Here is a 46,537-nt window from a genome sequence, read left to right on the forward strand (position 1 = left end):
CGCCTTTTTTACCTTTACCTTTTACATCCGCTAAGAAAATAACTTTCATTCTACATTCTCCTTTTCAATAGTTACTTCGTTTTCAATAGTCTCAATCAGTTGTTGACGAATACTCATCAAATCTTGACCCTCAATTTGAGAGGCTGCCGAATTGAAATGACCTCCTCCGCCAAGCTGTTCCATGATACGCTGTACATTGACTTTGCTTCGACTTCGCGCAGAAATCGAGACAGTCCCACTTTGATTGCAAGCAATGACAAAGGTTGCTTCCACCTCAGACATGGCTAGCATACTATCAGCTGCTTTACTAATAGTTACTGAATCATAGGCTTTAGTCGTATTGGCACAAGCTACGATGATATGTGGCAAAATCTTTTCACCAGTCAAGATCAGTTCGTTCACTTCGCGGTACTCGTCAAACTGAATCGCAGAGATCTCCTGGATAGCTACACTATCACTACCTCTTGAGCGAAGGTAACTCGCCACATCAAAGGTCCGACTTGTAACACGTGTGGAGAAGTTCTTAGTATCCAGCATGATTCCAGCCATCAAGACACTAGCTTGAATCTTCGTCAACCGATTTTTTTTCGACTTCTGGAACTGAATCAGCTCACTAACCAATTCGCTCGCACTACTTGCTCCACTTTCAATATAGGTGATCAAAACATTTTCAGGGAAATCATCATCCCGACGGTGATGATCAATGACAATAATCTGTTGAAATTCCTGATAAAACTCTTTAGAAAGAGTCAAGGCTGTCTTAGAATGGTCAACCATAATTAACAAAGAGCGATCCGTCACCATTTGCATGGCTTCCTCTAGGGTAAGGATTTTCGTCACCTGCTCTTCTTCTAGTTTCGCAATCGCTCTTGAAATATCACTAGCCATTGCATGCGGGTCATAGACCACATAAGAGGAAACCAAAATATTGCTAGAGAAAAACTGCATTCCCACAGACGCTCCTAAAGCGTCCATATCCAAGTTTCTATGCCCAACAATGAAGACTTGATCAACGGATTTAATCTTATCCGAAATAGCTGTCATCATAGCGCGTGTCCGTGTCCGAGTCCGCTTAACAGCCGAAGCTGTTCCACCACCAAAGAAAATAGGGTTTTTCTGTTCATCATTTTCTTTGACAACTGCTTGATCCCCACCACGAACTTCCGCAAGGTTTAGGTTCAAGAGGGCCACTTTACCAATCTCATCATGCTCCCCGTCACCGTACGAGAATCCCATACTTAAGGTAATAGGTAGCTCACGATTTTTGGCTTCTTCACGGAATTGATCGATGACTGAAAATTTTGATTCCATCAACTGTTCTAAGACCGTGTAGTCTGTAAACAAATAGAAACGATCCATCCCCACACGTCTGTAAAACATATGGTAATGAGCTGTAAACTCTTCTACAAAGTTGGCAATAAAACTATTGATATTGCTAATATCAGAGTCTGAAATGACATCTTCTAGATCATCATAGTTATCAACAGAAATAATACCGATAACGGGACGAGTTGTCACCAATCCCACAGTTGCTTCATACTCACTTGAAACATCAAAAAAGTAAACAACACTAGACTTCTGATCAAAGTAAACGGAATATTTCTTATCGGCTACAGTGACATAATGACCTTTATCCTCAAACAAAGTATTGAGTAACTTTTTCAAGGATTCAACATCAAAGTCCCCATCATCTGTTGAAAAAATCAATTCAGCATAAGGGTTGAACCACTCTACTTCATTTGACTCTTCATTAATTTTAATAACTCCAACAGGCATTTTATCAAGAAGAGATGCTAGCCCGCTTTCTGCCTGATGGTTCACATATTGTATTTGTTCTAATTCATCTAACTCTGAAATTTGTAACTGGTATTCAAATAAAGCAATCAATCCAGCTAAGACTAAAAAAATTGCAATGAGAGTTACATAGCCTTTGCCAAAGATTCTTAAAAAAATTGCTAAAATTGCAAATGAAATAAAACCAATTAACACATAATGGATGAACGATAAACGAAATTTTTTCATCATAAACCTCTTCTCGGCATTATACCATAAATAGAGGTAAAAAGCGAGGTTTCTCTCTATATTACAGAGAAGATTGACCCGTAAAAAGCTCTTCATCCGCTTCACTACTTTGTAAACAAGGTTTACAACTGTGTAAATAGTAACAACAGATTTCAATCCATAAAATTGAGGCTGAAACATCATCTCAGCCTCATTTGATTAGTGGTTTGCTTTGTTTTTGGAGATACTCCGAGATTTACCTTCCAAGTAAACCATTAAAATAGAGATATCCGCTGGATTGACACCTGAGATACGACTTGCTTGACCAATCGTTTCTGGATTAATTAATTTAAATTTTTGACGCGCTTCGGTTGCGATGGAGTCAATATCATCCCAGTCAATATTCGCAGGAATTCGTTTTTCTTCCATACGCTTCATTTTTTCGACTTGGTCCATTGCTTTTGAAATATAGCCTTCGTATTTAATTTCAGTTTCAATCAATTCAATGATTTTATCATCCAGTTCTTCAGCTGCAGGACCGATAAATTCTACCACATCTTGGTAAGAGACTTCTGGTCGTCTCAAGAATTCTTTAGCAGTGACAGCATCTGTCAATGGTTTAAAGCCCATTGCAGCGACCTTCTCATTGGTTTCCTTTACAGGCTTTAACTTAATGCTATCCAAACGCTTCATCTCGTTTTCAAACTGATACTTCTTGGTTTCGAAACGTTGCCAACGTTCATCATCTACCAATCCAATTGCTCGTCCCATTTCTGTCAAGCGCATATCTGCATTATCATGACGCAAAATCAAACGGTATTCTGCACGACTTGTTAACAAACGATACGGTTCGATCGTTCCCTTTGTTACCAAGTCATCGATCATAACCCCAATATAGCCATCACTACGTTTCAAAATGAGTTCTGGTTTTCCTTGGATTTTTAGAGCCGCATTAATCCCTGCAATAATCCCTTGACCAGCGGCCTCCTCATAGCCAGACGTTCCATTGGTTTGGCCAGCTGTAAAGAGACCTGAAATTTTCTTGGTTTCCAAAGTTGCGCGCAATTGATGAGGCAAAACCATATCATACTCAATCGCATAACCCGTTCGCATCATTTCTGCCTTCTCAAGTCCCTTAATAGAATGGACGAGATCCCGCTGAACATCCTCTGGTAAACTCGTTGACAGCCCTTGAACATAGACTTCTTCTGTATTTCGTCCCTCAGGTTCTAAAAATAGTTGATGACGCTCTTTGTCAGCAAAACGGACAATTTTATCCTCAATGGACGGACAATAGCGAGGACCTACTCCCTTTACAATCCCTGTAAACATAGGTGCCCGGTGTAAATTATTCTGGATAATTTCATGGCTATGCCCATTCGTGTAAGTCAACCAACAAGGAACTTGATCCTTTACATAATCTTCATCACGCGATGTATAAGAAAAATGATTTGGAGCTTCATCTCCAGGTTGAATTTCCGTTTCGTCATAATTAATTGACGATGCCTTTACACGAGGTGGTGTCCCTGTTTTGAAACGTCCAATTTCTAATCCTAGCTGTTTGAGATTGTCGGCCAAATTGATAGAAGCTAGACTATGATTAGGTCCTGACGAATATTTGAGATCTCCAATGATAATTTCTCCGCGTAAAGCTGTCCCAGTAGTGACAATAACAGCCTTTGCCCCATACTCTTGGTGAGTCGCAGTTCTTACACCAACAACCTTACCATTCTCCACCAAAATCTCATCAATCATAGTTTGGCGAAGAGTTAAATTTTCTTGGTTTTCAACCGTTTTCCGCATTTCTTTTGAGTAAAGTTCTTTATCTGCTTGAGCCCGAAGTGCACGAACCGCAGGACCTTTACCAGTATTGAGCATTTTCATTTGGATGTAGGTCTTGTCGATATTTTTCGCCATTTCTCCACCGAGGGCATCGACTTCACGCACGACAATCCCCTTAGCAGAACCACCAATAGAGGGATTACAAGGCATAAAAGCCAGCATTTCAATGTTAATAGTCGCAAGTAAGACCTTACAACCCATACGGCTAGCAGCTAGAGAGGCTTCTACTCCCGCATGCCCCGCACCGATTACAATGATATCGTATTCTTCTATAAAGTTATAAGTCATTTCTTAACCTTTCAAAAATTTCTCGCAAATAAGGAACTAGCTTCTCCTCCTCTAGAGCTTGATCCATGGTAACCCATTTAAAATGTGTATGCTCTTCAGGATCTAATCTGATAATTGGCTTCTCCCCAACCCACTCTGCTTTATAAACTAAGCGAGTAAAGACAGTATCCTTAGAGGTATCCAGTTGACTATCTTCGTGAAGAAGTTTGAGCGAACTGCTATCTAGCCTAACTCCCGCTTCTTCAACACATTCTCTAAGAGCCCCATTTCGCGGAAGCTCACCCTTTTCAACCCCACCACCAGGAATATCCCAGTAAGTTGGATAAACGTTGGGTTGTCCTCTTTTAATTTCCGAACGCTGAATGAGCAAATAATCATCACCACTATGAACAAGTACATGGGCAATAAGCTTAACCATTATTTTCTCTCCTATTTCTCAAAATGGATGTGTCTTAGTTGCCCGTCCCATTCTGGTAAGACTATTTTTAAAAAGCCTGGTTTCAGAGGAACTGTATGCAATTGATTCAGAGCTATCCACCGACAAGGTAATTGCCTTGCATCTTCCTGCATAGTCAATGGAGCATCCTCAAGCAAGTCCACCAAATAATGAAACTCGATATTATGGAAGTGGACACCAGCTTGTTCAAAACGATTTTCAACCACAAAAGCTAGTTGCCCAGCTTGAGCTTTGACACCCAGCTCTTCTTTCACTTCACGAATTACAGCCTCTTCCGTTCTTTCGCCGACTTGGATCGCACCACCAATCGTGTAAAAACCATCCTCATCTTCTACCACTAACAACTTGCCCTCTTCTACAATCAAGGCTGTCGCCCGAACACCAAAAACCGTATTCCCCACTTTTGTCCGAAAGTCTTGCTGACTCATTTTTATCCTTTCCCTTAAAAGACACAAAAACAGTCAAAACTCTGAGAAGTGCAGGACAAAAAAGCCTGCAACATCCATGAGCTTTGACCATCATTTCTATTGCTTTTCTTATTGTAGCAAATTGCGAAAATTTGTCAATTTAAATATACTGACAAACTTCTCCATCCCGGTAGGCATTATCAATCAAACCACCTCCGAGACACTCTTCACCATCGTAAAAGACAACAGCCTGCCCAGGCGTAATGGCCCGTTGAGGTTCTGCGAAAATCACTTCTGCCTTGTCACCTTTAACGTGTACAGTCACCTTGGAGTCAGGTTGACGATAGCGGAACTTAGCTGTACACTCTAATGTAAACTCTTCTGGCATATCTCGTGTAAAGTGAACTTGACTAGCCTGTAAACTTGTTGACATCAATGCTTCATGGTAGAAGCCTTGACCGACATAAAGAATATTTTGACTGAGGTCTTTACCAACTACAAACCATGGAGCATTGTCTCCACCTTGTTGGCCACCAATTCCAAGCCCACCCCGTTGACCGATTGTGTAATACATCAAACCAGCATGTTCGCCCATATCTCGTCCATCGATGGTCATCATTCGACCTGGTTGGGCAGGAAGGTAGTTCCCTAGAAACTCTTTGAAATTCTTTTCTCCGATAAAGCAAATTCCAGTTGAGTCTTTCTTTTTAGCTGTTGCCAATCCAGCTTCTTCAGCTAGACGGCGAACCTCAGGCTTTTCCAAATGTCCCAATGGGAACATGGTTTTTTGAAGTTGTTCTTGTGACAGTTGGCTTAAGAAATAAGTTTGGTCCTTCCCGTTGTCAACGCCACGTAACATATGAACAATGCCATCCTCATCACGCGCCACACGCGCATAGTGCCCTGTCGCTACATAATCTGCACCGAGTGTCATAGCATAATCTAAAAAGGCCTTAAATTTGATTTCCTTATTACACATGACATCCGGATTTGGTGTTCGACCAGCTCGGTATTCAGCAAGGAAATATTCAAAGACACGATCCCAGTATTCTTTCTCAAAGTTGACAGAATAGTAAGGAATGCCAATTTGGTCTGCGACCGCTGCTACATCTTTGTAATCTTCTGTAGCTGTACAGACACCATTTTCGTCTGTGTCGTCCCAGTTTTTCATGAAGATGCCGATGACATCGTAACCCTGTTGCTTTAATAATAAAGCTGTTACAGATGAATCCACACCACCACTCATACCAACAACAACACGTGTTTTCGAGTTATCACTCATAGATTTCTCCCATCTTTTCGTTTCTCACGATTGAAGGTCGTGGTTTGCTTCAACGATTGAAGGTCGTTTTGAGCAGTTACCATTTTAACACGCTTTATAGTAGAAAACAAGCATCTTACTATTCTTTTTGTTGATCAGGATCAATGGGTTTACAGGTCTGTAAATTAAAAAAGAGTCCTATTCAAGAACTCTTTTCATACGAATTTAATACCAGCCATTTGCCAACCAGAAATTTTTAGCTGCTGACCATGATCCATAACGGTTGACAACATATTGATTGGCCACTTTTTCTTGGTTTGCAGGTGATAAATCACCATTCAAATAAGTGATAGTCAATTGGTAACGACCATAATATTGGCCATTTTGTGCTGTATAACTACCACTTGACTCTTTTTGGGCAATCCATTCCTTAGCAGCTGCATCTTCCGCACTCAAGCCATCTGAAGCAGAGACAGTAGTTGTTGCTTGTGTAGTATCCGTTTTACTAGCAGGAGCTTGCTCCGTGGTTTTCTGCGTTGTATTTGCATCTTCAATCTCAAGAACTTGACCAACTGAGATGAGATTCACGTTACTAATCTTATTTTTCTTAGCAATTGCATCAACCGTTGTGTTCTTCTCTTTAGCAATAGCTGATAAAGTATCACCTGATTTTACAGTATAAGAATCTGCATTCGCTACAATTGGAAGGAAAAGTCCTGCAAGTAAACTAAGTCCAATAATATGTTTCATCATTTGTTTTTTATTCATTATTATGTACTCCTTTATTGGTATACCTCTATACTACACAAGAAATATTTCATATTTATTGAAATAATGTGTCAAATATTTCAGTCAGATGTTAGAAATACTAAAAATCCAGGATAATATAAATGCTTTAAGCCCCCTTTAAGATTTCTCAGATATTTCGGGAAAAATAGAAGAAATCATCAGCCATATCTGATATAATGAAGTAAAGTGATCACAAAGGAGCAGAGCATGAACTCTTTAAAATTCCAATCAGTTTTTGATATTATTGGACCTGTGATGATTGGCCCATCCAGTAGTCACACTGCAGGTGCTGTTCGAATTGGTAAAATTGTTTCTTCTATCTTTGGAGAGGAACCAAAAGAAGTTGAGTTCCAATTATTTAATTCCTTCGCTAAAACCTATCGTGGTCATGGAACAGATTTAGCCTTAGTAGCAGGCATCTTAGGAATGGACACAGATGATCCTAGAATCCCAGATAGTCTAAAAATTGCACATGAACGAGGCATTCGGATTGTTTGGTCTATTCAAAAAGAAAGCAATGCTCCTCACCCAAACACAACGACTATTACTGTTAAAAATGATCATAAAACGATTTCTGTCACTGGAATCTCAATTGGTGGTGGGAACATACAGGTTACTGAGTTAAATGGCTTTGCCATCTCGCTAAATATGAATACTCCAACCATTATCATTGTTCACCAGGACGTCCCTGGAATGATCGCCCATGTGACAGAAGCTCTTTCTCGCTATGATATTAACATTGCACAAATGAATGTGACGCGGGAAAAAGCTGGAGAAAAAGCGATTATGATTATAGAAGTTGACTCAAGGAGTTGTGAAGCAGCGATCGACGATATCCGTAAAATTCCTCATCTTCATAATGTCAACTTTTTCAAATAAGGAGTTCATATGTTTTATTCAATTGTAGACCTCGTAGAACAAGCAAGCACGCAATACCAAGGAAACGTCGCAGAGTTAATGATTGCAACTGAATTTGAACTAACTGGTCGTGAACGAGAAGAAGTCCTACGATTAATGACCCGTAATTTAGAAGTGATGATTGATTCTGTAAAGTTAGGGTTAAATGAAAACCACTCTCGTAGTGGGTTAACCGGTGGGGATGCCGCAAAATTAGATCGCTATATCAAATCAGGAAAAACGTTATCTGACTTGACCGTCCTAACCGCAGCGAAGAATGCTATTGCTGTCAACGAACACAATGCTAAGATGGGACTGGTCTGCGCAACACCCACTGCAGGATCTGCTGGCTGCCTTCCCGCAGTTCTCACTGCAGCAACTCAAAAATTAGGGTTAAACCGTCAGCAACAATTAGATTTTCTACTGACAGCTGGAGCTTTTGGTTTAGTGATCGCAAATAATGCTTCTATTTCAGGTGCAGAAGGTGGTTGTCAAGCAGAAGTTGGTTCTGCTTCAGCTATGAGTGCGGCAGCATTGACACTAGCTGCTGGGGGAACTCCTTATCAAGCGAGTCAGGCAGTCTGTTTTGTCATCAAAAACATGCTTGGGCTCATTTGTGATCCAGTAGCAGGACTCGTGGAAGTTCCATGTGTTAAACGGAACGCAATGGGAGCTAGCTATGCCTTCATTGCTGCTGATATGGCCTTAGCAGGTATTGAATCAAAAATACCTGTTGATGAAGTTATTGACGCCATGTACCAAGTTGGTTCTAGTCTTCCGACTGCCTTTAGAGAAACAGCTGAAGGAGGATTGGCAGCAACACCAACCGGACGTAGATTACAAAAAGAGATATTTGGAGAATAACATGCAAGCCTTGTTTTTTGATTTAGATGGAACATTAGTTGACAGTTCCAAGGGAATTACAGAGAGCTTTCAACATACATTCGATACTTTGAAGGTTCCTCAACCCGATCTCAAAACCATCCGTAGTTTTATGGGACCACCTTTGATTTCTAGTTTTGAAGCTACTCTTCCTGAAGCTTTGGTAGATCAAGCCGTAACTATCTATCGCCAGTATTATCATGAAAAAGGTCAATACAAATCAACTCTGTTTCCTCAGATAGTAGAAGCTTTGGAAGCATTACAAGACGAAAACATTCCTCTTTATGTAACCACTTCAAAACATGAACCAGTTGCTTTACAGATGTGTCAAGATTTAGGTATCGCTAAATACTTTAAAGGAATTTATGGATCAAATTCAGATCGTATCCACAAAGCCGATGTCATTCGATACGCCTTGTCAATCAATGACCTTCCAAAAGAGGAGACAGTGATTATTGGAGACACAAAATTTGACCTCATTGGAGGTCAAACAGTTGGCATAAAAACCATGGCAATCACTTGGGGATTTGGAGATCTTGATGAGCTACTTCTTTACTCACCAGATTTTATTTGTCACTCTCCACTTGACATTCTTGAGACATTAAAAAAATAGGTTTACAAATTGTAAACCTATTTTTTTAATAACCCCAAGCTGACAAACCTTGTGAGCTATATGCATTGTATGCAGCCTGGATTTGATCATCAACTGTTGCAGTTGAACCCCAACCTGGCATTGTTTGGAACAAGCCACTGGCACCAGAAGCATTTGCTGCATTTACTTGACCATTTGATTCACGGGCAATAATTGCTTCCCAAGTAGAAGCAGGTACACCAGTCATTTCAGCCATACGAGCAGCTGCATAAGATCCTTGTTCTCCAGCAGTATTCCCATTTGATAGAACAATTCCACCATTTGTTGATTGTGCAGAAGTCACTGCAGCATTTGCTGCATAAGTTGTTTGTTTTTGAGCAGTTTGTGCTGTTGCAGTTGCTGTAGGTGCACTTTCAGCAGGTTTTGCTTGCTCTTGTGGAGCAACTTTATCAATCATAGATTTTGAACGCTCACCTAACTCAATAATTTGTCCTGCATAGATCAAATCTTCATTGGTCAGATTGTTAGATGCAATAATATTTTCTACTGAAGTGTTATTTTCTAGTGCAATTTTTGATAGAGTATCTCCAGACTTCACTTCGTAAGTTTCAGCATTCACTGTAGCAATACCAGAAATGAAAAGTGACGCTGCTGAAAGTAGGGAAGTGACTGTCCATTGGAACTTTTTACTGTTCATGAATTCTATTCTCCTTTCGAACATAATTCTATCATACACACAAAATGTTACAGTTTATTGTAGAATATATTACAAATGTTACAAGAATATGTGAATTTAATGTAAAAAGCGCTTTGTATAGTGCTTTTTCCTTATTTTTGAACCAATACAACTAGCTCTATCCATTTTTTAGATAAAAAACTATCAACATGAGGCACAGAATAACGAGCAATGCCAAATTATCTTTTACTCCCCACTGCAGAGTCCGATAGCGTGTTCGTCCCTCACCGCCTTTGTACCCTCTCGCTTCCATCGCAATTGCTAATGCATCTGCGCGTTTAAAACTTGAGGCAAACAAAGGAATGAGGATTGGAATAAAGGAACGGATCCTTTTTAATAGATTTCCTTCACCAAAATCAACACCACGCGCCCTTTGCGCATTCATGATTCGATTCGTATCATCTACTAAGGTTGGAACAAAGCGCAAACTCATAGATAGCATTAACCCAATCTCATGGGCCGGAACCTTAATAATTTTTAGTGGGGTAAGGATCTTTTCAACAGCATCTGCTAAACTCAATGGTGTCGTCGTCACGGTTAAAATCGTCGAATAAAAAATGATTAAAATAAATCTACAAAATATGATGGCGGCTTGCATCAATCCTTGGTCGGTTAATTTAAAAAACCACCATTGATACAAAATAGTTCCTTGAGAGGTCGCAAATAATTGAAAAATAGTTGTAAAAGCAATGATAAAAATCATTGATTTTAAGCCTTGAATATAAAAACTAACCGAAATCCTCGTTAGATACATTAAAACAAAAATAAAACCAAAGAGAAGAACATTTGTCTGGATATTATTTGCCCAAAACAGAAGAAATATGAATAAAAACATTGAGAGCAACTTCCCACGAGGATCTAGTTGGTGGATAATGGAGTTTCCAGGAATATACCTTCCTAAAATCATATTATTCATGAAGTAACAGCTCCTTTAGTTCCTCAATTTTGATTGGTAGTCTGTCCAGAGGAAGTCCTCTTCGTTTCAATTGAAGAGCAAAATTCGTAATTTGTGGGACTCCTAATTGAAGTTTTTGTAAATACTCAACCTGTTGAAACACTTCCCTTGGGGATCCGTTTAGGACAAGTTTTCCCGCTTCCAAAGCAAATACAGTATCAGCAAAATTTGCTACATCATCCATCGTATGAGTTACCAGAACTAGGGTCATCCCATTTTTATGTAATGTCTCAAACAGCGCCATCAATTCCTTTCTTCCAGCAGGATCTAGACCTGCTGTTGGCTCGTCCAATACTAAAATCTCTGGTTCGATAGCTAAAATACCTGCGATCGCAACCCGTCTCATCTGTCCACCAGATAGTTCAAATGGACTTTTATCATAGATAGACTCTTCTAAACCAACGATCGCTAATTTTTCTTTGGCTATTTCCTCCGCTTTGTCCTTAGGTACCCCAAAATTCTGTGGTCCAAAGGCTACATCAGCTAGAACGGTTTCTGCAAACAGCTGACTTTCTGGAAATTGAAAAACCAAACCAACCTTTTTTCTCAGGTACTTCATTTCTTTTGGCTCAGAATGATTATCTAAAACAAAATCTTCAAATTGAATCGTTCCTTTAGTCGGACGCAGTAAACCATTTAGTAATTGCAACAAAGTAGACTTGCCACTACCAGTATGCCCGATAATGGCTGTATAAGATCCATCTTTTATTTCCAAACTAATATCAGAAAGCGCCTGCCCTTCAAAAGGACTTCCCTCTTGATAAGTATAATAGACATTCTTTAAAGAGATTCCCATAATTGGTCTAATAACTCACTTTCTGTTAGATAATCCTGTTTTAGCGGAAAATGCGAGCTGAGAGATTCTTGAACCTGCTTACTAAAAGGCTTATCTAGTCCAATCTCATTGAGGTCATTTCTTGAAAACAATTCCCGCGGCGTCATAGAAGACTCTAGTTTTCCTTTTTGAAACACGAGTGTTCGATCACTTAAGGCAATTTCGGTTAAATCATGGGTAATGGAGATAATTGTTAATTGAAATTTTTTCTGAAGTTCTCTCATTACCGCCATTAGATCCTCTCTACCTTCTGGATCTAACATACTAGTTGCTTCATCAAGGATAATAATAGTTGGTCTCAAGGCGATAATACCTGCTATAGCCACCCGTTGCTTTTGACCACCTGACAAACGAGATGGTTCGCGATCTTTAAACTCCAGCATACCGACTTGCTCAATAGCCTTCTCCACACGTTGAAGCATTTCTTCCCGTGGAATTCCTTGATTTTCTAAACCAAAGGCAACATCATCTTCTACTGTCGCACCAACAAATTGGTTGTCAGGGTTCTGAAATACAATTCCAATTTTACTACGGATTTCCCATATGGTTTCACGAGTCAGTTGTTTTCCATCAACGTAAATCTCACCAGACTCAGCTTCCAAAAGACCATCAATCAGGCGTACAACTGTAGATTTCCCACTACCATTGTGTCCAACAATCGAAAGCCACTCTCCTTGTTTCACGTGAAACGAAACCCTGTCAATTTGATACTCTTCTACTGTTTTATCGTATCGAAAGGATACATTTTTTAGCTCAATCATCTGTTTCATTTATTTAAATGTGTCTTTAAAGAGATAGCTACTTCCCTTAAAGTAGTCGTAACCAGAATAAATTGTGAAAATCAATGCAATATAAAGCAATACTTGCCCTAGAAGTGTCCAATGGCAAAGCAAAAAGATAATGGCAAACATTTGGCTAAAGGTTTTAATTTTTCCTGGCATGGCTGCAGCAAGAACTGTACCACCTGTCTCAACAAGTAGAAGACGCAAACCAGTAACAGCTAACTCACGACAAATGATAACGGCTGCAATCCAAGCAGGAACCATTTTTAATTCAATCATCATGATAAAGGCTGACATGACCAATAATTTATCTGCCATTGGATCGGCAAATTTACCAAAATTACTTACCACATTCCATTTTCGTGCAAGAAAGCCATCTAAATAATCTGTAATACTAGCAATTGCAAAAATAACTGCTGCTACAATATGTCCTAAGTAAGAGTGACTTAAACTTAAAATGGCAATAAAAATAGGAATCATCACAACCCGAATTAATGTCAATGCATTAGGAATATTTTCTTTTTTCATACTTCCTCCAAAAAATAAACTATCTTTACATCTATTTTACAGATGCTGTAAACTTATAAAAATATACGATATAAATCACAAAACCAAGAATGGCAAAACTCACTAGTAGATAATACAGGATTGGTAACCAGCTCGCTTTCTGTCTTACTTTTCTTGAATGAAGCTCTTCGTCATCTACAAGTATCTCTTCATCAAATAACAATTCTTTTCCTTCACGAAAAGCTGTCAATAGGATAGACTCATCTAATCCCAAAGCCCATGCTAACTTTTTGAGATAGATCTGGGCGTAAAAGGGACTCGGTAGTAGATCAAACTCATCGTTTTCCAACGCTTCTATATATGGAATTTCGATGGCTGTCTTACTTGACACATCTTGTAAACTCAAGTGTAAATTTACTCTTGACAATCTTAACACTTGACCAATCGTTCTCTTCTTCATGTTTTCCCTTCTTAATACATTGTGTACTACTTTTGAAAAATCATATAGTCAACCATCTCAGCCTGGTCGACGAATTGACGACCTAATTTGATGATATCTTGTAAACTAATACCTTGTAAAATCTTTGGAAGATCATAAGAAGTGCTACCGTCTGAAAAATATTCAAACTGAGTTGCACTATACTCAAGCGAATTTAAACCTTGTAAGAAATCACCAAACATTTCACTTTTAATCGTATCCAAATGTTCCTGATTGACATCTGGATCCTTTTCAAATTGTTTGATCGCTGACCTAAATTGATGAGACAAGGAGACCGGTTCTTGAGTATCCATTGTCAAAATAACGAAATGAAATAATTCCTCAACCTCGACCTCAAGTGTCAATGAGTTGTCAATCTTCCCGGCTTCATATAAACTTTGAAACCGTTGCGAGGTCCAACCAAACATCATCGAAAATAGTAATTTCAACATCAATTTATAACGAAATTTTTCCTCTTCCTTAATGATATCATTTCCTCGAATTCCAATTGCCAACTTAGGAGTAGCAACTTCCATTCTACAAGATTGATTCAATCTTACTTCATTTTTTTCTACAGGAAAACGTTCTAACTCCACAGAAGGACGAGGAGAAGTCAGATCATATTTCTTTACTACTTGCAATACTTCATCAACATCAAAGTTTCCGATCACTAATAAATGCATTTGAGAGGGATGATAGAATAGATCAAAGTTTTCACGGAGATTATCTATTGTAATGTCAGAAATAGACTCCCTAGTTCCAGCAATATCATCTGCTAACGGTGTTCCAGGATATAAATTTTCTAAAGCACCAAAAAATAATCGATAGTCTGGACTATCTTGGTACATTCCAATTTCTTGTTGAATGATTTCTCTTTCCTTAGATACAGATTTTTCTGTAAAGGAAACATTTGAAACCATCTCCAATAACAATTGAATATTTTCAGGGACTTTTGAAGTTGTTGAGAAAAGATAACTTGTCTTTGTAAAGCTTGTAAAGGCATTACTTTCCGATCCTAAATGAACGAATTTTTTTAAATAATCTTGACCATTTTCATCTTCAAACACTTTGTGTTCTAGAAAATGTGCAATTCCTGCAGGATATTGCCTTTCATCACCATTCACTAGAATTCGTGTATCCACTGAGCCAAACTTAGTTGTGATTATTCCATAGGTTTCATAATAATCTTCTTTGGGAATTAAATGAATAGTCAACCCATTTGACAAGCGTGTAAAGTAAACTTGCTCACCAACCGATTCATAATATTTTTCTTTAATTTTCAATCTTTACACTACTTTCCTTCCATAAAATAAACAGACTGTAAATTAATTGTTTTTGCTACTTCAATAATTTCTTCTCTACTAACCTTATCGATAGATTCTAACCACTCTTCTAGAGAAAGAACTTTCGTTCCTAGGATCGTTTTCAAATATTCCCTTTCAATCAAGGTATTTTGCCGATCCTGTGCTAATAAGGTCGTATTCACCAACATTTCTTTTGTCAATTGAAGCTCTGACTCTGTAAACTTGCCTCTTTTTAAATCATTCAACTGTCTCATAATCAAGGTCATTACTTTGGTACGAGATTCCTTATCAATGCCTGCAAAAACTCTCATGAAGCCTGTAAAAATATCAAAATGGCTTGAGATAGTATAAGCAAGGCCTTCTTTCTCACGTATTATTTGAAAAAGTCTCGAATGCGAGAAAGCTCCCAGCATCCCATTTAATACAACTAGAGGGATATGGAGAGATTCTCCATACTGGGTAGAAAAATGATAACCTAATTCTAAAATAGATTGTTGGTTTTGTTTTTGCTCTAACTTTTCTCTTACAACATTTGTAAAAGGTTGTTGATAGGTGACAGACAAATTGTTATCACGTGGCTTGAATTCAAACTGGTTCACTCGATCCACAATAGCGACCTCATTAAAGTCACCTATGAAAAAGAAGTCAATGTTATCTAATTGGAGCATCTGATGAAACTGTTCAAGAGAACTTTGAGCTGTTTCTTGTCTCACTAAATCAACTTTCCCCAATCTTGACATCCCGATTGTTTCGTCTTCAAAAAATAGTTGATTCAATTGCCCATGTGCATAATAATAAGGCTCTTCAATTTCTGACTCCAAATCGGAAATCGTATTTTTCTTTTCAACGTCAAATGTATCACTGTCAAAGTGATCTTCTACTACCAAAGGTGAAAAGAAGATAGTTTCTATAATGTCTAAAACCTCATCAGTAAGAACATTTTTCTTGCTCAAAAAGTCATCGCGCACAAAGGAAATATTCAAATCAACATAATGAACACGACCCCTCTTAGAGACTGAGGTTGACAATTCTACCCCGTATAGACTCGCTAATTTTTCACGGAATAATTGTGAAGTTGGATATTTTTGATTTGCAGTTTCCATCATACAGGCTACTAAAACACGCGCAGCCACGGTATTTTCATCTAATGGCGATGAAAAACGGACCTTAATTTTATTGGTTTTAAATTTTTTTGATTGAAGAAAGTGAAGATTCACGCCCTTTACTAATTCCATTTTCATCCTCGTTCTACTCAATAGTAACTTTCATTATAACACGAAATCACACTAAAATCCTAATTCAAACTGTGAAAAAGCTCCTCAAATCACTCAACATTCTCTACCCTAGAAAAACTAAAAATATGGTATAATAACACGCAAAGAGGTGAACTATGAATTACAAATTATTTGATGATTTTATTACATTACAAGCAATCTTAAAAGAACTCGGTATTATACAGAGTGGTGGTGCAATCAAAGCCTTTCTTCAAGAAAAAGAAGTCTTTGTTAATGGTGAATCAGAACAACGGAGAGGCCGTAAACTTCGTGTCAATGATCAAATTGACATTCCTGAACTGAGCATAACTATCACCATTCTTGAACCTTCTCAAGAAGAAATAGAAGAGCATCTTAAAGAGAAGGAAGAAAAGGAACGTGTTGCTAAACTTGTCAAGCAACTCAATCAACAACAAAAGAAACAACCGAAAAAGTCTAACAAAAAAGAAAAAGCGATTCGCTTTCCTGGTATCTCGTAATGTGGTTAAAACACTTATCCATTCAAAATTTTCGTAATTATCAAGAACTAGAAGTCGAGTTTCATCCTGGATTAAATATTTTCCTAGGTCAAAATGCTCAAGGAAAGACTAATATTCTCGAATCAATTTATTTTCTAGCTTTAACCAGAAGTCATCGAACACGAAATGATAGAGATCTCATCTATTTTGAATCCACCGATTTTAAAGTGTCTGGTCAATTACAAAGAGAAACTGGTCCCCTTCCATTAGAAATTTCCTTGACAACAAAAGGTCGGATAACTAAGGTAAATCATTTGAAACAAGCCAAATTATCGAACTATATTGGCCATATGAATGTTGTCCTTTTCGCACCCGAAGATTTGCAACTGATCAAAGGATCACCTGCAGGGCGTCGAAAGTTTATTGACATTGAATTAGGTCAGATGAAACCTCTCTATTTATCCGACTTATCTCAATACAACCATGTACTGAAACAAAGAAATAGTTATCTAAAAAATTCAGAAAAAATTGATGCTACATTTTTGGAGGTCTTAGATTCACAACTAGCTAGTTTTGGAAGTCGCGTCATCCATCATCGGCTTGAGTTTATTAAAAAATTAGAAGCTAAAGCAAAAGAAAAACACACTCGACTTTCTGACAACAAAGAAGACCTATCTATTCAATATCAGTCAACTGTTTTTTCTGAAGAAGGAAATGATATAGAAGAGCAGTTTCTCTCTATGTTGGAAAAAAACCGTCAGAAGGATATTTTTAGAAAAACAACAAGTATTGGGCCTCACAGGGATGATTTGGCATTTTTTATCAATAATATGAATGCTACCTTTGGTAGTCAAGGCCAGCATCGAAGTGTTGTTCTCTCTCTAAAATTAGCAGAAATCGAATTGATGGAAGAAATCACAAGAGAAAAGCCTATTTTATTACTTGACGATGTCATGAGCGAACTTGACAATTATCGTCAACTTCAACTACTTGAAACTATCTCTAATAATATTCAAACATTTATTACAACGACCACTCTTGATCATTTAAAAGAACTGCCTGAAGAGTTGAAAATTTTCACTGTTCAAGCCGGTCATATCAAAACAGCATCTTGACAATACTGTCAAGATGCTGTTGTTTTTGTTTACAAATGTGTAAATTTATTGTGCCGAGTAGTTAGGAGCCTCGTTTGTAATTTGCACATCATGAGGATGGCTTTCTTTCAATCCGGCGCCACTCATTTCGACAAATTGTGCATGATCATGTAAATCTTGAATGGTTGCTGCACCAACATAACCCATACCTGAACGAATACCACCGATCATTTGGAAGACCATATCTGCTACAGAACCTTTATAAGCAACGCGTCCTTCAATTCCTTCAGGGACTAATTTATTGGCTTCATTGACAGATCCTTGGAAGTAACGGTCGCTAGAACCTTTCTTCATTGCTGCAATAGATCCCATACCACGGTATGTTTTAAACTTACGACCTTGGAAGATTTCTGTTTCACCTGGTGCTTCATCTGTACCTGCAAGCATTGAACCAAGCATTACTGCATTTCCACCAGCTGCGAGTGCTTTGACAATATCTCCTGAATACTTGATACCACCATCAGCAATGATCGTTTTTCCATATTCACGAGCTACAGCGGCTGCGTCATAAATAGCAGTCACTTGAGGAACACCAACCCCTGCAACAACACGAGTTGTACAGATTGATCCTGGACCAATTCCGACTTTAACTACGTCTACCCCTGCATCAAATAATGCACGAGCACCTTCAGCAGTTGCAATATTTCCTGCAATCAAGGTACGATCTGGGAAGTGGGCACGAATTTCTGCAATCTTACGAAGAACACCCGCAGAATGTCCATGAGCAGTATCGATGACAATTGCGTCTGCACCAGCTTCAAAAAGAGCTTCTGCACGTTCAAAAGTATCTGAAGTAACCCCTACGGCACCAGCCACAAGCAAACGACCAAATTCATCCTTAGCCGCATTTGGGAACTCAATAACTTTTTCAATATCTTTGATTGTAATCAAGCCAGAAAGACGACCATTTTCATCTACCAATGGTAATTTTTCAATACGGTGCTCTTGTAGAATGCGTTCAGCTGTTTCCAAATCAGTTCCAACCGGTGCAGTCACCAAATTTTCACTCGTCATATGATTTGAAATGGGTTGATTGTAATCAGAAATAAAACGCAAATCCCGGTTTGTAAGGATACCAACTAATTTACGATTTTCAAGTGTTTCAACAACAGGAACACCACTGATTCGATATCGTCCCATCAACTCATCTGCTTCTGCAATTGTATGAGACGGAGTCAAATAGAACGGATCAATGATAACTCCATTTTCAGAGCGTTTTACTTTGCGTACTTCATCTGCCTGTTGCTCAATTGACATGTTTTTATGGATAACACCAAGTCCACCAGCACGTGCCATTGCAATTGCCATTTGACTTTCAGTCACTGTGTCCATGGCAGCAGTAATGATTGGGATATTCAAGCGTAAATTACTTGCTAATTGTGTACTTAAATCTGCATCATTAGGCAATACGTGACTTTCTGCTGGAATCAAAAGCACGTCATCGAATGTAAACCCTTTTTTTAAAAACTTTGTGTCCCAATTAGACATTAGCTGGATCCTCTTTTCTTTTTATTTGAGCAAGGCTCGAATTTTTATTGTTAATATCATACCATTCTATGGCAATTTGTCAATCATTTATTGGTAAATTATCAATGAACAGTAAGAAATGTTCGCTTTTAATGAAGTCGTTTTATTTTTTAAAATAGCTAATTCCCATCGCTGATTTTACTTCATCCAATGTTTGAGCAGCTACATTTCGAGCACGCTCACTTCCTTTTTCAAGAATAGAGTATACCTCACCCATATCCTTTGCAAACTCAAGTCGTCTTTCACGAATCGGTCTTAATTCACGATCTAAAATTTCTAAAAGATATCGTTTGGTCTTTACATCACCAAGTCCACCACGTTGATAATGTTCTTTCATTTCTGCAATTTCAGCTGCATCTTCTGGACGGCCAAATACATCCAGGTAATGAAATACCATATTGCCTTCGATTTTTCCTGGATCCTCTACTTTAATATGATCAGGATCAGTATACATACTCATCACTTTTTTCTTTAAAGTATCTGCATCATCAGCTAGGTAAATGCCATTATTCAACGATTTAGACATTTTAGCATTTCCATCTAAACCAGGTAAGCGACCAGCTGCTTCATTTTCAGGATAAATCCCTTCCGGTTCCACCAAAGTATCTGTATTATAAGCATGATTAAAGGAACGAACAATCTCACGAGTTTGTTCAATCATTGGCTTTTGATCATTTCCTACTGGAACAAAATTCGCTTTAAATGCTGTGATATCGGCTGCTTGTGAAATAGGGTATACCAAAAATCCTGTTGGAATACTCTCACCAAAACCTTTTTGAGAAATCTCGGTTTTTACAGTTGGGTTTCTTTCAAGTCGCGCCAAAGATACTAGATTCATGTAATACATTGTCAATTCCGCTAATTCAGGAATCTGACTTTGAATGAAAATCGTAACTTTTTCAGGATCTAGTCCAGCTGCCAGATAATCCAAAGCAACATTACCAATAGATTCTACAATCGTTTTTGGATCTTTTGCATGGTCTGTCAAAGCTTGCTGGTCTGCTAGGAAAACAAACATATTATACTCGTCTTTATTTTGCAACAAGACGCGATTTTTTAAAGAACCAACATAGTGGCCGATATGGAGTTTTCCTGTCGGTCTATCTCCTGTCAGAATGATGGGTTTTGTCATACTCTTCTCCTTAATCGTTATCCCTATCATTATAGCACTTTCTAGTTGAAAATGTTAGTCTATCCTCTATGTTTGTAAGGAATTAACACTTTACTAAACTGTCAATTTCGTTTACATAGTTGTAAAAACAAATTGACAGTAAAAAAGTTGAATTTTCCCCTATTTTCTAGTAAAATGAAGACATTATAGAAAGAGGAGAATATCATTGCTTACAGTATCAGACGTCTCACTACGTTTTAGTGATCGAAAATTGTTTGACGATGTCAATATCAACTTTACAGAGGGAAATACATACGGTCTCATCGGTGCCAACGGTGCTGGAAAGTCAACCTTTTTAAAAATTTTAGCTGGAGATATTGAACCAACAACTGGTCATATTTCTCTTGGCCCTGATGAACGTTTGTCTGTTTTGCGTCAAAATCACTTTGACTACGAAGACGAGCGGGTCATCGATGTTGTCATTATGGGAAATGAAAAGCTCTACAACATTATGAAGGAAAAAGATGCTATCTACATGAAAGAAGATTTCTCTGATGAAGATGGTGTCCGTGCAGCTGAACTTGAAGGTGAATTTGCCGAACTTGGTGGATGGGAAGCAGAAAGTGAAGCATCTCAATTGCTTCAAAATCTAAATATTTCAGAAGACCTTCATTATCAAACTATGAGCGAGTTAGCCAATGGGGATAAAGTGAAAGTTCTCTTAGCTAAAGCCCTTTTTGGTAAACCAGATGTCCTTCTTTTGGACGAGCCGACCAATGGATTGGATATTCAATCCATTACCTGGTTAGAAGATTTTCTGATTGATTTTGAAAATACGGTTATCGTTGTATCCCATGACCGCCACTTTTTGAATAAAGTCTGCACCCATATGGCGGATCTCGACTTTGGAAAAATTAAACTTTACGTCGGAAACTATGATTTCTGGAAAGAATCTTCTGAACTTGCAGCAAAATTACAAGCAGATAGAAATGCAAAAGCTGAAGAAAAAATTAAACAATTGCAAGAGTTTGTCGCACGTTTCTCAGCCAACGCTTCAAAATCAAAACAAGCAACTTCGCGTAAAAAAATGCTTGACAAGATTGAACTTGAAGAAATTGTTCCATCTAGTCGGAAGTACCCATTTATCAACTTTAAGGCAGAACGAGAAATTGGTAACGATCTCTTGACAGTTGAAAATCTTTCTGTCAAGATTGATGGTGAAACTATCCTTGACAATATCAGCTTTATCTTACGTCCTGGTGACAAAACCGCCCTTATCGGACAGAACGATATTCAAACAACCGCTTTGATCCGTGCATTGATGGATGATATTGAATATGAAGGAACTGTCAAGTGGGGAGTTACAACTAGTCGATCATATCTACCAAAAGACAACAGTCGTGATTTTGCAGGTGGTGAAAGTATTCTTGATTGGCTTCGTCAATTTGCAAGTAAAGAAGAAGATGACAATACTTTCCTTCGTGGTTTCTTAGGACGGATGCTCTTTTCGGGTGACGAAGTTAACAAGTCTGTCAACGTCTTGTCAGGGGGAGAAAAAGTTCGTGTCATGTTGTCTAAATTGATGCTCCTCAAGTCAAATGTTCTTGTACTGGATGATCCAACCAATCACTTGGATTTGGAGTCTATTTCAAGTTTGAATGATGGATTGAAGAATTTTAAAGAATCGATTATCTTTGCTAGCCATGACCACGAATTCATTCAAACACTCGCCAACCATATTATCGTTCTTTCAAAAAACGGCGTAATCGATCGTATTGATGAAACCTATGATGAGTTTCTTGAAAATGAAGAAGTTCAAGCAAAAGTGAAAGAACTTTGGAGTCAATCATAAAAATAAAGAGCCCTGAAATAATGATTTCAGGCTCTTTCAGTAGAAATATATGAATAAAACAAAGCTAAAAACATCCCTTTTTATAGTATCTTCTTTCCTGATTCCAGCTATCATGATGTTCTTTATTTACCTCTCACAAGGAATCTACTGGAACAGTGATACATCCCCCTTATTAGGAGATGGTTATCATCAGTATGTCATTTTTGATACCACACTTCGAAATATTTTACATGGGACAGATAGCCTATTTTACAGTTTCCAAAGTGGATTAGGCATTAATTTCTATGCACTCAGTAGCTATTATCTAGGAAGTTTCTTTTCTCCTCTTGTCTACTTCTTTAATGCACAATCCATGCCAGATGCTGTTTATCTCATCACTCTTCTTAAATTTGGAGCTATTGGATTAAGCACTTATATTAGTTTGCATGGAATGTTTTCTAAAATTCCTAGATTCCTGGTTCTTACCCTTTCAACATCATTTGCTCTTATGAGCTTTGCTATCAGCCAAATTGAAATCAAAACTTGGCTAGATGTTTTTATCCTAGCACCATTAATTCTTTATGGATTCAAAAAACTCATTTACAATGAGGGAGAGATTCTCTACTTTATCAGCTTAACCAGCTTGTTTATCCAAAATTATTATTTTGGGTTTATGATGTCTATTTTTCTTATTTTATGGTACTTGACACAACTGTCATGGGACATCAAAGGAATTGGAAAACGCTTCTTTCATTTTGTGATTGTATCTCTTTTATCAGTTATAACAAGCCTTGTGATGTTATATCCAACCTTCTTAGATTTACGCACTCATGGAGAAAGTTTTTCAAAGGTTGACAGTATCTTTACAGAAAAAAGTTGGTATCTTGACGTATTTGCGAAAAATTTCATTGGAAGTTTTGACACTACTAAATATGGATCAATTCCAATGATCTACGTGGGATTATTTCCACTTCTATTAGCGATCACCTTTTTCTTTGTAAAGTCGATCAAGTTTCACGTGAAACTTTCTTACTTTATACTCTTGACCATTCTTATTTTGAGTTTTCGTTTTCAATTATTAGATCTCCTTTGGCAAGGTATGCACGCGCCAAATATGTTTCTTCATCGATACTCTTGGATCTTTTCTTTGACGATTATTCTGATGGCAGGAGAAGTACTAAATCGAATAGAGGAGATCACTTGGATTCGTTTTAGTCTTGCTAATTTCCTCCTTATTCTAGGATTTGGAGCAACTGTCCTTTACAGCAGTCACTATAAATTTTTAGATGCTGTCAATTTTATTGTTACTTTTGAATTTTTAATTGCTTTCTATTTGGTCTGTTTAGGATTTATCCTAAAAAAGATACCGCCTAGACTTTTCTATCTTTCGATCCTTTTTTTCTCCATCTTTGAATTATCGGTGAATAGTTATTATCAAATGGAAGGAATTGCGAATGAATGGGTCTTTGCTTCTCGGTCATCCTATGAACGAGACTTAAAAGCCATCCAATCCTTAGTAAGAGAGAAGACAGACTCTAATTATCGGACTGAGATTCTACAGCCACAAACGGGCAATGATAGCATGAAGTATGGTTATAATGGAATTTCTCAATTTTCATCTGTACGAAATACGGATGCTAGCTCGACATTGGACAAACTAGGATTTAAATCTGAAGGAACTAACCTCAATCTTCGATACCAAAACAATTCTATTTTAATGGATAGTCTATTTGGTGTTCGCTATAATTTAAGCCAACAACCTGTTCAAAAATTTGGATTTAAAGAGATTGCAACCAAAAATGGAGTCTCACTTTCAGAAAACGAATATGCCTTACCAATCGCCTTTCTGTCAGCAAAACCTTATAAAAATACTTCCTTTACGAATTTGACACTGGATAATCAGACACGATTCATCCATCAAATCACAGATGAAAAATATAAATTTTATAAGAAATTAAATATTCTCTCGCCTACTTCACAAAATACTACATCTTCGTTGCAAACTGCAAAAATTGAAGAAGATAGTCATCTATCCTACGCAAGTATTCAATATGAAGTAACGGTTCCTGCCCATAGCCAACTATATGTCAATGTTCCAAATTTACAATTTTCAAACGATGATCGGAAAGATATTGAAATCAGCTACAATGGACAGACTCAACGCTATACCATTGATAATGCCTTTCCATTCTTTTCGATTGGCCATTTTGACACAGAGGAAACAGTTACTATTCGTATGAGTTTTCCAGAAAATTCGACAGTCTCTTTTGATACACCAGAATTTTTTGCTCTGGATCTTGACCAATACACACAAGCTATCGCTAGCATTCGTCAGCAAGAAGTTGCTATTCACAAAAAGAAAAACAAATTGGTAGCAGCCTATAACGCAAATAGAGACACTACCCTTATTTTTACACTCCCTTATGATAAAGGCTGGTCAGCTAAACAAAATGGAAAACCTATCAAAATTCATCGCATCCAGAAAGGATTAATGGGAGTTCGTGTTTCAAAAGGATCCGGAACAGTCACCTTAACATTTGTTCCCCAAGGCTTCATTGAAGGACTCATTGCCTTTTTCGTTGGAATCATTCTCTTTTTCCTCTACGAATGGAGACAAATAAAAAGACGAAAAAGTTAAGGAATCTAACCATCGGTTCACTTATAAATAAAAGGCTAGGATAGTAATTATCCTAGCCTTTTTCAAAACAAAAAAACACCCAAATGGGTGCTATACTAGCTCCGCCAGTAGGACTCGAACCTACGACATCATGATTAACAGTCATGCGCTACTACCAACTGAGCTATGGCGGAATGAGATATAGTCCGTACGGGATTCGAACCCGTGTTACCGCCGTGAAAAGGCGGTGTCTTAACCCCTTGACCAACGGACCATATATTCATTAACAGAACATATCCCATTATATCAAAATTTAACTAATTGTCAAGCACTAAATTCTAAATTTTGCTCTTCAATTAATTTTTTGGCACGTTTGATATTGCTTCTTGAGATTGGACAAGAATAGCCTTCTTTCAACAGTAGCTGTTTCTTTTTCTTATCCATTCCAATGATCATACTTCTATTCACGATAAAAGATTGATGGGGACTGAAATATCTCTCCTCCACATCTTTCTCCAAGACATCTGATAAACTTCCCGCAATTTCTTTTTGAAAATTTTTCCCAACTAAGTTTAATTTATAAGCCGAACCAACAGTTTCAATATAAAGAATATCCTTAAATGGAATTTTTATCTTTTTATCCTTAAAGTCATACTCAAAATAATCTGTCAAATCATCATTTCCAATTTGAATAGTCGTTAGGTACTCAATACACTCCTTAATTTTTAATCTAAATAAATCTTCATTCAAATTTTTATCAATAAAATCTAAGGCAGATACTTTATAACGATAGGTAATCGAAGCGAATTCTGATTTTGTAGTAATAAAAACAATAATGGCATAAGGATTTGCTTCTCGTATTTTTTGAGCAATTTCCAGCCCACAATACTCATTGTCTTGGATATGAATATCTAGAAAATATAATTGGTGGATATCCGAATGCTGGATATAATTTTCAAATTCCGAAATTTTACCGGTAGAAATCACTTCAAGTTTAATTTCTAATTCCTTAGCAATTTCTGCAATATGTTTTTCTACCCGTATCTGTTGAGAGAGCTCATCTTCTAATAAAAAAATCTTCATTCTTGTTCGTATCCTCCAATCTTCAAAACTTGTAAAAAACGATTTCCTTGCAATTCTGTTTCTAAAAACATCGTTCCATAATTTGCTAAGATTTTTCTCACATTATTTAATCCTAGTCCTCTATTTTCTCCTTTTGTCGAATAGCCTTCTTCATATATTTTTCTAATATCAAAAGTGATTTCATTTGTTGTATTATGAATCACTAAGTAAACAATTTTTGAAATAGAGAAAATAGCAATATGAACTTTCTTTTCTTCTGCTTCTTTTGAAGCTTCCAAAGCGTTTGTCACCAGAATCCCAACGATTCTCACGATATCTAATAAATCAACTGGTAGTTGCTCGATTGGTTCACTCGTTTCAAAAGTCATTTCCACCCCAGCATCTCTTGCATCCAACCAGCCTCGAATCAAAATACTTCGTAAAGCAGAATCTTTGATATTGACCAAGTTGAATCCTGATAATGCTTCTGTATTGATCTCTTTATAACCTTTTTCCAATACTTCTCTATGAATTCTCTGTATTTCTGGAATATTTTCTTCCTCAATAGCTAATGACATAGAAATAACTAAATTTCCCAAATCATGACGAAATCCCCTAACAATAGAATAGAGACTTTGAATTTCAGCCATATACCGACTCATTTGTTGCTCAGAAAATTCTTTATACTCCAGTTCTAAATTTTTACGATACTGATCTCGCTCGATTTTCATATGGAATAAGCTGACTACAAAAGAGAAAAAACAAATCGTTGCCAACATGCTCCCAAAATTTTTAAATTGCGCTTGTTCACTAATCCATAAAGCAAAATTAATCACTACAAATATAGCAAAATAGACACAGATGAGTCTCTTTAAATATTTTTCAAATTCTTTCTCATAAAAAGGAGTGAAATCAAATTCAAATAAGTCAATTAACTTCAAAATGATTCCTAAAGAAAGCAAACGAATACACATATTGTAGACAATCGAGTAAGCTGCTACAACAGCATCTCCTATTACTGAAGAGACAATTATCGTCAGAAAAGTTGCTGTTCCTTCAACCGCTAAATAAGTAAAAAAAGAATAAAAAATGGCGCACAAGCGATTCGTCCGATTGGCATAATGATAATAAGGATATAAATAAACCGGCCATAAGAGCATATTTAAATCAGAGAGTCGAATATTTGAAAATAAAGTCACATCTAAAAATACTAAGAGACTTTCAAAAAGAAGAACAAAGGTGCTCAGCAGAAAGATAAATGCAAATTGATGTTCCTGATAGATTTTTTCGTCCACTAATGCAAACGTCAGAACAATGATCCCTCCCAAGAGAAAAGACAAGATTAATGACTGAATCACACAAACTCTCCCACTTTGTTTTTTTCTATTTTATTATACTCTAGTATTATTATAAAAAAATAAAATTTTATATACAAAAAATTATAATATAAAATAGCCTAAAATTAAAGGGAATCGGTAAAATTGTAATGTTTTTAATGTTTTTGTTACATGAATGAAAACTATTTTACACAATTTATATAATCTACACTTTGCACTATATAGGGATTGTTAGTTCTTTTTAAAAATATTCCTAATAAATCATTCCGTTACTATTTGTCTATAGTGAATTATACAAAAATTAATAGATGATGAAAATTTATACATTTTTACATAAAAGAAAAGATGCAGCAAAAGCTGCATCTTTCATTTGATCCCAGCAGGATTCGAACCTGCGACCGTTCGCTTAGAAGGCGAATGCTCTATCCAGCTGAGCTATGAGACCGAACTTACTTCATTTTAGCAGAAAAAGGAAGGAGCGTCAAGGTTATTTATGGTAAGGACTCCCCTGTTGAATCATGAAAGCACGATAGATTTGTTCCACCAACACTAATTTCATCAACTGATGAGGAAGAGTTAATTGACCAAAGCTCATTAATAGATTTCCTCTTTTTTTCACTTCAGGAGACAGACCAAGACTGCCTCCAATAACAAAAGTAAGGTTTGAATAACCAGATGTCATAATCTGGTCAATCGTTTGACTAAATTTCTCTGAAGGAAATTGTTTTCCTTCGATGGCTAATACAATCACATATTCCTTATCTGAAATCTTAGAGAGAATTCGTTCCCCCTCTTTTTCAAGGATTTGTTGATTTTCGAGTTGACTGGCACGATCTGGAGTTTTTTCATCAACTAACTCAACCTGTTCTACTTTTGCAAATCGACCAAGCCTTTTAATATACTCCGCGATCCCATCTTTTAAGTATTTTTCTTTTAATTTTCCAACGGTTATCAATTTAATTTTCATTTCCCTATTGTAGCATAATTCTTCAATTCCACAAATAATCCACAGCTATAGAAAGGAAATCTATTCTATAAAGTCCTTTTTAAAGCCATTTCTCAACTAAATTCTACAACTTATCCACAATTTGTGGATAAGTTTAGTTATTTAAGATATAATTAAGAAAGTTTTTCTATACTTTAGATAATTTGATATCCTTAGGAGAAAAATATGAAATCTTCATCTAATTTACTGAAAAAACTTGGAAACATAACCCTCATTTTCGTTGTAGGTTTTCTAGGTGGGATTCTTGGAACCTTTTTAACCTTACAAACCTCTCATTCTTCTACTTCAAATACTGAAAGTAAGCAAGTACACTCAACCACTGTTAAAACAGCTTATAAAAATACAACCTCAACTAGTGAGGCCGTAGATAAGGTGAAAAATGCTGTAGTTTCTGTGATTACTTATTCTGATTCTTCGAATCAAGGGTTATTTGAAAAAGAAGAAAACTCTGACTCACAAATTTCTAGTGAAGGTTCTGGGGTCATTTATAAAAAAGAAGGAAAATATGCCTACCTTGTTACCAATACCCATGTAATCAATGGTGCTAAAAAAGTAGATATTCTTTTAGCAGATGGGAATAAAGTCCCCGGAGAAGTAGTTGGATCAGATGTCTATTCTGATATTGCAGTCGTTCGCATTAGTGCGGATAAAGCAAAGGCAGTAGCTGAATTTGGAGATTCAAACCAATTAACAGTCGGTGAGACTGCAATTGCGATCGGTAGCCCTCTTGGAACTGATTATGCGAATTCTGTTACTCAAGGGATCATTTCTAGCCAAGGTCGCAATGTGAATTTGAAAGCTGATAATGGACAAAATATCTCTACACGCGCTCTACAAACAGACGCAGCCATCAACCCAGGAAACTCTGGAGGTCCATTAATCAACATTCAAGGACAAGTCATTGGGATTACCTCAAGTAAAATTTCAAATAACGGACAAACTTCAGTAGAAGGAATGGGATTTGCAATTCCTGCAAATGATGTTGTCAATATTATCAAGCAGCTAGAAGAAAAAGGAAAAGTAGTTCGACCAGCTCTTGGAATCCAAATGATGGATTTATCCAACCTTTCAACTTCTGATTTAAGCCAATTAAAACTTCCTGAAAAAATCTCTGGAGGAGTACTAGTTCGTTCAACACTTGAAAATATGCCTGCTTCAGATAAATTGCAACGTTATGATGTCATCACAAAGATCGATGATACAGATATCGAGTCAACGGCAGATTTACAATCCGCCCTCTATTCTCACCAAATCAATGATACAATCAAGGTCACATTCTATCGTGATGGAAAACAACAAACAACTTCTATCAAGTTGACAAAATCAACTGAGGATCTGAGCGATTAACTTTCACTTTCTTGACATACTTGTAAACACACCTTTACGAATTTGTAAAGGTGTGTTATTCTATTCATAAGATGGAAAAATTAGAAAAAATAGCGGTAAAGGACATTCGAACCAATCCTTTCCAACCAAGAAAAGTATTTGATCAAGAAAAATTAGAAGAACTGGCTCAGTCAATCAAAGAAAATGGCTTAATTCAACCCATTATTGTCAGAAAATCTCCAATAATTGGTTTTGAATTGCTTGCAGGTGAAAGACGTTTTAGAGCTTCAAAAATTGCTGGATTAGAGCTTGTTCCTGCGATTATTAAAGAGTTAACGGATCAAGAAATGATGCGACAAGCCATTATTGAAAATCTTCAACGAGAAGATCTCAATCCAATTGAAGAAGCTATCTCCTACCAGAAGCTCGTTGATCATGGCTATAAGCACGACCAAATCGCTCAATTTATGGGGAAATCTAGACCCTATATCAGCAATATGCTTCGCTTGTTACATCTAGCTCCCTCTGTTCAAGAAGCAGTCATTCAAAATGATATTTCTTCGGCTCACGCGCGTGTTCTTGTTCCTCTTGATGAAGAAGAGCAGCGCTTTTGGTTGGAGCGAATCAAACAGGATCATTTAAATGTTCGAACATTAGAAAACAAGATCAGTTCAAAAAGAAAACAGAAAAATAAAAAAGCAAAAGAGAGCTTCCTACTAGAAGAGGAACAACGATTGAAAAAAATATTGGGAACAGAAGTGACGATACACCCCTCTTCTCAAAATAAAGGAACTATCCAAATTTCTTTTTCCAGTCTTGATGAATACCAACGAATTATCAACAGCCTTAAATAAGGCTGTTATTTTTATTTTTTATATTGACAAGCTTTTCCACCATAAAAATCTTTTGTAAATAGCAGAAAAATAAGGATATTCTCTAGTTATCCCCACTTTGTGGATAACTTTTAAAAACAATGTGAATTTAAATCCACAACTTGTGGAAAAGTTTAAAACTATAATTTAATCTCATGAAATTTAGCCTGTGGAAAACTATTTTTGTTTGTGGTAGAATAGGAGTACGTATGATTTGATACAATTCAAGAAAAGGAGGGAAGTCTGATAGTGTCACAAGAAGAGCAATTTTGGTCTCGTTTTTTAGAATTAGCCCAATTACAACTAAAAGATAGTGCCTATGATTTTTTTGTCGCCGATTCAAAATTAGTCAAAATCGATGGAGAAACGGCTACCATTTATCTTGATGGAAATTATAAAGAATTATTTTGGGAAACAAATCTAAAAAATGCTTTGATCACAGCCAGCTTTGAAGTCTACAATACAGATTTGAAGTTCCATTTCGTTTTTGAAGATACCGAAGAAATTCCTAGTAGTCATAGCGGTGAGAATAGGAGATTATCTTCAGGTAGCTTAACAACCGAACCGTTGCCTAAAATTGATACAGGTCTGAAATCAAAGTACACATTTGATAATTTTGTGCAAGGGGATGGAAATATTTGGGCGAAAGCAGCAGCGCTTGCAGTTTCTGAAAATCTTGCAACAACTTACAACCCTCTCTTTATCTATGGTGGACCAGGGCTTGGAAAGACTCACCTATTGAACGCAATTGGAAATCAAATCCTAGAAAATATTCCAAATGCACGGGTTAAGTATGTTCCAGCAGAAACCTTTATTAATGAATTTTTAGAACACCTTCGATTAGGAGAAATGAAGACGTTCAAGAATACCTATCGAAGTCTTGATCTCTTACTGATCGATGATATCCAGTCACTCGGCGGGAAAAAAGTCACGACTCAAGAGGAATTCTTTAATACCTTTAATGCCCTCCATAGCGACAACAAACAGATTGTTCTAACAAGCGATCGAAGTCCGGATCATTTAGATAGTCTTGAAGAGCGACTGGTTACTCGTTTCAAATGGGGACTAACGCAAAATATAACACCACCTGATTTTGAAACTCGGATTGCCATCTTACGGAATAAAATTGAAGATCTAGACTATATTTTTCCTAATGACACACTGGAATATCTAGCAGGTCAGTTTGATTCAAATGTCCGAGACTTAGAAGGTGCCTTAAATGATATTTCTTTAATGGCGAAGGTGAAAAAACTAAAAGAAATTACGATCGATGTTGCAGCTGAAGCTATTCGAGCTCGTAAAAACGATAATAGCAAGACGCTTGTCATCCCCATTGAAAAAATTCAGGAAGCAGTTGGAGCCTTTTATGGAGTCAGTGTAAAAGAAATCAAAGGTTCTCGAAGAGTTCAGAATATTGTCCTAGCACGACAAGTGGCCATGTATCTTTCAAGAGAGATGACGGACAACTCACTTCCTCGAATCGGAAAAGAATTCGGTGGAAAAGACCACACGACTGTCATTCATGCTTATGAAAAAATTAAAAGTATGGTCGACACAGATGATAATCTACGACTCGAAATTCAAAGTATCAAGAAAAAGTTAAATTAATCTGTGGATAACTTCCTCTAAACTTCTAAGGGTTATGCACAATTTTTAAACAAGTAACTTTTTAAGTCATAGATAGGATTCTGAGACTTTTCCACAACTTCCACACAACCTACTATTACTATTAACTTACTAATCATAAAATAAATAAAAGGAATGACCATGATAAATTTTTCTATTAACAAAACTTTATTTTTACAAGCACTAAATACTACCAAAAGAGCGATCAGTTCAAAAAATGCTATTCCAATCCTTTCCACGATTAAAATTGATGTCACTCCAGAAGGAGTTGCCTTATCAGGATCGAATGGCCAAATTTCAATCGAAAACTTTATTTCTATCAAAGACGAAAATGCTGGTTTACTAGTGACCTCCCCAGGTTCTATTTTATTGGAAGCAACTTTCTTTATTAATGTGGTTTCAAGTTTACCAGATGTTACTTTAGATTTTAAAGAGATTGAACAAAAACAAGTTCTCTTAACAAGTGGTAAATCAGAAATTACACTTAAAGGAAAAGATGCAGATCAATATCCACGTATTCAAGAAATTGCTGCAAGTAATCCATTAGTTTTGGAAACAAAATTATTAAAACAATTGATTAACGAAACGGCATTTGCAGCAAGTGTACAAGAAAGTCGTCCAATTTTGACAGGTGTTCACTTTGTTTTATCAGATAATAAAGAGCTTAAAACAGTAGCAACAGACTCTCATCGTATGAGTCAGAAAGTGATTACACTGGAGAAAAATGGAGACAACTTTGATGTTGTCATCCCAAGTCGCTCTCTTCGTGAATTCACCTCTGTCTTTTCTGATGATATTGAAACAGTTGAAGTTTTCTTTGCTAACAATCAAATCCTATTTAGAAGTGAACACATTAGTTTTTATACCCGTTTGCTAGAAGGAAATTATCCTGATACAGACCGTCTCATTCCAACAGAATTCAATACAGAGGCAACCTTCAATGTGGCCAACCTTCGATTTGCAATGGAGCGTGCTCGTCTTCTTTCAAATGCGACTCAAAACGGAACGGTTAAATTAGAGTTCAAAAATGGAGTGGTTTCTTCTCACGTTCATTCACCAGAAGTTGGGCGAGTAAATGAAGAGATCGATACGAGCGCCGTTTCAGGAGAGGATTTGTCTATTAGCTTTAATCCAACTTATTTGATTGAAGCGCTCAAAGCTATTGATAGTGAACAAGTTGTTATTCGTTTTATTTCTTCTGTTAGACCGTTTACATTGGTTCCAGAAGGAAATGAACAAGGGTTCATTCAATTGATTACGCCAGTTCGCACAAATTAACAAAGGTGAATCATGTATACGTTAGGTGATTTTGTAGAAATGAAAAAGCCCCACGCTTGTGTGATTAAAGAAACAGGCAAGAAGGCAAATCGTTGGGAAATTACGCGACTTGGTGCAGACATAAAAATCAAGTGTAGCAATTGTGATCATGTGGTCATGATGAGTCGCCATGATTTTGAACAGAAAATGAAGAAAGTACTATAAAAGGTTCAGTCACTTATGTGACCGAACCTTTTCGATTATTTTAATTCTTCAAATTTTCCATTTTTAACTTCTTTGAAACCACCCTGTTTCATCATATCAAAAGTTGATTTGAAGCTGATATAGTCGACTTTTTTATCTTTTTGTGTCGTTACTAATTTCTTTTCAATTAGCTGATCTAAGTCTGCCTTTTCATAATTTAGTGTTGTTTTTTCAACCATATAATCATCTTTATATTCAGCAGAATGTGTGAATCCTTTGACATCTTTGTATTCTTCATCATATTTATCGATCATTTCCTTTAATTGATCTTTCGTAACTCCCGCCTCTTTGTAATAAATAGTAGTGGTGGTTTGGTTACTGATCGCTTTATCACCTTTATGTTCTAGTGTAATACGAACATCTGTTTTCTTTTCTTGGTTGATTGCCTGAAGATAGGATTTTTGAACAGATTGTTGTCCACAAGCTCCAAGAAGAAAGAGAGTAAAGATAGCGATTAAAGAAAGAAAAATAGATTTCCATGTTTGTTTTTTCATCTGAAAAACTCCTTTGTTCATTGTTAAATATAGTATACCATTTTTATCTTTTTAGAACGTTACAGTTTGATGAAAAAATCTAGTTTCAAAGGTGATGAAATATTTCATTTTTCATCACTTGTCTTTTGAATTATGTTATAATAAAAGAGATTGAAATTTGAACGGAGAAAAAGAAAAATGGCATTAACAGCAGGTATCGTTGGCTTACCAAATGTTGGTAAATCAACCCTATTTAACGCAATTACAAAAGCAGGAGCAGAGGCCGCAAACTATCCCTTTGCAACCATTGATCCAAACGTTGGGATGGTAGAAGTTCCAGATGAACGCCTCCAAAAATTGACGGAAATGATTACTCCTAAGAAGACAGTTCCGACTACTTTTGAATTTACAGATATTGCGGGGATTGTGAAAGGGGCTTCTAAGGGAGAAGGACTTGGTAATAAATTCTTGGCCAATATCCGTGAAGTAGATGCCATTGTTCATGTGGTACGTGCTTTTGATGATGAAAATGTCATGCGGGAGCAAGGTCGTGAAGATGCCTTTGTTGATCCACTGGCAGATATTGATACCATCAATTTAGAATTAATTTTAGCCGACTTAGAGTCTGTCAATAAACGCTATGCGCGTGTAGAAAAAATCGCTCGTACACAAAAAGATAAGGATTCTGTTGCGGAATTTAATGTTCTACAAAAAATCAAACCAGTTCTTGAAGATGGTAAATCGGCTCGGACCATTGAATTCACTGAGGAAGAACAAAAAGTGGTGAAAGGACTTTTCCTTTTGACTACCAAACCAGTTCTTTATGTAGCCAATGTGGATGAAGATGTTGTTGCAGATCCAGATTCTATCGAGTATGTGAAGCAAATTCGTGACTTTGCGGCAACAGAGAACGCGGAAGTCGTGGTGATTTCTGCGCGTGCTGAGGAAGAAATTTCTGAGCTAGATGATGCAGATAAACAAGAATTTTTAGAGGCGATTGGCCTAGCAGAGTCTGGAGTTGATAAACTTACGCGTGCAGCTTATCACTTGTTGGGACTTGGCACTTATTTCACAGCTGGTGAAAAAGAAGTGCGTGCTTGGACCTTCAAACGTGGCATGAAAGCTCCTCAAGCAGCTGGAATCATCCACTCCGATTTTGAAAAAGGATTTATTCGTGCCGTGACTATGTCCTATGATGATTTGGTCAAATACGGTTCTGAAAAGGCTGTAAAAGAAGCAGGACGCTTGCGCGAAGAAGGAAAAGAATATGTTGTCCAAGATGGGGACATCATGGAATTCCGTTTTAATGTATAAGAGAGTTAAAAAGATGTAAAGGTTGGAAAAAATATTTCCAACCCTTTTAGTGTTTTGAAAGGAAAGAGATGACGAAATTAATTGTTGGATTGGGAAATCCAGGTGATAAGTATGTTGAAACGAAACACAATGTAGGCTTTATGTTAGTTGATCAAATGGCAAAGTCTTTAAATCTTACTTTCTCCCATGATAAGATTTTTCAAGCTGATATCGCCTCAACATTTTTGAATGGCGAAAAGGTCTATTTTGTAAAGCCGACCACTTTCATGAATGAGAGTGGAAAAGCAGTCCATGCCCTTCTGACTTATTATGGTCTGGAGATTGAAGATCTTTTAGTTATTTACGATGATTTAGATATGGAAGTTGGCAAGATTCGTCTTCGAGCTAAAGGATCAGCTGGAGGTCATAACGGAATCAAATCGATTATCAATCATATTGGAACTCAGACTTTTTATCGAATTAAGATTGGAATTGGAAGACCTAAGCAGGGCATGTCAGTTGTTCATCATGTATTAGGAAAATTTGATAAAGACGATTACATCACTATTCTACAAACAATCGATCGAGTAGAAGAAGCGGTTAACGATTACTTGGTAGAAGAAAATTTTGAAAGAAGCATGCAGAAATACAACGGGTAAGTAGATGAATGTAATTGATTTAGTGAGTCAAAACTCCAACCTTCTATCCTGGCAACAAGGTTTGCAAAAAAATAATAGGGAATTGATCTTAGGATTATCTGCGACCACAAAGGCTATTGTAATGGCTTCAGTCTTTGATTCTATTGAAAAAGCAGTCCTCATCACTTCCAGTTATAACGAAGCAGAACGATTGGCCAGTGATTTTATTGCCTTACTTGGAGAAGAGAAAGTCCATACATTTTTGGGAGATGATAACCCTTTAGCAGAATTTGTTTTTGCTTCACAAGAAAGGCAATTTGCACGATTAGAGGCTTTGAACTTTTTATGCCAAGAAGATCGTCAAGGCATCCTTGTGACCAATGTGAGTGGTATAAAACTACTATTACCTTCTCCTAAAGTTTTTACATCTAGTATTTTTAAATTGAAGGTTGGTCAAGAAATAGACTTAACTACTCTGAGTGAAACATTACAGAAGATTGGCTACCAAAAGGTGAGCCAAGTTTTGCAACAGGGGGAGTTTAGTCTACGAGGAGATATTTTAGATATCTTTGAGATCGACCAACTCCAACCCTATCGGATTGAATTTTTCGGAGATGAGATTGATGGAATCCGAATCTTTGACCCAGAAAGTCAGCGTTCTGTTGAAAATGTTGAAGAAGTTCAACTGAAGGCAGTGAGTGATCTATTGTTGCAAGAGGAAGATTTTATACGTGGTCAGCAGCAAATAGAACAATTGCAAGAACAGAGTGCAAATGAAGAATTTAAATCTTATCTAGCAGAAATTCTGGGAGATATTTATCAAAGGAAACTCCATCCGGATCTTAGAAAATTTATTAGTTTCTTTTACAAGAAACAATATACCCTATTCGATTATCTCCCTAAACACACTCCAGTCTTTCTGGATGATTATCAAAAAATAGCAGATCAAATAGCGAGATTTGAACTAGATACAGCTAATCTCTTGACGGAAGATTTACATAAAAATAGAGCTTCTTCTCGCCAAGTGTATTTTGCAGACACCAGTACAACTTTACGAAAATATACGCCTGCAACTTATTTTTCAAACTTTCAAAAAGGATTGGGAAATCTGAAGTTTGATCATTTGTATCAATTCAATCAATATCCCATGCAGGAATTTTTTGGACAATTTGATTTACTAAAAGAGGAAATTGAACGGTATCGAAAATCAAACTATACTGTTATTGTCCAAGCAACTTCTCATCACAATCTTCAACAGCTCCATAAAAATTTAGAAGAGTATGGAATTCGATTAGATTATATTGATGGGGATACGATCATTCCTCAAGCTAGTCAATTAGTCGTTGGAGGATTAGCTCACGGTTTTCAATTTGTTGATGAAAAAATTGTCTACATTACAGAATCAGAGATTTATCAGAAAAAGATCAAACGAAAGATTCGCAGGCAAAATATTTCCAATGCAGAACGCCTAAAAAATTATAATGAACTGGAAAAAGGGGACTATGTTGTTCACCAAGTTCATGGTATTGGTCAATATTTGGGAATTGAAACGATTGAAATTTCGGGTGTCCATCGTGATTATGTTTCAATTCAATATCAAAATGGAGATCGCATCTCGATTCCTGTCGATCAGATTCAGATGTTGTCCAAATACGTTGCAAGTGATGGAAAAACGCCAAAAATTAACAAATTAAACGATGGTCGTTTCCAAAAAACGAAGCAAAAGGTTCAGACCCAGGTGGAGGATATTGCGGATGATTTGATAAAACTCTATGCAGAGCGTAGTCAATTAGAAGGTTTTGCTTATTCTTCAGATGACGAAAATCAAGAAGCTTTTGAACAAGATTTTCCATATATTGAAACAGATGATCAGTTGCGCTCCATTGAAGAAATCAAAAAAGATATGGAATCGAATCGTCCGATGGACCGACTGCTGGTTGGAGACGTCGGTTTTGGGAAAACAGAAGTTGCTATGCGAGCAGCCTTTAAGGCAGTAAATGATCATAAACAAGTAGCAGTGCTGGTTCCTACGACTGTTCTTGCCCAACAACATTATGCCAATTTTAAGGAGCGTTTTGAAGCTTTTGCGGTAGAAGTTGCTGTTTTAAGTCGTTTCCAGAGTAAAGCAGAGCAGAAGGAAACGCTTGAAAAATTGAAGAAAGGACGAGTGGACATTATTATTGGAACTCACCGGTTATTGTCTAAAGATGTCGTCTTTTCAGACTTGGGCTTGATTGTGATCGATGAAGAGCAACGTTTTGGAGTAAAGCATAAAGAAACCTTGAAAGAATTGAAAAAAAAGGTGGATGTGCTTACCTTGACAGCTACCCCTATTCCTCGGACGCTCCATATGTCTATGCTAGGAATTCGAGATTTGTCTGTCATTGAAACACCTCCGACCAATCGGTATCCTGTGCAAACTTTTGTACTAGAGACCAATCCAACTATTATTCGAGATGCTGTGTTGCGGGAGATAGATCGTGGAGGTCAAGTGTACTATCTTTACAATAAGGTAGATACGATTGAGCAAAAAGTATCCGAGTTAAAAGAGTTGATTCCAGAGGCTTCGATTGGCTTTGTTCATGGCCAAATGAGTGAAGTTCGCCTGGAAAATACCTTGTTGGATTTCATTAATGGCGAATACGATGTCTTAGTGACGACAACCATTATTGAGACAGGTGTGGATATTCCAAATGCCAATACACTCTTTATTGAAAATGCGGATCATATGGGACTTTCAACTCTTTATCAACTAAGAGGTCGTGTAGGACGAAGCAACCGAATCGCTTATGCTTATTTGATGTATCGTCCAGACAAATCTCTTACAGAAGTGTCTGAAAAACGTTTAGAAGCGATTAAAGGTTTTACTGAATTGGGGTCTGGATTTAAAATTGCTATGCGAGATCTATCGATCCGTGGAGCAGGGAATATTCTTGGAGCTTCTCAATCTGGTTTCATCGATTCAGTTGGTTTTGAAATGTATTCTCAATTGTTAGAAGAAGCTATTGCTAAAAAACAAGGCCAAGAGCATCGTAGGCAAAAGAGTAATGCAGAGTTGAACCTTCAAATAGATGCGTATTTACCTAATGAATATATTTCAGATCAACGTCAAAAAATTGAAATTTACAAACAAATTCGTGAAATGAATTCTGCGAGTGACTATGAATACTTGCAAGATGAATTGATTGATCGTTTTGGAGAATACCCAGATGTTGTCGCCTATCTACTTGAAATTGGTTTAGTGAAAGCTTACTTGGATCAAGTCTTTGTCCGTCTTGTTGATAGAAAACAACAAAAAGTGACAGTGAAATTTGAACCTATTGCCAAACAACTGTTTTTAACACAGGATTATTTCAAAGCTCTGTCAATGACACAGTTAAAGGCACAGATTGCAGAAGAAAAGGGATTGATTGAAGTGATCTTCGATATTCGAAATAAGAAAGATTTTGAAATTTTGGAAGCTCTGAAGCAATTTGGTCAAACCTTATTGGAAATTAAACAGGAAAAAGAAAAGTACTAGCAGTTCTTAGCTCATTTTTCGCATTTTATGTATAAAAAATGATACAATACTATGTTAGAGGTGACAGTATGAGATTAGATAAATATTTAAAAGTTTCTCGCATTATTAAGCGTCGTCCTGTTGCAAAGGAAGTTGCAGATAAAGGACGAATCAAAGTCAATGGAGTATTAGCCAAAAGTTCAACGGATTTGAAAGTGAATGATCAAATTGAAGTTCGTTTTGGAAATAAAGTATTGACGGTTAAAGTCTTGGAAATGTTGGATAGTACAAAAAAAGAAGATGCATCCAAAATGTACGAAATAATTAGTGAAACAAGGATAGAAGAAGATGCCTAAAAATATCGTTCAAATGAACAATAAATATATCAAAGACGAAAGTCAGCGAAAACGTTTTTTAGAAGAAGAAAGAAAAAAACGCAATCGTTTTCTGGGGCTCGTTTTGATATTGGTCATGTTACTGTTTATTCTTCCAACTTATAATTTAGCCCAGAGCTATCAATCGCTACAAGATAAAAAAGAACAATACAAACAGTTGGAAAAAGAGTATAAAGAAACAAGTGAACAAAAAGAATACCAACAAGACATCGCTAAAAAATTAAAAGACGATGATTATGCAACAAAATATGCACGCGCTAAGTATTCTTTTTCAAAAGATGGTGAATATGTTTATACCATCCCAGATTTACTCCCCCAATAACCGATGGAAAATATCTTACAAACAGTTAAACAATTCCTTGAATTTTCGGATGAAAAATTAGAGGAATTAAAAAAGAAAAACCAAATGATTAAACTTCAAAAGGATGAAAAGGAAAGGAATACAGGTGTCTAAACGATTTCTGCTCCTATTGTTAGTTCCAATTTTATTTATTGGATCTCAAGCAGCGAGTGTCGAGCAGTCTGAGTCTTCTCAGACAATAGCTCATCCATCAGAACTTTATTTTTCTTCAATTCCAGCGAACCCTAATATCTATCGCAAAATTTCTGTTTTTTCTGATCCTCAGTTGAAAAAAGCAAAAGGAGAAATTCTTCCCAACACACCGTTTACAATCGAACAACTCTTTGTAAATGATGAAGGGAAAGCTGTATTTAAAATAGCAGATAAAGGATATGTATTAGCAGATTCTTCTGTCATTTTTTCTGATGTTGTACAAGAAACACAAGAAAAAAAACAAGACATGTGGCTAAAACCTGGTTTTAAAGTGTATGACCGACCCTTAATAAATGGTGCAAAAGAAAAAAATACACCTCTTTCTCCTTATACAAAAGTGACAGTCTTACGTACAGCTAAGACTTTACGAGATGAGTTTGTGGAGATTGAAGGTCAGGGCTGGGTGAACAAATCATTCGTTACTGAAAAAGATAATCGAATGGAAAAAGTTCAGGACTTGTTAAATAGTAAATACAATTCTCCTTCATATGGAATCTATGTAAAACAATTAGAGACTGGAAATACTGCTGGAATCAATCCGCAAAAAGAAATGTATTCTGCCAGTGTAACGAAATTACCATACTTGTACTACGTCCAAGAACAGCTCAATAAAAAAGCCATTTCTCCAACTACAACCTACAAATATATTCCAGAAGTCAATGATTTCAAAGGTGGCTATGAACCAGAAGGAAGTGGTAGCCTTTCAAAAACACCAGATGGAAAAGAATATAGTGTTCAAGAGTTGGTAGATAAAATTGCAAAAGAATCAGATAATGTTGGACATAATATCTTGAATTATTATGTCACTCATCAATCAGATCAAGACTTCCAAAAAACTTTGGATAGGATTGCAAAGAAACATTGGGATGTTGAAAAAAGAGAAGCATCCGCTGAAATGGCTGGCAATGTCATGGAGGCTGTCTATCAACAAAATGGCCCTATTATTGATGCACTCTCCTCTACAAAATATGATGATCAACGGATTGCGCGTGACCTTCCAGTAAAAGTTGCTCATAAAATTGGAGATGCCTATGATTTTAGACATGATGTTGCAATTGTATATACAAATTCACCCTATGTAATAGCCATTTTTACAGATCATTCGAATTATGATACGATTTCCAACATTTCAAAAGATATCTATGAGGTATTGAAATAATGGAAAAGCGATTTTTAGAGTTTTGTGAAAAACAAGATCTATTTACTCCCCATCGCCGTGTTTTAGTTGCCTTATCTGGTGGATTGGATTCAATGAATCTGTATGAACTTTTATATAAGAATAAAGAACGATTGAAAATCCATCTGGTACTCGCTCATGTCAATCATGGACAAAGACCAGAATCGGATTTAGAAGAAAGTGAACTTCGAACGCTAACTGATAGGCGAGAGACACGTATCCATGTGGCTCACTATTCGGGTGATTTTACAGAAGCAAAAGCTCGTACCTTTCGTTATGATTTTTTTAAACAGATTATGGAGAAAGAGGATTGCACCGCTTTAGTAACAGGTCATCATGCAAACGATCAAGCCGAAACAACTTTCATGCGCTTAATACGAGGAACAAAATTACGCCATTTAAGTGGTATTCCTGTACGCCAACCATTTGGTAAGGGTGAGTTAATCCGTCCTTTGTTAACTTTTACCAAAGATGAGTTGATGAAAATCCCTCACTTTGAAGACAGTAGCAATGACTCACAGGACTATTTTCGAAATCGTGTACGCCATCAATACCTTCCAGAATTTGAAAAAGAAAATCCTCAAATGCAAGTAAGTCTTCGTTATTTAGCAGAAGAAGTGACTCATTGGCACCAAGCACTGAAAGAATTGACTAGCGAGTTAACCATTCAAGATTTAGCTTCTTTTAGAACGTATTCTCATTCTGTACAATCATTCTTATTAGAAGAGTATTTGGCACAATTTCCAGATTTGCAACTTGGTAGGGCCCAGTTTCAAGAATTATTAGATTTACTGCGAAAAAAAAGAAATTGCGTTCATTATTTAAAGTCGAATTATGAACTACATCAAGAATATGATTTCTTTGAAATACAAAAAATCAGTCAAAAGTCGGATGACCACCCCCTCCCATTTTTGTTAGAATTTGGGAATATCTTTGACATTGCAAATTATAAACTATCTTTTGGACAACCATTAGTAGGGGAAAATGTAGAAATTCTTTCTGTTTCACGCGAAACTCCCATCTTAATTAGAAGGAGAAAGGAAGGAGATCAGCTACTTGTTAATGGCCACCATCAAAAATTAAGACGGTGGTTTATCAACCATAAAATTCCAATTTCTCTTCGGCAAAAGGCTCTCATTATAGAACAAAATCATAATATTCTTTCTGTAGTGGGATTGGTAACGAGTGATTTGAGTCAACCCTCAAAAAGTGGTATAATGAAAGATAATCTTTATATTCAAAAAATAGATAGGTAAAAACATGTTAGAAAAAGATATAAAAAAAGTATTGGTTTCACATGATGAAATTGTAGAAGCAGCAAAGAAATTGGGTGAAACCCTAACAAAAGAGTACCAAGGGAAAAATCCAATTTTTGTTGGAATTTTGAAAGGCTCTGTTCCATTTATGGCAGAGTTGATCAACCACGTGGATACACATATTGAATTGGATTTTATGCTGGTTTCAAGTTATCATGGTGGTACGGCAAGCTCAGGTATTATTAATATTATCAAGGATATCGACCAAGATATTACTGGTAGAGATATTTTATTTGTAGAAGATATTATCGATACAGGTAAAACCCTCAAGAGTCTAAAAGAACTCTTTGAAGAACGAAATGCAGCATCTGTGAAGATTGCTACCTTACTGGATAAACCTGAAGGACGTTTGGTTGAGATTGAAGCAGATTACACCTGCTTTACGATTCCAAATGAGTTTGTTGTAGGATATGGTTTAGACTATGATGAAAATTATCGTAACCTACCCTATGTTGGTGTATTAAAAGAGGAAGTGTACTCAAAATAGAGGAGACTAGATGAATAACAGAAAAAATAACGGTTTTGTCCGAAATCCATTTCTGTATTTGTTGATTATTGTAGCGGCTGTGACAGGATTCCAGTACTTTTTTGCGGGTAATGGGGTTGGTCAAAGTCAGCAAATCAACTACACAGAATTGGTCAAAGAAATTAAAAATGATAATGTAAAAACGATCAGTTACCAACCAAATGGTAGTGTGATTGAAATTGCAGGTACCTATAATAAAGCAAAAGAATCAAAAGAAGATACAGGAATTCAATTTTTTACCCCAAGTGTTCAAAAAGTATCTCGCTTTACTAGTGTCATCCTTCCATCTGATATCACCGTCAATGAATTACAAAAATTAGCAGCTGACCACAAAGCAGAAATCACCATCAAGCGTGAGAGCTCAAGTGGCATGTGGATAACCATTCTCACTTCAATTGTTCCATTTGTTATCGTCATGTTCTTCTTCTTCTCAATGATGAACCAAGGCGGTGGCGGAGGTGCCAGAGGTGCCATGAACTTTGGTCGTAATAAAGCCCGCGCTGCTAATAAAGAAGATATTAAAGTTCGTTTTTCAGATGTAGCAGGAGCTGAAGAAGAAAAACAAGAACTTGTTGAAGTTGTTGAATTTTTAAAAGATCCAAAACGCTTTACTAAATTGGGTGCAAGAATCCCAGCAGGTGTGCTTCTTGAAGGCCCTCCAGGAACTGGTAAAACCCTTTTAGCAAAAGCAGTAGCTGGTGAAGCTGGAGTGCCATTCTTCAGTATCTCTGGTTCTGACTTCGTTGAAATGTTTGTCGGAGTCGGTGCTAGCCGGGTTCGTTCACTTTTTGAAGATGCTAAAAAAGCAGCACCAGCCATTATCTTTATCGATGAAATTGATGCTGTTGGGCGCCAACGTGGTGTAGGTCTTGGTGGCGGAAATGATGAACGTGAACAAACCCTTAACCAGCTCTTGATTGAGATGGATGGTTTTGAAGGCAACGAAGGAATCATTGTTATCGCAGCAACTAACCGTTCTGATGTCCTTGACCCTGCCCTTCTTCGTCCTGGCCGTTTTGACCGTAAAGTATTGGTTGGACGTCCAGATGTGAAAGGTCGTGAGGCAATTCTTCGTGTTCATGCTAAGAATAAGCCACTTGCTCAAGATGTGGACTTGAAATTGGTTGCTCAACAAACACCAGGATTTGTCGGTGCTGATCTCGAAAATGTTTTGAACGAAGCAGCCTTGGTTGCAGCTCGTCGAAATAAAAAAGTAATTGATGCTGCTGATATCGATGAAGCAGAAGATCGTGTTATTGCAGGTCCATCTAAGAAAGATCGGACGATTTCACAAAAAGAACGTGAAATGGTTGCTTATCACGAAGCTGGTCATACAATCGTTGGTCTGGTCTTATCAAATGCTCGTGTAGTTCATAAAGTTACTATTGTTCCACGTGGTCGTGCAGGCGGTTACATGATTGCCCTTCCTAAAGAAGATCAAATGTTACTTTCTAAAGAAGATATGAAAGAACAATTAGCTGGGCTCATGGGAGGACGTGTTGCCGAAGAAATTATTTTCAATTCGCAAACAACCGGTGCTTCAAATGACTTTGAACAAGCTACCCAAATGGCGCGTGCAATGGTGACAGAATATGGTATGAGTGAAAAACTTGGACCGGTCCAATATGAAGGAAATCATGCAATGTTTGGTGCTCAAAGCCCACAAAAAATGATTTCAGAACGAACAGCTTACGAAATTGATGAAGAAGTTCGTAGTCTGTTGAATGAAGCCCGTAATAAAGCGGCAGAAATTATTCAAGGAAATAGAGAAACGCATAAACTAATTGCGGAAGCTCTATTAAAATATGAAACCTTGGATAGTGTTCAAATTAAATCATTATATGAAACAGGAAAAATGCCTGAAAATTCAGAGCATGAATTAGAAGAAGAAGCAAAACCTCTATCATATGATGAGATTAAGTCAAAATTAGAAGAAAATAACTAATTCAAAAGAAGGAAAATATTTCCTTCTTTTTTTATTAAAAAAGTGTTGACAGAGTAAAAATATTCTGTATAATAGAATATGTTGTAAAAATGGTCCGTTGGTCAAGGGGTTAAGACACCGCCTTTTCACGGCGGTAACACGGGTTCGAATCCCGTACGGACTATCGATGAACTGTCACCAAGTGGCAGTTTTTTTGTGTATTTGGACAAAATAATTAAAAATAATAACCAAATAGTTAAAAAAACGTGCAGAATAGAAAAAAAGTCCAATGGGCTTCTTTATTTTTATAAAATACAGATAAAAGTAAAGGAGAGCTTATGGAATTTAATAAAATGTATCAAAAAGTAAAATATATCGTAAGAAAATGTGAAAAAGAATATTATATTCAATTATGGGAAAAGGATGATTGGGAACAAGAAGGACAGCTAACACTCTTTGAACTTTATCAAAAAAATCCTGAAATTGAAACAAATGAAGAATTACTTTATACATATTTTAAAACAAAATTTAGAAATCATATTAAAGATAAAATAAGACAACAGGAAAGTGATAAGAGAAAAATAAATAGACTTCCATATATTGAAATTGGAGAAATTAGTCACAGAATTTCATCAAGAAAAATATATTTAGATGAGCTGGTTGTTCTTAGAGATGCATTAAAACGTTTTAAAGAAAAATTAACCGTAAAAGAAAAAGAACAATATGAAGCATTACTAGCAAACAGAAGATGTCTAGGAAAAACAAAAATGAAAAAGAAATTAGAGAACTATCTGAAGGATTTTAAAAATACAATTTAAGAACTGAAAGTTGACAGTGTATAAATGAACTTTCAAAAAAATAAATTTTTTTGAGAAAAAGTGTTGACAGTAAGGGTAGGTCATGATATACTAATATAGTTGTCGCGCGAGAGCGACAAAGACCTTTGAAAACTGAACAAGACGAACCAATGTGCAGGGCGCTATAACTAAGGTTATAGTAACTGAACAA

Annotated in this window: 44 protein-coding genes and 4 tRNA genes (1 of these 48 running past the window's edge); 24 read left to right on the forward strand and 24 right to left on the reverse strand. The window is 36.7% G+C overall.

Annotated features, from left to right (window positions below):
* From rplI to apf, 7 genes are all read right to left on the reverse strand, one after another.
* Positions 1 to 49, reverse strand: partial view of a 50S ribosomal protein L9 gene (rplI, locus tag QM870_RS08475; protein ID WP_003002156.1) — the 5' portion only. It extends 404 nt beyond the left edge of the window; the window shows 49 of its 453 coding nt (coding positions 1-49); its start codon is at positions 47 to 49; the stop codon falls past the left edge of the window.
* Positions 46 to 2,022, reverse strand: a complete 1,977-nt coding sequence (locus tag QM870_RS08480; protein ID WP_462217670.1) for a GGDEF domain-containing protein — start codon at positions 2,020 to 2,022, stop codon at positions 46 to 48. Before QM870_RS08480 ends, rplI begins: the two co-directional genes overlap by 4 nt.
* Before the next feature lie 198 nt (positions 2,023 to 2,220).
* A complete protein-coding gene (gene mnmG / locus QM870_RS08485; RefSeq protein WP_070594264.1) occupies positions 2,221 to 4,131 on the reverse strand; it encodes a tRNA uridine-5-carboxymethylaminomethyl(34) synthesis enzyme MnmG in 1,911 nt (636 codons plus the stop codon).
* A complete protein-coding gene (locus QM870_RS08490; protein WP_070594267.1) occupies positions 4,121 to 4,552 on the reverse strand; it encodes an NUDIX hydrolase in 432 nt (143 codons plus the stop codon). The genes mnmG and QM870_RS08490 overlap by 11 nt, the downstream gene beginning before the upstream one ends.
* 8 nt (positions 4,553 to 4,560) lie before the next feature.
* The gene (locus tag QM870_RS08495; protein ID WP_070594269.1) at positions 4,561 to 5,016 is read right to left on the reverse strand and encodes an NUDIX hydrolase; all 456 of its coding nucleotides are present in this window, start codon (positions 5,014 to 5,016) and stop codon (positions 4,561 to 4,563) included.
* Positions 5,017 to 5,155: 139 nt separating this feature from the next.
* Complete coding sequence (gene mnmA / locus QM870_RS08500) at positions 5,156 to 6,277, reverse strand: tRNA 2-thiouridine(34) synthase MnmA (RefSeq protein WP_070594271.1); 1,122 nt, start codon at positions 6,275 to 6,277, stop codon at positions 5,156 to 5,158.
* 204 nt (positions 6,278 to 6,481) lie between these two features.
* On the reverse strand, positions 6,482 to 7,024 hold the full coding sequence (gene apf / locus QM870_RS08505; RefSeq protein ID WP_223325512.1) for an aggregation-promoting factor: 543 nt from the start codon (positions 7,022 to 7,024) through the stop codon (positions 6,482 to 6,484).
* A 228-nt stretch (positions 7,025 to 7,252) separates the two neighbouring features.
* Between apf and sdaAB the strand changes: the two genes are divergently transcribed.
* Genes sdaAB through QM870_RS08520 form a run of 3 tightly spaced genes read left to right on the forward strand, consistent with a single transcriptional unit; the run spans position 7,253 to position 9,437 of the window.
* Positions 7,253 to 7,924 carry an L-serine ammonia-lyase, iron-sulfur-dependent subunit beta gene (sdaAB, locus tag QM870_RS08510; protein ID WP_023919982.1) on the forward strand — a complete coding sequence of 224 codons (672 nt, stop codon included), beginning with the start codon at positions 7,253 to 7,255 and terminating at the stop codon, positions 7,922 to 7,924.
* Between the two features lie 9 nt (positions 7,925 to 7,933).
* Entirely contained in the window at positions 7,934 to 8,806 is an 873-nt protein-coding gene (gene sdaAA / locus QM870_RS08515) for an L-serine ammonia-lyase, iron-sulfur-dependent, subunit alpha (protein ID WP_045760056.1), read from the forward strand.
* 1 nt (position 8,807) lies between these two features.
* Positions 8,808 to 9,437 (forward strand): HAD hydrolase-like protein, encoded by a 630-nt coding sequence (locus QM870_RS08520; protein WP_414369302.1) that lies wholly within the window; start codon positions 8,808 to 8,810, stop codon positions 9,435 to 9,437.
* A 25-nt stretch (positions 9,438 to 9,462) separates the two neighbouring features.
* Here QM870_RS08520 and QM870_RS08525 read toward each other — a convergent pair whose 3' ends face one another.
* The 8 genes from QM870_RS08525 to yfmF all read right to left on the reverse strand — a co-directional run bounded on the left by QM870_RS08525 (position 9,463) and on the right by yfmF (position 16,248).
* On the reverse strand, positions 9,463 to 10,113 hold the full coding sequence (locus QM870_RS08525; protein ID WP_003002250.1) for a LysM peptidoglycan-binding domain-containing protein: 651 nt from the start codon (positions 10,111 to 10,113) through the stop codon (positions 9,463 to 9,465).
* 157 nt (positions 10,114 to 10,270) lie between these two features.
* Complete coding sequence (locus tag QM870_RS08530) at positions 10,271 to 11,068, reverse strand: energy-coupling factor transporter transmembrane component T family protein (protein WP_303469093.1); 798 nt, start codon at positions 11,066 to 11,068, stop codon at positions 10,271 to 10,273.
* Positions 11,061 to 11,903 carry an energy-coupling factor transporter ATPase gene (locus QM870_RS08535; RefSeq protein ID WP_021154152.1) on the reverse strand — a complete coding sequence of 281 codons (843 nt, stop codon included), beginning with the start codon at positions 11,901 to 11,903 and terminating at the stop codon, positions 11,061 to 11,063. Before QM870_RS08535 ends, QM870_RS08530 begins: the two co-directional genes overlap by 8 nt.
* Positions 11,888 to 12,712 (reverse strand): energy-coupling factor ABC transporter ATP-binding protein, encoded by an 825-nt coding sequence (locus QM870_RS08540; protein WP_155170358.1) that lies wholly within the window; start codon positions 12,710 to 12,712, stop codon positions 11,888 to 11,890. Before QM870_RS08540 ends, QM870_RS08535 begins: the two co-directional genes overlap by 16 nt.
* Positions 12,713 to 13,252, reverse strand: coding sequence for a CDP-diacylglycerol--glycerol-3-phosphate 3-phosphatidyltransferase (pgsA, locus tag QM870_RS08545; protein WP_155170356.1), 540 nt, complete (start codon positions 13,250 to 13,252; stop codon positions 12,713 to 12,715). It abuts the gene before it with no gap.
* A gap of 31 nt (positions 13,253 to 13,283) precedes the next feature.
* On the reverse strand, positions 13,284 to 13,691 hold the full coding sequence (locus QM870_RS08550) for a helix-turn-helix domain-containing protein (RefSeq protein ID WP_414369305.1): 408 nt from the start codon (positions 13,689 to 13,691) through the stop codon (positions 13,284 to 13,286).
* A gap of 26 nt (positions 13,692 to 13,717) precedes the next feature.
* Entirely contained in the window at positions 13,718 to 14,992 is a 1,275-nt protein-coding gene (yfmH, locus tag QM870_RS08555; RefSeq protein ID WP_414369306.1) for an EF-P 5-aminopentanol modification-associated protein YfmH, read from the reverse strand.
* Between the two features lie 8 nt (positions 14,993 to 15,000).
* A complete protein-coding gene (gene yfmF, locus QM870_RS08560; RefSeq protein ID WP_049471798.1) occupies positions 15,001 to 16,248 on the reverse strand; it encodes an EF-P 5-aminopentanol modification-associated protein YfmF in 1,248 nt (415 codons plus the stop codon).
* A gap of 155 nt (positions 16,249 to 16,403) precedes the next feature.
* Between yfmF and yaaA the strand changes: the two genes are divergently transcribed.
* Entirely contained in the window at positions 16,404 to 16,766 is a 363-nt protein-coding gene (gene yaaA, locus QM870_RS08565; RefSeq protein ID WP_070664938.1) for a S4 domain-containing protein YaaA, read from the forward strand.
* Positions 16,766 to 17,860 carry a DNA replication/repair protein RecF gene (recF, locus tag QM870_RS08570; protein ID WP_070664936.1) on the forward strand — a complete coding sequence of 365 codons (1,095 nt, stop codon included), beginning with the start codon at positions 16,766 to 16,768 and terminating at the stop codon, positions 17,858 to 17,860. Before yaaA ends, recF begins: the two co-directional genes overlap by 1 nt.
* Positions 17,861 to 17,905: 45 nt before the next feature.
* On the opposite strand, the gene guaB is transcribed toward recF, so the two are convergent.
* Together guaB and trpS are read right to left on the reverse strand one after the other, a co-directional pair.
* Positions 17,906 to 19,387 (reverse strand): IMP dehydrogenase, encoded by a 1,482-nt coding sequence (gene guaB, locus QM870_RS08575; RefSeq protein ID WP_003009220.1) that lies wholly within the window; start codon positions 19,385 to 19,387, stop codon positions 17,906 to 17,908.
* Positions 19,388 to 19,529: 142 nt separating this feature from the next.
* Positions 19,530 to 20,558 carry a tryptophan--tRNA ligase gene (gene trpS / locus QM870_RS08580; protein ID WP_414369308.1) on the reverse strand — a complete coding sequence of 343 codons (1,029 nt, stop codon included), beginning with the start codon at positions 20,556 to 20,558 and terminating at the stop codon, positions 19,530 to 19,532.
* 205 nt (positions 20,559 to 20,763) lie between these two features.
* Here trpS and QM870_RS08585 point away from each other — a divergent pair, with 205 nt between their 5' ends.
* Positions 20,764 to 22,389: an ATP-binding cassette domain-containing protein gene (locus QM870_RS08585; protein WP_049486042.1), complete on the forward strand. Its 1,626-nt coding sequence runs from the start codon at positions 20,764 to 20,766 to the stop codon at positions 22,387 to 22,389.
* A gap of 49 nt (positions 22,390 to 22,438) precedes the next feature.
* Complete coding sequence (locus QM870_RS08590; protein WP_414369310.1) at positions 22,439 to 25,006, forward strand: YfhO family protein; 2,568 nt, start codon at positions 22,439 to 22,441, stop codon at positions 25,004 to 25,006.
* A gap of 99 nt (positions 25,007 to 25,105) precedes the next feature.
* Here QM870_RS08590 and QM870_RS08595 read toward each other — a convergent pair.
* The 6 genes from QM870_RS08595 to rlmH form a co-directional block, all read right to left on the reverse strand.
* Positions 25,106 to 25,179: transfer RNA gene (locus QM870_RS08595), tRNA-Asn, on the reverse strand.
* 8 nt (positions 25,180 to 25,187) lie between these two features.
* Positions 25,188 to 25,259 (reverse strand) — tRNA-Glu (locus tag QM870_RS08600).
* Between the two features lie 50 nt (positions 25,260 to 25,309).
* On the reverse strand, positions 25,310 to 26,068 hold the full coding sequence (locus QM870_RS08605) for a response regulator transcription factor (protein ID WP_003009229.1): 759 nt from the start codon (positions 26,066 to 26,068) through the stop codon (positions 25,310 to 25,312).
* Complete coding sequence (locus QM870_RS08610) at positions 26,065 to 27,405, reverse strand: sensor histidine kinase (RefSeq protein ID WP_201089494.1); 1,341 nt, start codon at positions 27,403 to 27,405, stop codon at positions 26,065 to 26,067. Before QM870_RS08610 ends, QM870_RS08605 begins: the two co-directional genes overlap by 4 nt.
* A gap of 350 nt (positions 27,406 to 27,755) precedes the next feature.
* A tRNA-Arg gene (locus tag QM870_RS08615) sits at positions 27,756 to 27,829 on the reverse strand.
* 42 nt (positions 27,830 to 27,871) lie between these two features.
* Positions 27,872 to 28,351, reverse strand: coding sequence for a 23S rRNA (pseudouridine(1915)-N(3))-methyltransferase RlmH (gene rlmH / locus QM870_RS08620; protein ID WP_003009233.1), 480 nt, complete (start codon positions 28,349 to 28,351; stop codon positions 27,872 to 27,874).
* A gap of 204 nt (positions 28,352 to 28,555) precedes the next feature.
* On the opposite strand from rlmH, the gene QM870_RS08625 reads away from it, so the two are divergent.
* From QM870_RS08625 to QM870_RS08645, 5 genes are all read left to right on the forward strand, one after another.
* The gene (locus QM870_RS08625; RefSeq protein ID WP_023920001.1) at positions 28,556 to 29,737 is read left to right on the forward strand and encodes a S1C family serine protease; all 1,182 of its coding nucleotides are present in this window, start codon (positions 28,556 to 28,558) and stop codon (positions 29,735 to 29,737) included.
* A gap of 71 nt (positions 29,738 to 29,808) precedes the next feature.
* Positions 29,809 to 30,570 (forward strand): ParB/RepB/Spo0J family partition protein, encoded by a 762-nt coding sequence (locus QM870_RS08630; RefSeq protein WP_155168188.1) that lies wholly within the window; start codon positions 29,809 to 29,811, stop codon positions 30,568 to 30,570.
* A 267-nt stretch (positions 30,571 to 30,837) separates the two neighbouring features.
* Complete coding sequence (dnaA, locus tag QM870_RS08635; RefSeq protein ID WP_031574821.1) at positions 30,838 to 32,196, forward strand: chromosomal replication initiator protein DnaA; 1,359 nt, start codon at positions 30,838 to 30,840, stop codon at positions 32,194 to 32,196.
* A gap of 159 nt (positions 32,197 to 32,355) precedes the next feature.
* The gene (gene dnaN / locus QM870_RS08640; protein WP_021154169.1) at positions 32,356 to 33,492 is read left to right on the forward strand and encodes a DNA polymerase III subunit beta; all 1,137 of its coding nucleotides are present in this window, start codon (positions 32,356 to 32,358) and stop codon (positions 33,490 to 33,492) included.
* Between the two features lie 12 nt (positions 33,493 to 33,504).
* Positions 33,505 to 33,696: a DUF951 domain-containing protein gene (locus tag QM870_RS08645; RefSeq protein WP_003002008.1), complete on the forward strand. Its 192-nt coding sequence runs from the start codon at positions 33,505 to 33,507 to the stop codon at positions 33,694 to 33,696.
* A gap of 35 nt (positions 33,697 to 33,731) precedes the next feature.
* Here the strand turns inward: QM870_RS08645 and QM870_RS08650 are convergent, their stop codons facing one another.
* On the reverse strand, positions 33,732 to 34,229 hold the full coding sequence (locus tag QM870_RS08650; protein ID WP_031574824.1) for a DUF1307 domain-containing protein: 498 nt from the start codon (positions 34,227 to 34,229) through the stop codon (positions 33,732 to 33,734).
* Between the two features lie 177 nt (positions 34,230 to 34,406).
* Between QM870_RS08650 and ychF the strand changes: the two genes are divergently transcribed.
* The 12 genes from ychF to QM870_RS08710 all read left to right on the forward strand — a co-directional run bounded on the left by ychF (position 34,407) and on the right by QM870_RS08710 (position 46,347).
* Entirely contained in the window at positions 34,407 to 35,522 is a 1,116-nt protein-coding gene (gene ychF, locus QM870_RS08655) for a redox-regulated ATPase YchF (protein WP_049475054.1), read from the forward strand.
* A 68-nt stretch (positions 35,523 to 35,590) separates the two neighbouring features.
* Positions 35,591 to 36,160: an aminoacyl-tRNA hydrolase gene (gene pth, locus QM870_RS08660; RefSeq protein ID WP_155168184.1), complete on the forward strand. Its 570-nt coding sequence runs from the start codon at positions 35,591 to 35,593 to the stop codon at positions 36,158 to 36,160.
* A gap of 4 nt (positions 36,161 to 36,164) precedes the next feature.
* Complete coding sequence (mfd, locus tag QM870_RS08665) at positions 36,165 to 39,659, forward strand: transcription-repair coupling factor (RefSeq protein WP_414369314.1); 3,495 nt, start codon at positions 36,165 to 36,167, stop codon at positions 39,657 to 39,659.
* A gap of 68 nt (positions 39,660 to 39,727) precedes the next feature.
* Positions 39,728 to 39,994: an RNA-binding S4 domain-containing protein gene (locus QM870_RS08670; protein ID WP_003002258.1), complete on the forward strand. Its 267-nt coding sequence runs from the start codon at positions 39,728 to 39,730 to the stop codon at positions 39,992 to 39,994.
* Positions 39,987 to 40,355 (forward strand): FtsB family cell division protein, encoded by a 369-nt coding sequence (locus tag QM870_RS08675; protein WP_003009251.1) that lies wholly within the window; start codon positions 39,987 to 39,989, stop codon positions 40,353 to 40,355. The genes QM870_RS08670 and QM870_RS08675 overlap by 8 nt, the downstream gene beginning before the upstream one ends.
* A gap of 3 nt (positions 40,356 to 40,358) precedes the next feature.
* A complete protein-coding gene (locus QM870_RS08680) occupies positions 40,359 to 40,487 on the forward strand; it encodes an SP_0009 family protein (protein ID WP_003009253.1) in 129 nt (42 codons plus the stop codon).
* Positions 40,459 to 41,745 (forward strand): serine hydrolase, encoded by a 1,287-nt coding sequence (locus QM870_RS08685; RefSeq protein WP_155168179.1) that lies wholly within the window; start codon positions 40,459 to 40,461, stop codon positions 41,743 to 41,745. Before QM870_RS08680 ends, QM870_RS08685 begins: the two co-directional genes overlap by 29 nt.
* Complete coding sequence (gene tilS / locus QM870_RS08690; protein ID WP_414369317.1) at positions 41,745 to 43,019, forward strand: tRNA lysidine(34) synthetase TilS; 1,275 nt, start codon at positions 41,745 to 41,747, stop codon at positions 43,017 to 43,019. Before QM870_RS08685 ends, tilS begins: the two co-directional genes overlap by 1 nt.
* 4 nt (positions 43,020 to 43,023) lie before the next feature.
* Positions 43,024 to 43,566 carry a hypoxanthine phosphoribosyltransferase gene (gene hpt, locus QM870_RS08695; protein WP_003018402.1) on the forward strand — a complete coding sequence of 181 codons (543 nt, stop codon included), beginning with the start codon at positions 43,024 to 43,026 and terminating at the stop codon, positions 43,564 to 43,566.
* 10 nt (positions 43,567 to 43,576) lie between these two features.
* Positions 43,577 to 45,550 carry an ATP-dependent zinc metalloprotease FtsH gene (ftsH, locus tag QM870_RS08700; RefSeq protein ID WP_049473251.1) on the forward strand — a complete coding sequence of 658 codons (1,974 nt, stop codon included), beginning with the start codon at positions 43,577 to 43,579 and terminating at the stop codon, positions 45,548 to 45,550.
* A gap of 91 nt (positions 45,551 to 45,641) precedes the next feature.
* Positions 45,642 to 45,713: transfer RNA gene (locus QM870_RS08705), tRNA-Glu, on the forward strand.
* Positions 45,714 to 45,867: 154 nt separating this feature from the next.
* Positions 45,868 to 46,347 carry a sigma-70 family RNA polymerase sigma factor gene (locus QM870_RS08710; RefSeq protein WP_049473250.1) on the forward strand — a complete coding sequence of 160 codons (480 nt, stop codon included), beginning with the start codon at positions 45,868 to 45,870 and terminating at the stop codon, positions 46,345 to 46,347.
* Positions 46,348 to 46,537 lie beyond the last annotated feature (190 nt).

It is taken from the genome of Streptococcus parasanguinis (assembly GCF_047463195.1).
Lineage (GTDB): Bacteria > Bacillota > Bacilli > Lactobacillales > Streptococcaceae > Streptococcus > Streptococcus parasanguinis_R.

What these genes read in the sequence shown, in the direction of transcription:
- QM870_RS08480 (WP_462217670.1), bottom strand. Translation starts at nt 2,022, where the DNA reads ATGAAAAAATTTCGTTTATCGTTCATCCATTATGTGTTAATTGGTTTT.
- mnmG (WP_070594264.1), bottom strand. Translation starts at nt 4,131, where the DNA reads ATGACTTATAACTTTATAGAAGAATACGATATCATTGTAATCGGTGCG.
- QM870_RS08495 (WP_070594269.1), bottom strand. Translation starts at nt 5,016, where the DNA reads ATGAGTCAGCAAGACTTTCGGACAAAAGTGGGGAATACGGTTTTTGGT.
- mnmA (WP_070594271.1), bottom strand. Translation starts at nt 6,277, where the DNA reads ATGAGTGATAACTCGAAAACACGTGTTGTTGTTGGTATGAGTGGTGGT.
- apf (WP_223325512.1), bottom strand. Translation starts at nt 7,024, where the DNA reads ATGAATAAAAAACAAATGATGAAACATATTATTGGACTTAGTTTACTT.
- sdaAB (WP_023919982.1), top strand. Translation starts at nt 7,253, where the DNA reads ATGAACTCTTTAAAATTCCAATCAGTTTTTGATATTATTGGACCTGTG.
- sdaAA (WP_045760056.1), top strand. Translation starts at nt 7,934, where the DNA reads ATGTTTTATTCAATTGTAGACCTCGTAGAACAAGCAAGCACGCAATAC.
- QM870_RS08520 (WP_414369302.1), top strand. Translation starts at nt 8,808, where the DNA reads ATGCAAGCCTTGTTTTTTGATTTAGATGGAACATTAGTTGACAGTTCC.
- QM870_RS08525 (WP_003002250.1), bottom strand. Translation starts at nt 10,113, where the DNA reads ATGAACAGTAAAAAGTTCCAATGGACAGTCACTTCCCTACTTTCAGCA.
- QM870_RS08530 (WP_303469093.1), bottom strand. Translation starts at nt 11,068, where the DNA reads ATGAATAATATGATTTTAGGAAGGTATATTCCTGGAAACTCCATTATC.
- QM870_RS08535 (WP_021154152.1), bottom strand. Translation starts at nt 11,903, where the DNA reads ATGGGAATCTCTTTAAAGAATGTCTATTATACTTATCAAGAGGGAAGT.
- QM870_RS08540 (WP_155170358.1), bottom strand. Translation starts at nt 12,712, where the DNA reads ATGAAACAGATGATTGAGCTAAAAAATGTATCCTTTCGATACGATAAA.
- pgsA (WP_155170356.1), bottom strand. Translation starts at nt 13,252, where the DNA reads ATGAAAAAAGAAAATATTCCTAATGCATTGACATTAATTCGGGTTGTG.
- QM870_RS08550 (WP_414369305.1), bottom strand. Translation starts at nt 13,691, where the DNA reads ATGAAGAAGAGAACGATTGGTCAAGTGTTAAGATTGTCAAGAGTAAAT.
- yfmF (WP_049471798.1), bottom strand. Translation starts at nt 16,248, where the DNA reads ATGGAATTAGTAAAGGGCGTGAATCTTCACTTTCTTCAATCAAAAAAA.
- yaaA (WP_070664938.1), top strand. Translation starts at nt 16,404, where the DNA reads ATGAATTACAAATTATTTGATGATTTTATTACATTACAAGCAATCTTA.
- recF (WP_070664936.1), top strand. Translation starts at nt 16,766, where the DNA reads ATGTGGTTAAAACACTTATCCATTCAAAATTTTCGTAATTATCAAGAA.
- guaB (WP_003009220.1), bottom strand. Translation starts at nt 19,387, where the DNA reads ATGTCTAATTGGGACACAAAGTTTTTAAAAAAAGGGTTTACATTCGAT.
- trpS (WP_414369308.1), bottom strand. Translation starts at nt 20,558, where the DNA reads ATGACAAAACCCATCATTCTGACAGGAGATAGACCGACAGGAAAACTC.
- QM870_RS08590 (WP_414369310.1), top strand. Translation starts at nt 22,439, where the DNA reads ATGAATAAAACAAAGCTAAAAACATCCCTTTTTATAGTATCTTCTTTC.
- QM870_RS08605 (WP_003009229.1), bottom strand. Translation starts at nt 26,068, where the DNA reads ATGAAGATTTTTTTATTAGAAGATGAGCTCTCTCAACAGATACGGGTA.
- rlmH (WP_003009233.1), bottom strand. Translation starts at nt 28,351, where the DNA reads ATGAAAATTAAATTGATAACCGTTGGAAAATTAAAAGAAAAATACTTA.
- QM870_RS08625 (WP_023920001.1), top strand. Translation starts at nt 28,556, where the DNA reads ATGAAATCTTCATCTAATTTACTGAAAAAACTTGGAAACATAACCCTC.
- QM870_RS08630 (WP_155168188.1), top strand. Translation starts at nt 29,809, where the DNA reads ATGGAAAAATTAGAAAAAATAGCGGTAAAGGACATTCGAACCAATCCT.
- dnaN (WP_021154169.1), top strand. Translation starts at nt 32,356, where the DNA reads ATGATAAATTTTTCTATTAACAAAACTTTATTTTTACAAGCACTAAAT.
- QM870_RS08645 (WP_003002008.1), top strand. Translation starts at nt 33,505, where the DNA reads ATGTATACGTTAGGTGATTTTGTAGAAATGAAAAAGCCCCACGCTTGT.
- QM870_RS08650 (WP_031574824.1), bottom strand. Translation starts at nt 34,229, where the DNA reads ATGAAAAAACAAACATGGAAATCTATTTTTCTTTCTTTAATCGCTATC.
- ychF (WP_049475054.1), top strand. Translation starts at nt 34,407, where the DNA reads ATGGCATTAACAGCAGGTATCGTTGGCTTACCAAATGTTGGTAAATCA.
- pth (WP_155168184.1), top strand. Translation starts at nt 35,591, where the DNA reads ATGACGAAATTAATTGTTGGATTGGGAAATCCAGGTGATAAGTATGTT.
- mfd (WP_414369314.1), top strand. Translation starts at nt 36,165, where the DNA reads ATGAATGTAATTGATTTAGTGAGTCAAAACTCCAACCTTCTATCCTGG.
- QM870_RS08670 (WP_003002258.1), top strand. Translation starts at nt 39,728, where the DNA reads ATGAGATTAGATAAATATTTAAAAGTTTCTCGCATTATTAAGCGTCGT.
- QM870_RS08675 (WP_003009251.1), top strand. Translation starts at nt 39,987, where the DNA reads ATGCCTAAAAATATCGTTCAAATGAACAATAAATATATCAAAGACGAA.
- QM870_RS08680 (WP_003009253.1), top strand. Translation starts at nt 40,359, where the DNA reads ATGGAAAATATCTTACAAACAGTTAAACAATTCCTTGAATTTTCGGAT.
- QM870_RS08685 (WP_155168179.1), top strand. Translation starts at nt 40,459, where the DNA reads ATGAAAAGGAAAGGAATACAGGTGTCTAAACGATTTCTGCTCCTATTG.
- tilS (WP_414369317.1), top strand. Translation starts at nt 41,745, where the DNA reads ATGGAAAAGCGATTTTTAGAGTTTTGTGAAAAACAAGATCTATTTACT.
- hpt (WP_003018402.1), top strand. Translation starts at nt 43,024, where the DNA reads ATGTTAGAAAAAGATATAAAAAAAGTATTGGTTTCACATGATGAAATT.
- ftsH (WP_049473251.1), top strand. Translation starts at nt 43,577, where the DNA reads ATGAATAACAGAAAAAATAACGGTTTTGTCCGAAATCCATTTCTGTAT.
- QM870_RS08710 (WP_049473250.1), top strand. Translation starts at nt 45,868, where the DNA reads ATGGAATTTAATAAAATGTATCAAAAAGTAAAATATATCGTAAGAAAA.